This is a genomic window from Novilysobacter erysipheiresistens (assembly GCF_036663935.1).
Lineage (GTDB): Bacteria > Pseudomonadota > Gammaproteobacteria > Xanthomonadales > Xanthomonadaceae > Novilysobacter > Novilysobacter erysipheiresistens.
The window spans coordinates 168365-222233 of sequence record NZ_JAXGFP010000005.1 but is presented as its reverse complement, the minus strand read 5'-3'; the positions used below and the strand labels follow the sequence as shown (position 1 = coordinate 222233).

Genomic DNA, 53869 nt, shown 5'->3' with positions numbered 1-53869 from the left:
TTCGCGTCGGAGCCAGGGACGTCCGAAGCCGCCACCCGTGCCCTGGCCGAAGCCTCGCGCAGCGTGCTCAGCCTGGAGATGCCTGCCGCGCTGGATGCGCTGGCCGCGGTGCCGGCAGGGCAGTTCACCGGCAAGGATGCGCGGGTGCGGGCCTGCATGCTCGACACCTTCGGCCGGGCCGCGTCGCCATCCCCGGTGGCCGGCATCGAGGACCCGTTCGTGCGACGGGTGGTTGCCGCCTATCGGAGCTACTGGTGGCATACGCTGCGCGAGCCGGGGCGTCGCGTCGAGTTCGAGGCCCGGTTGGGCGAGGCACTGGCCGCGACCTTGCAGATCCCGGCGCCGACCAGCGAGGCGGCCTTCGATGGCCTTGTCGAGCGCGTCGGCATCGCCCTGCGCGAGCGCGGCCTGCACGTGCAACAGGGCCGCACGCCGCCCCTGCACGAGCTGCTGCTGTGGGCTTCCGAACAGCCGCGTACCTATGAGGTGGCGCTGCCCGAGGGGTTCACCCAACCCGTGCGGGTGTTCATCCTCGAGGATTTCCTGAGCAACGGCTGGATGCACTATGGGCGCTGCGGAATGCGCGGGCCCGGTGGGTGGGCCACGCAGGAGGGCTTGTACGCGGTGAAGCACCGCTACGACAGCTTCGCCAGCGAGCAGTTCCGGGTCAGCTTCCTCGGCCACGAGGCGCAGCACTACGCCGACCTGCGCCGCTGGCCGGACATGCCGTCATGGCAACTCGAGTACCGCGCCAAACTCACCGAACTGGTGCTGGCCGACGACAGGCTGGACAGGATCATCGAGCAGTTCATCCGCACCCGCACCGATGACGAGTCCCTCCCGCATCCCTACGCCAACGCGCGGGTGATCGAGGATCTGCGGACGCGGCTGGATGTCGCCGGCGGCAGGACGCTGGTGTCGGTCCCGCCGGCAGATATCCACCGGGCCGCCCGGATGCTGTTGATCAGGAACACCCGGGCCTCCCAAAAGGGTCACGGGGAGCACTCCGGTGACCGTCCCGCAGTGTCCCGCAGCAGGGGCGCGGGATCGCGGGCATCGACGAGGTAGTCGTCATACCAGATGTGCGGAAGCCGGTCCGCCTCGGCCAGCCATTCGGCCACGAGGGGATGGTCGAGCAGCAGTTGCATCCAGGCCCGGGTCCTCGGCCACGCCGAGGTGTCGGCGGAATGCCGCGCCAGTCGGACGACGGTCGGGGCGTGCATGAAATCGGCCAGCGACACCTCGCCGAACAGGTATGGCCCGCCATGGCGGACGAGCGGTGCCTCGTAGGCGCGGAACAAGCGGTTGCACTCGTCGTGCTCGGCCCCGGTGAGCGGCCGCTTGAGCGGATAGAACGCGCTTTCGAACGAGATGCGGTGGCACAGCGACGACAGGCCGGCGTGCTGCCAGGCCATCAGGGACCGCGCGTGGGCGCGTGCTTCGATGTCGCGCGGCAGCAGCCGGTTCTCGCTGACGTCGTTGGCGAACTCCATGATCGCGCTGGAGTCGTAGATCACGGTGCGACCGGTATCGAGCACAGGCACCGCGCCGGGCGGCGAGAACTCGCCGATCGAGGCGAGGTTGCGGAAGCGTTGCGGCCGGCGTATGTCGACCGGTTCCTCGTCGAACTCGTAACCGGACGCCTTGAGGGCGAGCCACGCACGCATCGCCCAGCTCGATGCGTTCTTCGTTCCGACATACAGCCTTGGGCGGGTCATGGTTGCTCCCTTCGTTCCGGGTCAAAAACGGGTTACTATTAAAACGATAGTCGACTATCAAAACAATAGCGAAGGAGCACGCAGATGGCCAGGATCCCGGTCCCGGGGACGCCAGTCCGCGGATCGAAAAGTGGCAGCGCGATCATGGCTCTGTTCGACCTGCTGGGTCGGCGATGGGCCATGGGTGTGGTCTGGGTGCTGAGCGAGCAGGGCCCGTGCAGCTTCAGCCAACTCGAGGCCGCATGTGAAACCATCTCGCCTGCCGTCTTGAACACGCGCCTCAAGGAGCTGCGCGCCGCCGGCCTGGTGGTCAAGGAGGAAGGCGGTTACGCCGTCTCGAAGCTGGGCCGGGAAGTCCATGCCAGCCTGCTCCCACTCGCGGCCACGTCCAGAAAATGGGCGGCGCTGGTTGACCGCCCGATCGAGCGAAGGAGTACCCGATGAAACAATTGCTGTTTGCGCTGTGCCTGGCCGGCGCTTTCCCCGAAGCCCTGGCGGCCGACCCGGTGCCGCAGGTTGCGGGCCCGGCGCAGGACGCGGCCACGGCTCCCCGGCCCGGCAGCTTCCATCGCCTGCTCGACGAGCTGACCGCGCGCAGCGTCAACAGCGATCCCGAGCTGCGCAGCATGCTCGGTCTCGCCGATGACGGCGTCGGCGACCTGTCGGACCGGATGACCGATGTATCCCTGCCGCGGCGCAAGGTGCTGCGCGATGAGCTGGAGCAGGGCCTGGAGTCGGTCGGCGCGTTCGACCGCGAGGCGCTGGAAGGCCAGGAGCGCTGGAGCCACGACCTGGCGAGCTGGTTCTACCGGACCCAGATCGATCTGATGGCGTTCGACTGGTCGCCTGCGTGGCTACCGGTCGGTGGCTCGGTCTATGCGGTCGATCAGTTGTTCAGCATCCCGGTGTCGATCCCGCAGTTCATGGTCAACCATCACCGGGTGGCCGACGAGGGCGACGCCGAGAACTACATTGCGCGGCTGGAGGGCATCGCGGAGAAGCTCGACCAGGTGATCGCCAACTTCGACCTGCAGGCCGAGCACGGTGTCGTGCCGCCCGAAGTCGCGCTGGAGGGCGCGGCCGCGCAGATCCGCACGCTGCTGGCACCCGAGCCCGAGTCGAGCCTGTTCGTCGACGCATTGCGACGGAAGCTGGACAAGGTGCCCGGCATCACCCCCGAGCGACGCCAGGCACTGCTGGCGCAGGCCGGGGAGGTGGTACGCACGCATACCAACCCGGCCTATGCACGGCTGCTCGCGCGCCTGGACGAGGCGCTGGCGAAGGACCCGGGCAATCGCGGCGTGTGGGCGCTGCCCGAGGGCAAGGCGTTCTACGACGCCGCGCTGCGCTGGAACACCAGCACCACGCTCGACGCCGACGCGATCCACCGGATCGGGCTCGACGAGGTGGCGCGGATCGAAGCGCGCATGGATGCGCTGCTCGACGGACAGGGCTTGACCGACGGGTCGGTGGGCGAACGCGTGGTGGCGCTGGCGAAGGATCCGCGTTACGTCTACGAGGACTCCGACGCCGGCCGGGCCGAGGTGATCGTCGACATCGAGGCCGCGATCGATCGCCTGCAGCCATATATTCCGCAGTACTTCGGCCGGGTGCCCGGGCAGCCTCTGCAGGTGAAGCCGGTGCCGGCGCATGCGCAGGCCACGTCGCCCGGCGGCTACTACTACCCGCCGGCGATGGACGGCTCGCGGCCGGGCACGTTCTTCATCAACCTCGGCGACATGCGATCCAACACACGCTGGAGCCTGCCGACCCTGGCGTACCACGAGGGCTCGCCGGGCCATCACTTCCAGATCGCGCTCGGCCAGACCCTGACCGACCTGCCGCTGCTGCGGCGCAGCCTCAATCCGAGCGCGTTCACCGAAGGCTGGGCGTTGTACGCGGAGCAACTGGTCGCCGAGATGGGGCTGTACGAAGACGACCCGCTGGGTGACCTCGGGCGCTTGCAGGCGGAGATGTTCCGTTCGGTCCGGCTGGTGGTCGACACCGGACTGCACGGCAAGCGCTGGACGCCGGAGCGGGCGGCCGCCTACATGATGGAGAAGACCGGGATGAGTCCCGTCGACGTGCGCACCGAGATCCATCGCTACCTGGTGCAGCCGGGACAGGCGTGCTCGTACAAGATCGGCCACCTGAAGATGCTCGAGCTGCGCGAGGACGCGAAGGCCCGGCTCGGCGACCGCTTCGACGTGCGCGCGTTCCACGACGTGGTGCTGGGCAACGGCGCGCTGCCGCTGCTGGTGCTGGAGCAGGTGGTGGACGAGTGGGTGGCTTCGGTGGAGGCCGCTGCCGGTCGATAAAGCACCTTCGCCTCACGTGCACCTTGAATGTGTTGGGGTTGCCAAGTTGATTCGTATTCCTGACCAGCAAGGGAGGAGCGTCATCATGGTGGCCACGTACGACGACCGAGCGTACCTCCGGGTGCTCCATCCGCTGCACGCGGTCCTGCTCGCCGGGACCGTCCCGCTGTTCCTTGGCGCGCTGCTGGCCGACCTGGCGTACCGGTCCAGCCATCAGATCCAGTGGAGCAACTTCGCATCGTGGCTGATAGTCGGCGCGATGGTGCTGGCCGCGGCCGTGCTTGTGTTCGCAATCGTCGACCTGTTTCATGACGGCCGCCGCCACGGGCGCCGAAGCGGACGCGGATTGCTGTACTTCCTGTTGGTACTGGCCACGTTCGCGCTCGGCCTCATCAACGCGCTGGTCCACGGCCAGGACGCGTGGGCGATCATGCCGGAGGCGGTGTGGTTGTCGGCGGTGGTCCTGCTGCTGGCATGCGCGGCGACGTGGCTGGGGTTTGCCGGCTATCGCACCGGAGGTGCGCCATGAACCGCGCGACGGTGTTCGCGGCCATTGCCGCCCCGATGCTGCTGGCCGCCTGTGGCGGCGATCCGCCGCCGCCGGAGTACGGCGCCAATCCGACCCTGCCCGACCCGCAGCGCGGACTGCTGCCGAGCATGGTCATCGCCGACCCCGGCGAGTGGGGCGACCGCCGTCCAGTCGTGCCGGCTGGCTACGAGATCTCGGCGATCGCCACCGACCTGCTGATTCCGCGGCAGACCCTGGTGCTGCCCAACGGCGACATCCTCGTGGCCGAGGGGCGCGGCGGCAACGCGCCCAAGCTCAAGCCCAAGGACGTGGTCGCCGGGCCGATCAAGTCGGCGGGGACCACCACGGCCAAGAGCGGCGACCGGCTGACCTTGTTGCGCGATGCCGACGGCGATGGCGCCTACGAACTGCAGACGGTGTTCGCCGATAACCTGAACGCGCCGTACGGCCTCGCGCTGATCGATGACGCGCTGTACGTCGCCAACCAGGATGCGCTGGTGCGGTTCGACTACACCGACGGCCAGACCCGCGCGAGCGCGCCGCCGGTCGAGGTCACCAAGTTGCCGTCGGACATCAACCACCACTGGACCAAGGCGATGACCGCCGGTCCCGACGGGCGATTCCTTTACGTCGGCATCGGCTCCAACAGCAACATCACCGAGCGCGGCATGACCGCCGAGGTCGACCGCGCGATGGTGTGGGAGATCGACGCCCAGACCGGCATGCACCGGCCGTATGCGACCGGCCTGCGCAACCCCACGGCGCTGGCGATACAGCCGGGTACCGGGCAGCTGTGGGCGGTGGTCAACGAGCGCGACGAGCTTGGCCCCAACCTGGTGCCCGACTACCTGACCTCGGTCCGCGAGGGCGGCTTCTACGGCTGGCCGTACAGCTACTGGGGCCAGAACATCGACCCGCGGGTGATGCCGCAGGATCCGGAGAAGGTCGCCTCCGCGATCGTGCCGGACTACGCGCTGGGCTCGCATGTCGCGGCGCTCGGGCTGGACTTCTCGACACCGGCGATGGGCGCGGGATTCGCCGAAGGCACGTTCGTCGGCGAGCACGGCAGCTGGAACCGCAGCGATCCGGTCGGCTACAAGGTCGTGTTCGTGCGCTTCCAGAACGGACGGCCGGTCGGCGACCCGGTCGACTTCGTCAGCGGCTTCCAGGTCGACGGCAAGACCTACGGCCGGCCGGTCGGGGTGACAGTGGATCCGCGCGGCGCGCTGATCGTCGCCGACGACCTGTCGAATACGATCTGGCGGGTGACACCGACGCGACAGCGAGCTACGCCAGCCGCTCCTTGAGCGCCTGCCGGTACCGCCGGCTCACCGCCACCGTGCCGCCGCCTGTGAGGTGGGCGCGGGCGTCGCCGGTGTCGAACGGCTCGATCTCGCGCACCCGGTCGAGGTTGACGATGGCGCCGCGGTGGACCCGCGCGAAGCCCTGGCCGTCGAGCTTCTGCGCGATCCCTGCCATCGTCTCGCGCAGCGGGTAGACGCGGTCGCCGACATGCAGGTTGACGTAGTTGCCGGAGGCCTCGATCCAGTCGATCTGGTCGACCTTGACCAGGAACTCGCGACCCAGCTTCTTGACCAGGAAGCGGTCGGCGACGGGCTCGGCCGGAATGTCCTCGCGGCCTTCGCTGATGAACCCGGCCTCGCCCTGCCAGCGGCGCAGCACGAAGCGGTACAGGTAGACGACCGCGATGAAGGACATGTAGGTGCGAACGTCTTTCAGGTACTCGTAACCCCAGGCTTCGGCCCAGCCGCCGAAGTCGTAATTGCCGCCCATGGCGGCGTAGGCCAACTCGCGCAGGGCGACCATGCCCAGCACGTGCAACAGCGAGAACGGCACGGTGAACAGCAGGTGCCCGGGCACGCTGCGGCGAAACGCGCCAACCCGCAGCGGGAAGCGGCGGTCGAACCGCAGCAGCAACGGGATCAGCGCCAGCCAGGTCAGGCCGCTGGAACACTCCCACACCCACGGTTCCCATCGCGCCACGTCCAGGCCGGAGTTGGCCATGTCGATGTTGACGGTAATGGCGTTGCCGGCGCAGTTGATCGCCGCGAGCAGGACCCAGAGGCCGACCTCGAAAATGCGCCGGTGGCGAAGGTAGGTCTGCGGGTCCAAGGGTGTCCCTGCGGGCGGTTCCGGCGGAGGCGGCGAGTCTAGCGCGGGCGGCTGCTACGATTCGTCCCCACCACCCGCCGCTCGTCCCCACACCCGCGCGGGGCATCACTTTTCGCTATCGGCGGCGGCCATCGCGGGGGGAACCTGCGCTCCCGTTCCGAGGAGTGCCGCCCCATGAATCCCGCCGTCGGCGCCGAGCGCCGCCATGACATCGACGCGTTGCGCGTGTTCGCGTTCGCACTGCTGATCCTCTACCACGTTGGCATGTTCTACGTGCCGGACTGGGGCTGGCACGTGAAATCCGGCCACCTGTTCGAATGGCTGAAGCTGCCGATGACCGTGCTCAACCAGTGGCGGATGCCGCTGCTGTTCCTGATCTCCGGGGTGGCGGTGCACTTCCTGCTGCGCCGGCTCGGTGCCGGCCGGTTCGCCTGGGCGCGGACCAGGCGCCTGCTGCTGCCGCTGCTGTTCGGCATGGCGGTGGTGGTGCCGCCGCAGGCGTATTTCCAGGCGTTGGCGAACGGCGCGTTCGACGGCGGCTACCTGGATTTCCTGGTCGCCTACTTCACGTTCCAGCCGTGGCCGCCGGGCGCGTTCGACGGCTCGCACGTGGGCGTCACCTGGAACCACCTGTGGTACCTGCCGTACCTGCTGGTCTACTCGCTGTTGCTGGCCGCATTGTTGCCGCTGCTGCGCAGCCGCGCCGGGCTGGCGTTCGCCGCGTGGTGGCGCGAACTGCGTGGCTGGCGGCTGTGGCTGCTGCCGGCGGCGCCGCTGGTGCTGGCGTCGTGGACGCTGTCGGCGCGGTTCCCGACCACCCACGACCTGCTGCACGACTGGCATACGCATGCGCAGTACGGCGCGATGTTCCTGTACGGCTACTGGATCGGCGCGGACGCCGGGCTATGGGCCGAGCTGCGCCGTCGGCGCTGGTGGCTGCTGGGGGCCGCGGTCGGCACCTTCATCCTGTTCTGGTGGCTGCGCTGGGTCACGGTGCCCGAGCCGAGCGTGGCCCGGGCAACGTACGACATCGCCCAGAGGCTCAACGGCTGGATCTGGATCCTGCTGGTGCTGGGGTGGGGCCACCACCTGCTGAACCGGCCGTTCCGCTGGCTGCCGTACGCGACCGGCGCGGTGTTCCCCTGGTACGTGCTGCATCAGACCGTCACCGTGGTCGCCGGCGTATGGCTGGCATCGCGGTCGCTCGGGCCGTGGCTGGAGGCGCCGTTGGTGGTGGCCGCCACCGCGCTGGGTTGCGTGCTGCTGACCGAATTCGTGATCCGCCGCGTCGGCTGGCTGCGGCCGCTGCTCGGGATGAGACCACTGCCATTGCAGAGCGCTGACGAACGGGTTGGCATGGCATGCCCAGCACCTGGGCGGGTCAGTGCAGTGGATCGGCTTTAGACCCGTACCATCCGATCGAACAGCCGCTCGATCGACATCGCCGGGTCGCTGCAGCGGCCCATGTGCACCGGCGACGTCTGGATGATCGAACTGCGCGTCGCGGTGAGCCAATGGAAGCGGCCGCGGCGCGGCAACCGGGCGATCGGGCCGGCATCGGGCGCGCCTTCGCAGATGCGGACGATCGCCTGCAGGTGGCGGCGCACGGTCTCGATGTCGATCGTCGGATCGAGCGCGCGCAATCTCCGCTCGTCGACCTCCACGCGCGCCTGCAGGAACTGTCGTGATTCGCACGACACGATCACCCCGGCGTTGACGAACTCGCCGCGCTCGACCCGCGGCACGATCCGGATCACGCTGTAGTCGTAGCTGTCAGCCGCGTGCATGCAGTGCCTCCTCGAGGAAGCCGCGGCGGTTGGCCAGGCGTTGCAGCAGGAAGTCGACGTAGGCCGCGCGCTGGACGGCGGGTTCGCCCCAGGCGTCGTGGCCCTCGAGCCAGCTGTCGGGCACCCGCGCGAGGATGGCTTCGAGCAACTCGCGGGTGACCTGTGGGGCGAGGCGCGCGTCGGCGGCCTCGATGCCGTCGGCCAATGGCAGCAGCACGTGCTCACGGACCATCGGGAAGCGGCTGTCGGCGGCCTCGGTCGAGCCGTCCCAGCCGTGGTGGAAATACAGCGCCGCGCCGTGGTCGATCAGCCATGGGGCACCGTGCCAGACCAGCAGGTTGGTATTGCGGAAGCTGCGGTCGACGTTGCTGGTGAAGGCGTCGAGCCAGACGATCGACGAGGCGAGTTCGCCACCGGGTTGCTCGGCGGCCGGGTCGAAATTGATCGCGCCGGGCAGGTAGTCGAGCCCGAGGTTGAGGCCGGCACTGGCGCGGATGAGTTCCTGGATCTCGGGGTCGCCTTCGGTGCGCGCGAGCTCGGCATCCAGCTCGATCAGCACGATCTCCGGTACCGGCAGGCCGAGTGCTCGGGCCAGCTCGCCGACGACGATCTCGGCCACCAGCGCCTTCGGGCCCTGGCCGGCGCCGCGGAACTTGAGCACGTAGAGACCGTCATCGTCGGCCTCGACGATGGCCGGCATCGAGCCGCCCTCGCGCAACGGGATGACGTAGCGGGTGGCCTGCAGGGTGCGGAGCGCGGGGTTGGTCAAGGCAGGGGACGGGTGGGAGACTCCACCGCAAGAGTACGCGACGAGCCGCCGATCCGGGCTATCGTCATTACTCGCCCGTACCAGTGATGCCCCCATGTTCCTGCGCGCGCTGCTTGCCCTGCTTTTGCTGCTGCCTGCCCACGCGCCGGCGGCGGAAGTCGATGTCACGGTCGAGCCGCTGGCCATCGGCGACACCTTCACGATCGAATCGGCGGTGCTGGGCGAGACGCGCCGGATCAACGTCTACCGCGCGCCGGGCTACGGCGCCGCGCCGGATGCGCCGTTGCCGGTGCTGTACATGCCCGACGGCGGCATCGCCGAGGATTTCCTGCATGTCGCCGGGCTGGTGCAGGTGTCGGTGATGAGCGGCACGATGCGGCCGTTCATGCTGGTCGGGATCGAGAACACCGAACGCCGGCGCGACCTGACCGGGCCGACCGACGACCCGCAGGATCGCGAGATCGCGCCGCGTGTCGGCGGCTCGGCGGAGTTCCGCGCGTTCTTGCGCGGCGAGCTGATGCCGGCGATCGAGGCGCGCTACCGGACCACCGATGAAACCGCGATCGTCGGCGAGTCGCTGGCGGGGCTGTTCGTGCTGGAGACGTTGGTGCTCGAACCGGCGTTGTTCGACAGTTACATCGCGATCGACCCCAGCCTGTGGTGGAACCGCCACGCGCTGCTGGCGCAACTGGACGCACTGCTTGAAACCGGACCCGAGCTGGCCAATGCGGTATTCATCGCCAGCAGCGACGAGCCCGGCCTGGCCGGACCGGCCGCGCGGTTCGCCGAGGCGTTGCAGCAGGCATCGCCGCCCGCGCTGCGCATGCATTACCTGCCGATGCCGGAGGAGCGCCACGCCACGATCTACCACCCGGCGGCGCTGCGCGCGTTCCGCCTGCTGTTCGCCCCCGCGCCCGCCCCGGCGGACGACGCGCGCTGACCCGGCGAGCGCGATGAAGCCGCTGGCGTCGCGGGTGCGGGTGATCGCCCATCGCGGCGCCAGCGCGCTGCGGCCGGAACACACCCTCGCCGCGTACGGCCAGGCGATTGCCGATGGCGCCGATTTCATCGAGCCCGACCTGGTGATGAGCCGCGACGGCGCGATGATCGCGCGCCACGAAAGCGAACTCGGTCGCACCACCGACGTGGCCCGCCACCGCGCATTCGCCTCGCGCGAGACCGAACGGCACATCGATGGCGTCGCGGTGCGCGGCTGGTTCAGCGACGACTTCACCCTCGCCGAGTTGAAGACGTTGCGCGTGCGCGAGCGGTTTCCGCAATGGCGCGATACGCGCCACGACGGCGCATACCCTCTGGTCACGCTGGAGGAGATCATCGAGTTCGTCGCCACCGAAGCCGCGTCATGCGGGCGGCCGATCGGGATCATTCCGGAGATCAAGCACGGCACCCATTTCCGCCGGCTCGGCTTGCCGATGGAGGACCGGTTGCTGGCCACGCTGGCGGCGCACCCTTACACCCGCAGCGCGCCGGTGGAGATCCAATCGTTCGAGGTCGGAAACCTGAAGTACCTGCGCGGCCGTCTCGCGGCGAGCGGGCAACGCAACATTCGCCTGCTGCAATTGCTCAAAGGCGGCGACTGCCAACCGTACGACGTGGTCGCCGCCGGTGGCACGCTCGACTACGCGCGGATGATGGCCCCGGCCGGCCTGCGCGAGATTGCCGGCTACGCCGATGGCATCGGCGCGCGCACCCGCGCAGTCGTGCCGCTGACCGCCGCCGGCGCGCTCGCGATGCCTACGTCGCTGGTCGCCAACGCGCATGCGACGGGGCTGGAGGTGTACGCCTACACGTTCCGACCGGAGAACAAGTGGGTGCCGCGGGCGCTTTGGCAGGGCGACGATCCCGCCACGTTCAACCAGGCCGGTTCGATCGCCGAGATCCACGCGTGCCTGGACGCCGGCATCGACGGATTCTTCACAGACGCTCCGGCGGTTGGCCGCAAGGCGCTGGATCGGGGCGCAAGTCCTTAGCCTTCATGGCGCTGGCCGGCCGGCTGGACCGGCCTCGTTGACAGGAACACCGGCCGTTTCGGCGGTCGGCATCTCCCCCCCTTGCGGAGTTCCCCCATGAACGTTCCCAGATCCGTTTTGCTGTCGTTCGCTGCGACTGCGCTCGTGGCGCTGTCGGCTCCCGCGGTCGCTGTCCCCGCCCATCCCGCCAGCGTGGCCAGGGACCTGGCACAACTGCGACAGGCCACCGCCGGGTTCCATCGACTCGACCATGCCTTCATTGCCGGCTGGACCCAGGACATCACCGGCTGCCTGGCCTCACCCGAAGGCGGCATGGGTTACCACTTCGCCAACTTCGACGCGTTGTCGGATGGCGTGGCCGAGGCCCTGCGCCCGGAGCTTCTGGTCTACGCGCCCAGCGCCAGCGGCGGCCTGAAACTGGTGGCGGTCGAGTACCTGGTGTTCGCCGACCAATTGCCCGAAGGCGCGCCGATCCCGATGCTGTTCGGCCAGCATTTCCACTTCAATCCCGCGGTAGACGCCTGGGTCCTGCATGCCTGGGTCTGGGAACACAATCCCAGCGGGATGTTCGCCGATTGGAACCCGAGGATCAGTTGCGACTGATACCGGCGTGCACAAAAAAGAGGGCGCGAACCTGTCGCGCCCTCTCGGTGTCGTACCCAGCCGCCGTTACTGCTGCGGCTCGACCTCGTCGACCGGTTCCTCCAGATCCTGCTGGTCGTCCAGCGTCGGATCCATCGGGTCCGGTTCCGGCGGAAGGGCAGTCGGATCCTGTTCCTCCATCGGGTATTCGTTGACGTCACCCATGGTCGTGGCCGGATCGTCGGTCGCGTACGGGTCCGTGGCGGCCGGATCGTCCGCGCCGGCGATCGGCGTGGTTTCCTCGATCGGTTCCACCGGCTCGGTGGCGGCCGTCGTGTCGGGTTCGTACGTATCCACCGCGGCGGTGTCGGGGGTGTTGTCGCAGGCGGTGAGGGCGAGTCCGCCCAGCAGCGCGAGCGACAGTGTCGAAAGCTTGAACCGTGTCATGGCATTCCTCCTGTTGGAGCCTCGTAGACAAGTGCGGCACGTGCACCCGAATGGGTCCCGGGTTGCTACGGGGCGAGGTTGTCATGGCGGTTGTTAAAGCCGGGCTACGTCATCGTGAAATACGCGCGCGCCGCAGCCATGCCGTTCAGGTTGCCAGCGTCGATGCACTGCTTGCGCGCCTGCGCGATGAACGACGGCCAACCCGTGACCAATGTTGAGATCGATGCGGCCGCCCGCATCTAGGCGGGTATCCGAGGAGACGCCATGAACCGCTACCAGAAGAGTCCCGATCGCATCGCCCAGCTGACCCCCGAGCAGTACCGTGTCACCCAGCAAAGCGGAACCGAGGCGCCGGGCAGCGGCGAATACCTCGGCAACAAGGCGCCGGGCATCTATGTCGACGTCGTTTCCGGCGAGCCGCTGTTCGCGTCCAGCGACAAGTTCGAATCCGGTTGCGGCTGGCCGAGTTTCACCCGGCCGATCGAGCCGGCCCACGTCAGCGAGGTGCGCGACACCAGCCACGGCATGGTTCGCATCGAGGTGCGCTCGAGCCACGGCGACAGTCACCTCGGCCACGTGTTCCCCGACGGCCCGAGCGACCGCGGCGGGCTGCGCTACTGCATTAACTCCGCATCGCTGCGCTTCGTCCCGCGCGACGAGATGGAGGCGCAGGGTTACGCGGCCTACCTCGACCAGGTGGAGGATGTCCGATGAGCACCGAACCCATGAGCACCGAACGCGCCGTGCTCGCCGGCGGTTGCTTCTGGGGCATGCAGGACCTGATCCGCCGGCAGCCGGGCGTGGTATCGACCCGAGTCGGCTACAGCGGTGGCGACGTCCCGAACGCGACCTACCGCAACCACGGCGACCATGCCGAGGCGATCGAGATCGTGTTCGACCCGGCAACGTTGAGCTATCGCCGCTTGCTGGAGTTCTTCTTCCAGATCCATGACCCCTCGACACCGGACCGGCAGGGCAACGATCGCGGTCGTTCGTATCGGTCGGCGATCTACACCACCTCCGACGAGCAGCGCCGGATCGCCGAGGACACCATCGCCGACGTCGACGCGTCCGGCCTGTGGCCCGGCAAGGCGGTCACAGAAGTCGCGCCGGCGGGTGACTTCTGGGAAGCCGAACCCGAGCACCAGGACTACCTGGAGCGCTATCCCGAGGGCTACACCTGCCACTTCATCCGGCCCGACTGGGTACTGCCGCGGCGCGGTTCCTAGGGCCGCGGGCCGGCGACGCGCCTATCGCGTGGCGATCGGCTGCGCCGGCTCGCAGTCCGGCCCGGGCGTGTCGCCATCGGCGCTGACGCACAGTTGGAACCGGTGCAGGCCGGGGACCTGGCGGCTGTCGCCATTGGCCAGCGCGAAGCGCTTGAGCGGCTCGCAATCGTCCGCCTCGCAGGTGCGCGGGTACACCGTGTAGTGGCACTGCCCGCTGGCGCTGCGCACGCATTCGAAACGCGCGCTGCCGGCCTCGCTGGTCGCCCGGCTGTGCAGCACCTCGGCGCCGTCGACGACGGTGCGGGTGACGAAGCTGCTGCCGCCGATGTCCACGCCGAACAGCGAAAGGGCGAAAGCCAGCAATGCCATCAGTTTCATGGGTCACCTTCCTGTAGACGGACCGGCGTCGTGTTCGGCCGGCTTGGTTGTGCGTGGCGATCGCGCGCAGCAATCGCGCGCGTCGGTCACATGTGCCGGAACAACGCCATGAACGGCGCGCTGACCGGCAGGGTTTCCGGCCGCGACTTCAGCCGGACGGTGCCGCGGCCGCTGTCGTCGCGGACCACGCCGGCGACCGCCTTGAGGTTGACGATGGTGGAGCGGTGGATCTGCTTGAACGTGGTCGCGTCGAGCACGGTCAGCAGGTCGCGGATCGGCGTGCGCAGCAGCGCCTCGCCTTCGGCGGTGACCACCGTGGTGTATTTGTTGTCGGCGCGGAAATAGGCGACGTCGTCGACCAGGATCAGTCGGGTTTCGCGGCCGGCGCTGGCGGTGATCCAGGTCAGCGGCGGCGGTGCGTTGTCGCGCGGACGGCCGGGCGCTAGCGTCGGGCCGAGGCGTTCGAGCAGCGCCGCCAGCGCCGCGGCCTCGTTGTTGCCGCTGCGCGTCTGCAGGCGGTCGATGGTCGCGGCCAGACGCTCGGACTTGATCGGCTTGAGCAGGTAGTCGACCGCGCCGCGCTCGAACGCGTCGATCGCGTACTGGTCAAAGGCGGTGACGAACACGATGCGGGTGTGCGGGCTGGCGTCGGCGGCGGCCGCGGCGACTTCCAGCCCGGTCAGACCGGGCATGCGGATGTCGAGGAAGGCAACGTCGGGCCGGTACTCGGCGAGCGCCTCGACCGCGCTGGCGCCATCCTCGCACTCGGCGACGATCTGCAACGCCGGCCAAGCCTGGCGCAGCTGCTCGACCAGTGCTTCACGCAGCAGCGCTTCGTCCTCGGCGACGACGCAGGTGGGAGCGCGCTCAGACATGATCGACCTCGGGCTTGAACTTGGCCGGCACGCTGATCGTCGCGGCGACGCCGGCCGGGAAGTTGGCGACCACCGCCAGCGCGGCCTCGCCGCCGTAGACCAGCCGCAGGCGCTCGCGCACGTTGCGCAGGCCGATGCCGGTGCCGTTGGTCTTGTTGTTGAAGCCGTCGCCGTCGTCGGCCACGGTCACCGCGACCGCGCCATCGTCGCCGCGCCGCGCGCGGATCCACACCGTGCCGCCGCCGGTGCGCGGCTCCAGGCCGTGCTTGATCGCGTTCTCGACCAGGGTCTGCAGCATCATCGGCGGCAGCGCGGTGGTGCGCACCTCCTCCGGCACGTCGACCTGCACGGACAGCCGCGGCCCCATGCGCACCTTGAGGATTTCCAGGTAGGCCAGTGCGCGCTCCAGCTCGACGCCGAGCGTCGACAGCTCGTTCTCGGTACTCGGCAGCGAGCGGCGCAGGTACTGGATCAGGTGGCCAAGCATCTCGTCGGCGCGCGCCGGGTCGCTGCGGGTCAGCAGCTGCGCGCTGGCCAGGGTGTTGTAGAGGAAGTGCGGCTCGACCTGGGCGTGCAGCAGGCTGAGCTTGGCGACGGTGAGCTCCTTCTCGGTCGCGGTCTGGGCGGCGTCGGCCTTCTCGCCGCGGCGGCGCTCGCCGACCCGGCGGCTGATCGCCCGGGTGATCGCCTCGGCGTTCTCGTAGTTGCTGGCGTCGTCGACCAGGAACCAGTCGCTCCATGCCGGGCTTTCGGGTTCGCAGATCAGGGTGACGCTGCCGCTGTCGTGGCCGGGGGTGACGGTGGCGAGGATCTGGTTGCGCGGGATGCCGAACCACGACAACGGGTTCCAGCGCCCGCCGATGCGTTCGATGTTGACGTCGGGGCGGCCGACCTTGGCCCGCACCTGCAGGCTGTCGCGTGCGCTCTCGACCTGCTCGATGCGCGGCAGCTCGCGGATCGCGGCGTCGAGCAGGTCGAACGCCTCGCCGGCCTCGAACGGAATCTCGACCTGCCGGCGCTGGCGATTGCTCAGCGCGGCCTTGTCGATCCGCCCGGCGATCAGCTGCACGCGTCCCAGGTGCGACAGCGCGCCGGCAACCACCAGCGCCATCGTCAGCATGCCGGCGACCACCACCGGCCAGTCGATCCAGCCGATCAGCGGCAGGTTCGACCACAGCCCGGCGAACAGGAACACCACCAGCAGCCAGGCCAGGGAGATACGCAGGACGAAGAAGGTGCTCTTGATCACGGGGAACGGCCAGGCGGAATGGGATTGCGACGGAGCATAGCGAGGGCCGCCACGGCGGTGGCTGCGGGTGCGACGGGTGCGAGATTGGCGCGACGAAACGCTCCAAGGCGCCGACGAAAAGTCCGGCGCTGGCCGGCGGTGCTGAACGGAATGCAAACGACGCCCGGGCGCGCCGCGCGCGTAACTTGAAACCCCGCCGGGATCTCCTATCTGCAATGCCAGGGGCGAGCCAACTTCGCCCAGGTCGACAGGAGACATTCAATGAACAAGATGATGCGTCATTCGCAATGGTCCAACGACGATGCACGGCAGGATCCGCTGAGCCAGCTGGTCGATCGGCTGTTCGAAGGCAGCCTGTTCCGGGCCGGCTCCAGCGACGAGTCCTCGGTGGTCACCAGCCAGTGGATTCCCCGCGTGGATATCAAGGAAGAGGCCGACCGCTTCGTCATCTATGCCGACATTCCCGGGGTGGAGGTGGACGACATCGAGGTCCAGATGGACAAGGGCATGCTGACTATCAAGGGCGAGCGCCGCAGCGAGTCGAGCTCGGAAACCGAACGCTTCTCGCGGATCGAGCGACGTTACGGCGCCTTCCATCGCCGCTTCGCGCTGCCGGACAGCGCTAACCCGGAGGCGATCTCCGCGCAGGGCGACAACGGCGTGCTCGAGATCACCATTCCAAAGCGGCCGGAAACCACGCCGCGGCGGATCGAGATCGGCAAGCGCAACAACAATCGGGCGTAACTGCGATGCCTCGACGGTCGGGAGACTGCGGCGCCGCACCGGGGCGAGGCAGGGATGAATGCGGCCGTGGGGCCGGAGTGAATCGCGGCGCGCGCGACGGTCGCTATCGCGAGCGGCTAACGCCCGGCGTGGGAGGGTGGCGGTGCAGATCCTTTTCCGGAGGAGAACCGCGATGAACAACAAGCCTTCCTCTCGTTCCGACAACCCCGCGGACCGCGACAGCGGCGTCGCCAGCGGCAAGCACCAGGGGCTGCGCCAGCCGGCGGACGACCAGCGCACCCGCGACAAGCTGGAGAACGCCGACCTGGAGTCGCGCGGCGCCGGGATGGAAGACCATCTGCGCGACCGCCGCGGCAAGGGTGTGGCCGGCGCCTACGACGACTCGATCGACCACGATGCCGGCGAGGGCTATGTCCAGGAGGACGCGGCGAAACGGCCGGCGCCGGACTCGAAGTAACGCTGCTTCGAGTCGGTGTTCGCTACTCGCGCTTGAGCAGCGACTTGAGGTTGGCGAACGGGTTGCCGGTCGCCGCGGCCTGGGTGTCCTCGGCGTGCAGCGCGCTGCCGCCGGTGTAGTCGGCGTGGCGCGAGTGCTCGTTGTCGTGGCAGTACACGCACAACAGTTCCCAGTTGCTGCCGTCGGGCGGGTTGCAGTCGTGGTCGTGGTTGCGGTGGTGCACGGTCAACTCGCGCAGGTTGGCGCGGGTGAACTCGCGCGCGCAGCGGCCGCAGATCCACGGGTACATCTTCAGCGCGCGCTCGCGATAGCCCTTGTCGCGCTGCTCGGCGTCACGCCGCGCCTGCGCGACGATGCGATCGAGTGCCTCGCTGTCGCCCGGGACGGGTTTGCCGTTGGACATCGCCTAGCGCACCACTACCGTGGTTGCCTTGTTGGCGACGATGTACGGCTGCAGGTCGTCGACCTGGCGCAGCTTGCCGATCGCGCGCTGGGCGAACTTGCGGGTGGTGATGCGCACGTGGCAGCTCTGGAACGGCGCGTCCTCGTTCTTGCCTTTCGACGCATAGACCACCCGGCCGTCGCGGTCCCAGCCCAGCACCAGGCGCTCCTGCTGGTGGCTGGTGCGATAGATCCAGCCTTTCTGGATATCGTCTTCGGACATCGCCATGGGGTTGCCTCGTCAATGGTGCGCGTTTCGCCGCGCTGGTAGCCCAATGATGACAGTGGACGCGGGTGGACGCTGCTTGCGCGCCTTGATTTGCGGGGCGGCGGACGCCATTGCTGTGGGCCCCCCTCGATGGAGCTGCATATGCAAACCGTCCTGATCACTGGTGCCAACCGCGGCATCGGCTTGGCCCTCGCCAGGCACTTCACCGATCGCGGCGACACCGTGATCGCGGCCTGCCGCAGCTCCAGCGAGGCATTGGAGGCAACCGGCGCGCGGGTCGAATCCGGCGTCGACGTGACCGACGGCGTCGCGCTTGCCGCGCTTGCCGAACGTCTTGGCGATGCCCGCATCGACCTGCTGGTGCTCAATGCCGGCATCCTCGAACGCGAGGACCTGGGCAGGATCGACGAGGCCGGTTTCGACGGCATGCGGCGGCAGTTCGAGGTCAACGCGCTTGGGCCGTTGCGGGTCGCGCAGGCGCTGATGGGGCACCTCGCCGACGGCGCCAAGGTCGGCATCATCACCAGCCGCATGGGCTCGATGGCCGACAACGGCTCGGGCGGTCGCTATGGCTACCGCGCCTCCAAGGCGGCGGTGAACGCGATCGGCAAGTCGCTCGCGGTCGACCTGGCGCCGCGCGGGATCGCGGTGTTCCTGCTGCACCCGGGCTACGTCGCCACCGAGATGGTCGGCGGCAGCGGCGACGTCAGTCCGGAGCAGGCAGCCGCGCAGTTGGTCGAGCGGCTGGACACGCTCACGCTGGAACAGACCGGCACGTTCTGCCACGCCAACGGCATCGCGTTGCCGTGGTGATCCATCTTTTTGCCGAGGCGATAACGCGCGCTGTGTGACGGTGCGGGTGCCGGTCGCCCACGCGGCGGCCGGGTTCCCTCAACCCGGGAGACGACGATGAACAGCAACAAGCGCGATCACGAATCCGGCGACGCGCGCCGGGCCCTGCAACCGGACGACGCCCCCGCCACCGGCCTAACCCCCGCCAACCTGCTGCACGAGGAACAGGGTGCGGAGGACGAGCGCCTGGAGAACCAGGGCGAACTCGTCGAAGACGACCTGCAGGGTCACCGTGGCGTCGGGATCCCCGCCGTGGACGACGTGCGCAGCGACAACCACGACGAGCAGACCCAGCAGCGCCGGTAATCCGCGACCTCAGCGGGTGCCGAACAGGACGCCGATATCGATGGCGTCGGCCATGGCCTTGTTGCCGGCGTCGCCGGGGTGCAGGTGGTCGCCGGAGTCGTAGGCCGGCAACAGGCGCGCCGGGTGGGCCGGGTCGCGGGTCACGGCGTCGAAGTCGATCACCGCATCGAACTCGCCGCTTTCGCGGATCCAGCGGTTGACCGCCTGCCGCACCTGTTCCTTTTCGGCGCTGTAGTAGCCCGCCATCGGCGTGTCCTGCAGCGCGCCCTCGAACGGCGTCAGCGTGGCGCCGATGATGCGGACGCCGTGGAGGTTGGCGCGGGCGGTCAGTTGGCGGTAGCCGGCAATCAGTTCGGCCGCCGCCACCGGGCCGTCGTGCGGCGCGAACACCATCGAGTTCCAGCTGATGTCGTTGATGCCGATCAGCACGATGACGGCGGCGATCCCCGGCTGCGCCAGCACGTCGCGCTCCAAGCGCGCGAGTGCGTTGGTGCCCATCTTGTCGCGCAGCAGGCGCCCGCCGGAGATGCCGGCATTGAGCACCGCGACGTCGTTGTCGACCAACCGTTCGGCGAGAAAATCCGGCCAGCGCGTGTTGGCGTCCATCGTCGCGGTGGCGCCGTCGGTGATCGAGTCGCCGATGGCGACGACCGTGCGGGTCGGCGCCGTGCGCTCGACCAGGATCGAACTCAGGAACACGCGCGCGGACAACGTTGACTCGGGCGATGGTGTGTCGGATGCGACCTGGTCGCCCGCCATCACGTAGGCCGTCTGGCGCGCGTCCCAATGGAAGGTGGACACGGCCGTCGGCCGCGGCAGGTACAGGCTGACCGAGAGGCTGGCCAGCGCGGCCACGTCGAGCGTCACCGGGTCGCTGACCGCCGGCGCGCCCGGCGGGATCGTGATGGAGGCCTTGCCGCCGAACGTGAGGGCGCGACTGGAACCGGGGACGGTCGCCGCGCCGTCGCCGGCCAACGCGATCCGCGCCGCACCGATCACCAGCGGGGTCGAGCCGTACTCGTTCGACAACCGCACGCGCACGCGGTCGCCGCCGACGCTGACCCGCGCGACCTGGCGCACCGTCTGGTTCCAGAGGCTGCCCGGCACGTTGACCGGCAGGGCGAAGTCGCCTTCCCAGAGAGGCTGCGGACTTGCGGTCCAGGTCGCGGTCCAGACCGGACGATCGGGCGCCGGGGTAGCCTGCGCGGGCGTCGTGGCGAAGAAAGTCCCGGCCAGCAGCAGGACGGCGATGGCTCCGTGCGCAGGCCGGCGGTTGATCCGCGGGTTGCGATCGAGCCGCACGCTCCACAGCGCGATCGCGAGACCAAACACGGTCACCAGTGCGGCGACCCACGTCACCGCGGCCAGCCCGGGGCCGTGGTCGATCACCGCGCCGCCGAGCCACGCGCCGATCGCGTTGCCGAGGTTGAACGCGGCGATGTTGAAGCTCGACGCCAGGCTCTGGCCGCCACCCTCGGCCTTCTGCAACACCCGCAACTGCAGCGGGGCGACGGTGGCGAACGCGGCCGCGCCGAGCAGGCCGGTGAACAACACCGCGGCCGGCTTGCTGTGCAACGCAAACGTCATCAGCCCGAGCACCAGCGCCAGCACCGCCAGCGAGCCGAGCAGGGTCGGTACCAGCCGCCGGTCGGCGAGCTTCCCGCCGATCAGGTTGCCGGCGATCATGCCGACCCCGAACACCAGCAGGATCGGCGACACCGCACTGTCGGCGAAGCCGGTGATCCGGGTCAGGATCGGCTGGATGTAGGTGAACACCGCGAACACGCCGGCGTATCCGACCACCGTCGCCAGCAGCCCGAGCAGCACCTGCACGCGGCCGAGCACCTTGACCTCCTCGCGCATCGAGATCGGCGCCTGGTCGGCGCGGTCGGCCGGCACCAGCGCCGCGATCACCGCGGTCGCGACCACGCCGATCGCGACAACCGCCCAGAACGTCGAACGCCAGCCGAAGTGCAGGCCAAGCCACGCCCCGGCGGGAACCCCGAGCAGGGTCGCCACGGTCAGGCCGGTGAACATGATCGAGATCGCCGAGGCCTTGCGGTCCTTCGCCACCAGTCCGGTCGCGACCACCGCACCGACGCCGAAGAAGGTGCCGTGGGCGAGCGAGGTGACCACCCGCGCGACCATCAGCCACATGTAGTTCGGTGCCAGCGCACAGGCCAGGTTGCCGAGGGTGAACACCACCATCAGCGCGACCAGCGCGGCCTTGCGCGGCATCCGGCTGGTCGCCGCGGTCAGCAGCGGCGCGCCGACGAACACGCCCAGTGCGTACCCGGAGATCAGCAGGCCTGCGGCGGCGATGGTCACCTGCAGGTCGGCGGCGACCTGCATCAGCAGCCCCATGATCACGAACTCGGTGGTGCCGATGCCGAACGCGCCGATCGTCAGCGCGTACAGGGCGAGCGGGGTGCGAGGGCGGGCGAGGGGAATGCGGGATGCGGTGGAGGACATGGCGGCTGCCGGGCGGAATGGATAGCGACAGCCTGGGGCTTTGCGTTCTATCCGATAACCACCACTATGAACAATCAGTTTCAACTTAATATTGACAATCATGGACCGCATCGACGACATCGCGCTGTTCCTGCGCGTGCTCGACCTCGGCTCGATCAGCGCCGCCGCGCGCAGCCTCGACCTGTCGGTGGCGGTCGCCAGCCAGCGCCTCAAGCGGCTCGAAAAACAGCTCGGTGTGCGCCTGCTGCACCGGACCACGCGAACCCTGCATCCCACCCCCGAAGGCCTGTTGCTGGCCGCCCAGGGCCGCCCGCTGGTCGAGGACCTGGAGGCGCTGACCGACGGCCTGCGCGAAGGTGGCACGCACGTCGCCGGTACGCTGCGGGTGACGATGTCCTCGACCTTCGGGCGGATGTACATCTCGCCGCTGCTGCCGGAGTTCCTCGCCCGCCATCCTGCGGTGCGGATCAGCGTCGACCTCGACGACCAGACGGTCGACCTGGTCAGCGCCGGGTTGGACCTGGCGATTCGCATCGGCGAGCTCGACGACTCTAGCCTGGTCGCGCGCCAACTGGCGACCAACCGGCGCGTGCTGTGCGCATCGCCGGACTACCTGCGCCGCCACGGCATGCCGACGACTCCGGCCGAACTCGAACATCACCAGTGCCTGCTGCTGTCGAGCGCGCAGGGCCGGCAGGACACCTGGCGCATGCGCGACCGTCGCGGCCGCGAAGTCGCGGCGCGCGTGCATGGCCGGGTCGAGAGCAACCAGGGCGACCTGCTGCGCGATGCCGCGGTGGCGGGACTCGGCATCGCCCGGCATTCGGCGTGGCATGTCAGCGAGGACCTGCGCGCCGGCCGGTTGCAGGTGGTGTTGCCTGACTACCGGTTCACCGATACCGGCATCCACGCGGTGATGCCGCAGCGCCGCCTGGTGCCGCCGCGGGTGCGCGTGTTCGTCGATTTCCTGGCCGAACGGTTGGGCGGCACGCCACCTTGGGAGCGCGCCTGAACGCGCCACCGCGCGGATTCGCCACTTGCAGAAGCTGAATCGGTTGTAGTGGCCCGGCCGCGGCATTCACCGGATGTTGCCCTGTGTCCGCCAAGACTCGTTCGGCAACCCCCCCACTGCCCGGAGGCACCCATGAAGAAGATCGCAATCCTGACCCTGGCCCTCGCCGCGTGTGGGTCCGGCGCTGCGCTGGCGCAGGACGCGCTGACCGAACAGGACGTCCGCGCCAACCTGACCGAGCAGGGCTACACCAAGATCAACGACGTCGAGTTCGAGGACGGCGTGTGGAAGGCCGATGCGCGCAGCGCCGACGGCAACCGCATGGAGGTGCGGATCGATCCGACCACCGGCGAGGTCTATCCGAACACCCAGGTCGCGCAGATGAGCGAGGCCGACGTGCGCGCGCAACTGGCCGCCGCCGGCTACGTCAACGTGCACGACATCGACTACGAGGACGGCATCTGGAACGCCGAGGCCGATGACCCGGAGGGCAAGGATGTGGAGCTGAAGATCGATCCGGCGACCGGCAAGGTGATCGGTACCGAGAAGGACTGACGCACGATACGCGGCGCGCCGGTTCGCGCGCCGCATCGAGGGAGGCAGTCCGGTGACGGGCTGCCTTCTTTCGTTAAGGGCCGACCGCCCGCGGGCTCAGGCCTCACCGTCGTCCCAGCGCCGCGCGCCGTCGCCGGCGTCGCCGAGCGCATCGGCCGGATTGGCCAGGCGACAACGTTGCAGCGACAGGCAGCCGCAGCCGATACAGTCGTCGAGGGTGCCGCGCAGCCGGCCCAGTTGGCGGATGCGGGCATCGAGTTCATCGCGCCAGCGCGCCGACAGTCGCGACCAGTCGGCGCGGGTCGGCGTGCGGTCGTCGGGCAGTGTCGCCAGCGCCTCGCGGATCGTCGCCAGCGGGATGCCGACGCGCTGCGCGACCCGGATCACCGCTACCCGCCGCAGCGTGTCGCGCGCGTAGCGGCGCTGGTTGCCGGCCGTGCGCCGGCTGGCGATCAGCCCCTTGGTCTCGTAGAAGTGCAGCGCCGACACCGCTACCCCGCTACGCTCGGCCAGTTGTCCGACCGACAGTTCCTCAACCTTCGGCATGATCGCTTGACCTCAACCTTGCTTGAGTTTTTATCCTCGTCGTTCGCGTCCTGGCGCGTCAACATTCCCGCGCAACCATAGAGAGCCCTGTCCATGAACGACCAGCGCGATCCCGCGCCGATCGCCGGCGATGTCGCGGCGGACGCTGACGCGATCCGTCCCGTCGACGCGATCGATCCCGATGCGGCGCGGATGCCGACCGACGCCGACGAAGGCCTGCTCGCGCGCCGCTACCGCGCCCCGACCTTCGGCGCGGTGGCGCTGGTCGCGCTGTACGCATTCGAGGCGCTGGCGGTCAGCACCGCGATGCCGACCGTGGCGCAGGCGCTGGACGGCTTGTCGCTGTACGCGATGGCGTTCGCCGGCACCCTCGCCGCGAGCGTGGTCGGCATGGTCGCGGCCGGTCGCTGGGCCGACCGCAGCGGCCCGCGGGCGCCGCTGCAGCACGGCATCGCGTGGTTCGCGCTGGGCCTGATCGTCGCCGGGCTGGCACCGACGATGTGGGTGCTGCTGTTCGGCCGGATCATCCAGGGATTCGGCGGCGGCCTGATGTCGGTGACCCTGTACGTGGTGGTGGCCCGGGTATATCCGCCGCGGCTGCATGCGCGGATCTTCGCCGCGTTCGCCGCCGCCTGGGTGCTGCCGGCGATCGTCGGACCGGTGATCAGCGGGTTGATCGTCGAGCATCTGGGGTGGCGTTGGGTGTTCCTGCTGGTGCCCCTCGTGGCTGCCGCCGCCGCGGCGATGGTATTGCCGGCACTGCGCGGGATCGGCGCGGCAGCGCAGGACTCACCCTTGCCCGCCAGCGACGGCCGGCGCATCTTCTGGGCGGTAGGCGCCGCCGCCAGCGCGCTGCTGCTGCACTACGGCGGGCAGCAACGCGGCTGGACCGCGGCATCGCTGCTGGCGCTGGCGACGGTCGCGTTGCTGGTGTGCATGCTGCGGCTGCTGCCGGTCGGCACCCTGCGCGCGGCCCGCGGCTTGCCGACCGTGGTCGCGCTGCGCGGCATCGCGGCGTCGGCGTTCTTCGGCACCGAGGTGTTCCTGCCACTGCTGCTGTCGCGGGAGCGCGGCCTCTCGCCGACATGGGCCGGGGTCGCGTTGACCATCGGCGCGCTGGGCTGGTCGCTGGGCTCGTGGAACCGCGGCCGCATGGCCGACCCCTCGCCGTCGCGGGTGCTCCAGGTCGGTATGGCGATGCTCGCCGCGGGGGTGCTGGTGGCCGGGGCCGCGGTGGTGCCGGCGGTGCCCGTCGCGGTTGCGATGGCCGGCTGGGTGCTCGCCGGGCTCGGCATGGGCACGGTGTTCCCGAGCCTGTCGGTGCTGACCCTGGAGCTGTCGCCACCGTCGCGGCAGGGCGTCAATGCCTCGGCGTTGCAGCTGTGCGATGCGTTGTTCACCGCCTCCGTGCTGGCGCTGGGCGGCTCGCTGTTCGCCGCGTTGCTGGCCCGCGCGCCGATGGCGGCATACCTGTCGGGGTTCGCGATCACCGCTGGGCTGGCGATGCTCGGCACGCTGCTGGCACCGCGCGTGCAACCGGCCGCGGCGCGCTGAGCGGATCGGCCCGGCTCGCGGCTCGCTTCAGGATTTTCCGCCGGCGCCGTTAACCCCCCTGAAACGCGGCCCTGCGTGTGGCCGCCGGGAGCGAACGTGCGGCCGGTCATTGCGGATGAAGTGGCGCTCGGCGCGCCGTTGTCGTGGTCGGTGTTCGACCGCAACGGCAAGCTGTTGTTCGTGCAGGGCATGGTGATCGCCAGCCAGGCCCACCTCGACATCGTGCTCGAGCGCGGCATGCTGATGGTCGAGGCGCCGGCCGACAACGACCCTATGGCGCCGGACATGGACGAGTGGCTGGCCGCCACGGTCGACGACTACGAACCCGCCGCGCCGCGGCCGGAACCCGAACCGCCGGTGTTCCGCCTCATGCAGCAACTGCGTCGCGAGCTGCAGGTGTTGCACGACGCGCTGCTGCAACGCAGTTCCGACACCCTTGGCGAATCGGTGCTGGAACTGGCCGACCGTCTGCGCGCGCTGGTCGCCCGCGACGCCGATGCGGCGCTTGCGGCGATGCAGCTGGACGTCGGCGACGACGGCGAGGTCGCGCGGCTGATGCACGCCGCCACCCTGTGCCAGATGCTGGCCCAGGCGCAGCGCTGGGACGAACAGGAGAGCCGCTCGGTGGTCGCCGCCGCGTTGACCTTCGATATCGCGCTCGGCCCGGTGGCGGCAACGCTGAACCAGCAGCAGACCGCGCTGACCGCCGACCAGCGCGAACAGATCGCGGGCCACCCGCAGGCCGGGGTCGAGCTGCTGCAGGCGGCGGGAGTCACCGACGCGGTGTGGCTGGAAGCGGTGTTGCAGCACCACGAACGCCTCGACGGCAGCGGCTACCCGAACGGGCTGCCGGGCGCGGCGATCAGCCGCGGCGCGAGGCTGCTGGCGATCGTCGACATCTTCTCGGCGATGGTGCGGCCGCGGGCGTACCGCGAGGCGATCCACGCCCGGCATGCGTTGCGCAGCCTGTTCCTGAAGCGCGGCAAGGTCGTCGACGAGGCGCTGGCGACCTTGCTGGTGCGCGAGATAGGCGTGTTCCCGCCTGGCACTCCGGTGCGCCTGGCCAATGGCGAGATCGGTGTGGTGCGGCGCCGCGGCGTCGACGCGGCGCGACCGGTGGTCGCGCGGCTGATCAACGCCAACGGCACCCTCGCCGCGATCGCCACCCAGCGCGACACCAGCCAGGCCGAGTACGCGATCACCGAGACGGTGCCGCCGCACAAATACCAGGTGCTGGTCGCCGGGGCCGGCGAGTTGTGGTGCAGCGATCGCGTACGGTTGCGCGGGTAGTCACTGCAGCGTCGTTCAAGCCGGTTGCGGGCCCGCGTCGACGCGCTGGCGCACCGCCGCCATGTCGCGCACCGGCCGCACCTCGATGCAGCCGGTCTGAGCCCACGGGAACTCCGCGGCGATCCGCACCGCCTCGTCGAGGCTGTCGGCCTCGATCAGGTTGAAGCCGGCCAACACTTCCTTGGTTTCCGCGAACGGACCGTCGACCACCCGGGTGTGGCCGTCGCGGACACGTACCGAGCGTGCCTTCTTCGCGGATTCCAACTGCTGCGATTGCAGCAGCCGGCCCTCGCGCTGCATTGCGTCCGCCTTGGCGAAGCAACCGTTCATGCGGGTGTCGAACTCGCCGTCGGGCAGGGCGTCGAGCAAAGTGTCGTCGTTGTAGACCAGCAGCAGGAATTGCATGGCGGATCCATCGGTGGGGTGGGGTTGCATGATGCCGCCATCGTTGTCGATATCGCCACCGCCCGCTCGTCGCACTGGTAACACAACGGCAACCATGCCCCATGAAACCAGGAGAGACGACATGCGCGTGATGGTGATGGTCAAGGCGACCGAGCAGTCCGAGGCGGGCGTGATGCCCAGTGAACAGTTGCTGGCCGACATGGGCCGGTTCAACGAGCAGCTGGTCAAGGCCGGCGTCATGCTGGCCGGCGAGGGCCTGCATCCCAGTGCCAAAGGCGCCCGCGTGCGCTTCTCGGGCAAGGACCGCAGCGTGGTCGACGGCCCGTTTGCGGAGACGAAGGAGCTGGTCGCCGGGTTCTGGCTGTGGCAGGTGCGCTCGCTCGACGAGGCGATCGAATGGGTCAAGCGTTGCCCGAATCCGCATGAAGGCCCCAGCGAGATCGAGATCCGCCCGGTGTTCGAGGCCGACGACTTCGGCGAGGAATTCACCCCCGAGCTGCGCGAGCAGGAGCAACGCCTGCGCGACCAACTCGAGCGCAACTGAAAGTGCACGGCTGAGGGCCGCGCGGCATCGGCCTTGTGCCCGGAGGACGACGGTGGTCTGATCGGTCGCCATGACCGTGACCGACGCCCACCGTGCCATCGACGCCGTCTGGCGGATCGAGTCTCCGCGCCTGATCGCCGGACTGGCGCGGATGGTCCGCGATGTCGGCCTGGCCGAGGAGCTCGCGCAGGACGCGCTGGTCGCCGCGCTGGAGCATTGGCCCGACGATGGCGTGCCCGACAACCCCGGCGCGTGGCTGATGGCCACCGCCAAGCGTCGCGCGATCGACCGCCTGCGCCGCAACACCCTGGTCCGGCGCAAGCACGAGGAGTTCGGCCACGACATCGAGGGCCTGCACATGGGCGCGTTCGACGACCCGGACGACGACGATCGGCTCGACGACGACATCGGCGACGACCTGCTGCGGCTGGTCTTCACCGCCTGCCATCCGGTGCTGTCGACCGAGGCCCGGGTCGCGCTGACCCTGCGCCTGCTCGGCGGCCTGACCACCGACGAGATCGCCCGCGCGTTCCTGCAGCCGGAGCCGACCATCGCCCAGCGGATCGTGCGGGCCAAGCGCACGTTGGCCGAGAAGCGGGTGCCGTTCGAGGTGCCGCGCCGCGAGGACCTGCCCGAACGGTTGGCGTCGGTACTCGGGGTGGTCTACCTGATCTTCAACGAAGGCTACGCCGCGACCGCCGGCGACGACCTCATGCGCCCGGCCCTGTGCGAGGAGGCGCTGCGGCTGGGGCGGGTGCTGGTCGGGCTGGCGCCGGGCGAGGCCGAGGTGCACGGCCTGCTCGCATTGATGGAGATCCAGGCCTCGCGCAGCCGCGCCCGGATCGACGCGGATGGCAATCCGGTGCTGCTGCTGCAGCAGGATCGCGCGCGTTGGGATCGCTTGATGATCGGTCGCGGTCTTCAGGCGCTGGAACGCGCCGAGCAGCTTGGCGGCGCCCGAGGCACCTATGCATTGCAGGCCGCGATCGCCGCCTGCCATGCGCGCGCGCTGACCGCCGGGCAGACCGATTGGCCGCGCATCGCCGCGCTTTACGCGACCCTCGCCGAGGTCGCGCCGTCGCCGGTGGTCGAGCTCAACCGCGCGGTCGCGCTGGCGATGGCCGACGGCCCGGCAGCCGGGCTGGCGTTGGCCGACACCCTGCGCGATGCGCCGGCGCTGCAGCGCTACCACCTGCTGCCCGCGGTGCGTGGCGACCTGCTCGGCAAGCTTGGGCGCCTGGACGAGGCCCGGGCCGAGTTCGAGCGCGCCGCGGCACTGACCCGCAACGGCCGCGAGCGCGCGCTGCTGCTGCAACGTGCGGCCGAATGCGGAGACGCGGCACCGGCCGAGGGTTAGGCGCCGGCCAAACAAAAGCCCCGCGAATGCGGGGCTCGTGGGTGACGCCGGCAGCCGACGGGATCGGCTAGTGGTGCAGCAGGATGTCGGCGATGATCCCGGTGGCGACCGCGATCAGCACGTACTTGCCGTCATCGGTGCGCACCCAGCGGTGCCCGCGCGGCGGCGGCGCGAGGTGGTGGTGGCGGTAATCCTCGACGTAATAACGGCGCTCCAGGTAGATCGCCGGCAGGCGCTCGCCCTTCTTCCAGCCCTTGTGCTTGCCGTTGTCGTGGTGGCCGTGGCCCTGGCCGTGCTTGTCGTGGCCCTTGCCATGACCCTTTCCGGCAATCGCCGCAGCCGGGGACAGTGCCAGCAAGACGAGCGAAGCGGCCAACAACAGATGTTTCATGGCTTTCCCCTGATTTCATGACGGAGTGACTGGCGCATCCTAAGCGGCGCCGGCCGGATTTTTACCCGGCCCGTGGGCGACTTGCCGGAATCCGGACGCCCGTCGCGATTCGCAGGGTGGCCCGGCCGGGGCGAAATGGCCCGCAGGCGCCCTGCGACTAGCGTTTGCGCGGCGCTGCGGCCGGCTTGGCCGAGGCCTCGCTGGCGGTTTCACCGGCCCGGGTCGGCGCGATCTTCTGCAGCACGCGGGTCACGCCGAGCTTCTCGACCTTGCCGCCGGCCTTCTCGAAGGCAGCAATATCGTCGGAGATGCGCTCACTTTCGAAGTGTTTATGCAGATTTCCGCCGCCCGCGGCGGTGGCGGTCTTGCGGGTCTTGGCCTTGCTGGTCTTCTTGCTGGTGGACATCAATCCCTCCTGCGAGGGCTGGCGCACCTCGGGCTTCATGGACCGCCCATGCGGCGATCTCCGCCCACTATGCGCCCATCAACGTGAAAACCGCAAAATCCGGGAGGCCGCGGCGGTCGTCGACGCCGCTTCCCAAGTCTCCCTCGCCGGCGCACCATCACCTCCCCGTATCCCGGTGCCGGCCATGAGCGCTCCCGACCGCGAATTCGACCCCGACGACAACTTCGAGAACAGCCGCGAGGACGAGGCGCATTTGCCCGACGACGGTGACGAGGCGAGCGTGGAGGCCCTGGTCTGGCAGTTGCTGCTGGCGATCAATCCCGGCGACGAGGAGGCCGCGCTGCGCCAGTTCGACGGCTATCGCGATGCCGTTGCCGCCGCCGACGCGGACGAGGACGAGGACGAGGACGACAGCGAGCCGATGGCGCGACTCCGCGACGTGATCGACTGGAGGTCCGGCTTCCACGTCGCCGCCGACGACACGGCGACCTTCATCGACGCGGTCAACGAGCTGGCCGCGCGCTGGAACCTGGCGATCGACTGGGGGGTCGAGGATGCCGGCGACGACGAGTTCCTCGCCGACACCGACGTTCCGGCGCTGATGGCGACCGCCTACGACCGCCTGCGCGAGTACGGCTACACCCTGTGGACCTGGGACGCCGGGCCCGACGCGCACGCGGGCTGGATCACCCTCAGCCGCGATGACGATGCCGTGCGCGTGCTCGCGCCGGCGCTGGGGATCGACGTGCGGCTCGGCAGCGACGCGTTCTGAGACGCCGCGCGTGCTCCACTCGTCGCTACATCCGCGAGGCGACCAGCTCGACGTCGGCGTACTGCCAGGCCTCCTCGAAGCGCTGTCCGACCTCCCCGGCCTCGTCGTTCCGGCCTTGCGCCCGCAGGCTCTGCGCCAGCCCGTGCAATGACCAGCCGTTGCCGGGGTTGCGCTCCAGTTCGGCGCGGTAGACCGCCTCGGCCTCGTCCGGGCGTTCGGCCGCCAGCAACAATGCGCCGAGCGAATGCCGCACCGGCGCATGCCAGCCCGGCGGCTCGTCGTAGGGGATCTGGTCCTCGATTTCGGCGGCCTCGTGCAGCATCGCGATCGCTCCGTCGAGGTCGCCATCGGCGGCAGCGACTTCGGCGCCCAGGGTGCGCTCGGCGATCCTGGCCGCGTGGCTGAGCGGGTAACGGTCCCACATCGTCAGCGTTTCCATCACCGGGTCGGCGGCCAGCCGGCGCAGTTCCGACAGGTGTCGTGCGGCGTCGTCATCGCGCTGCTGGCGCACCGCGGCGACGCCCTGGGCGTAATGCCAGATCGCGCTGACGTAGGGCAGGTCTTCGGCCGGGTTCGGCATCGCCGCGATCTCCTCCCAGCGGCCGAATCGCACGCGCTCGAACCACGGTGTCATCCAGTAGTGCTGCAGGCCGGCGAAGCCCGGCTCGCGCATCAGCTCGGGCAGGTCGGTGCGCTGCGCGGTCTGCAGCGCCGCCATCCGCGCGGTCTCGCTGTTGCCGGTCATGCTCGCGGCGAACCACATGAAATGGTGGTTGTGCGGCACGTAGCCGAGCGGGTAGACGCCGCTGACGTTGCTGCTGCAGACCGCCAGGTAGGCGTCGTCGGCGGCGATCGCGCGCTCGTTGGCGACCACCGCGTCATGCCAGCGGCCGACCCGCGCGTAGATGTGCGCCGGCATGTGGACCAGGTGGCCGGAGCCGGGGATCAGGTCGCGCAGACGATCGGCGGCGACGACGCCGCGCTGCGGCTCGGCCGAGGCCTCGACGGCGTGGACGTACAAGTGCAGCGCGCCGGCGTGGTTTGGGGCGCGCTCGATCACCGATTCGAGGGTGGCGACGATCTCCGCGGTATGGCCCTTGGGCTGGCGGTCGGCGTCGTAGTAATCCCACGGCTGCAAGTCCATCAGCGCCTCGGCGTGGAAGGTCGCGGCGTCGAGGTCGTCGGGCCGGCGCTGGACCAATGAGCGGGTGGCGTCGGTATACGCCTCGTCGAGCGGGCGGCGGTCCTCCGGCGGGTTCTGCGCGTAGCGCGCGGATAGCGCTTCGATGAAGGCCTGTTCGCGTTCGCTGGCATTGGGCGCGAGCGTGCGGGCCTTTTGCAGCCGTTCCCAGGCCTTGGCGTTGGCGGCCGGGTCCATCGCCGCGTTGACGTGCGGACCGAGCACCAGCGCCGCGCCCCACCAGCACATCGCGCATTCGGGATCGAGCTGGGTCGCCCGCAGGAACGAGCGCTCGGCGGCGTCGTGGTTGAAGCCGTAGGTCAACATCAGGCCCTGGTCGAACCAGCGTTGCACCTCGGGATGGTCGCTGGTGACCGCGAAGTGGTGGTTGCCGAGACCTTCGAGCAGGGTCGCGCCGGTCGGCACCTCGGGTGGCGGCGTCGACTGCACGTTGGCGACGGGCGGTTCGTGCGAGCCGGTGCAGGCGATGGCGAGGACGATCGCGGCGGCGAGCAGGGCTGGGTGGCGGTAACGGTTCATGGCGAGCCTCCGGAAGCTCCCCCTGGACCGTTTCTACGCTTGCGGAAAGCGGTCTGCAATCGCTGCGCATGTACGCAAGGATCGCGCCACCGATACCTGTAGGAGCGGCTTCAGCCGCGATCTGGAGTCGGCGCGGGCGAACGGTTCCCGATCGCGGCTGAAGCCGCTCCTACAAAAAGCTTGGCTTGTCTCGCTACGCCTTGCCCGAGTGCTTCTTCACCCACGCCACGTACGCATCCATCCACCCCTGCAGGAACTCGCGGCTGTCCTTGCCGATCCCGCCGTCGTCGTCGAACAGCCCGTCCTTGACGTGGATGAAGGCTTCCGGCTGGCCCAGCGTCGGCATGTCGAGGTAGGCCAGCATGTGGCGCAGGTGCTGCTGCGCCAGCGCGCTGCCGATCGCGCCGATCGAGGCGCCGATCACCCCGGCCGGCTTGTCCTTCCACGCACTCTGGCCGTACGGACGCGAGGCGTGGTCGATCGCGTTCTTGAGCACGCCGGGCACCGAGCGGTTGTACTCCGGGGTCACGAACAGCACGCCGTCGGCGGCCTTGATCTCGCCCTTGAGGCGCTTGACCGCCTCGGCGGGATTGTCGTCGTCGTCCTGGTTGTACAGCGGCAGGTCGCCGATCTCGGCGAAGCTGAAGTCGCAGCCGGGCGGGCCGAGCTTGACCAGCCCTTCGGCGAGCTTGCGGTTGAAAGAGTCGCGACGAAGGCTGCCGACGACGACGTGGATCCTGGCCATGGGATTTTCCGCCTCTGGTGGGGTGCCCGAGCGTAGCAACGCGTCGGTCCTCGCCGGCTCACGCCGCCATGACGTCGTGTCCGGCTCCTACTGTCCCGTCGCCGGGACGTTGCCTCCCCGCGCCGGGGGTTTATTGCAACGCCCGCCGCGGGCAAGCTGGCGGCTTCCCAACGATCCACGACAGGCGCGCCGCGCCGAGGGAGCCACGTGCAACCGATCATCTCCGTCCGCAACCTGGACAAGACCTACGCCTCCGGCTTCCAGGCGCTGAAGAACGTCGACCTCGACATCCGCAAGGGCGAGATCTTCGCCCTGCTCGGTCCCAACGGCGCCGGCAAGACCACCCTGATCAGCATCATCTGCGGCATCGTCAATCCGAGCAGCGGCACGGTGCTGGCCGACGGCCACGACGTGGTCGCCGAGTACCGCGCCGCGCGCAGCAAGATCGGTCTGGTGCCGCAGGAGCTGTCGACCGACGCGTTCGAATCGGTGTGGTCGACGGTGGCGTTCAGCCGCGGCCTGTTCGGCAAGGCGCCCGACCCGGCGCACCTGGAGAAAGTGTTGCGCGAGTTGTCGCTGTGGGACAAGAAGGACAGCAAGATCCTCGCGCTGTCGGGCGGCATGAAGCGCCGCGTGCTGATCGCCAAGGCGCTGGCGCACGAGCCGCAAATTTTGTTTCTCGACGAGCCCACCGCCGGCGTCGACGTCGAGCTGCGCCACGACATGTGGCAGATGGTCCATCGCCTGCGCGAGCAGGGCGTCACCATCATCCTGACCACCCACTACATCGAGGAGGCCGAGCAGATGGCCGACCGCATCGGGGTGATCCTCAAGGGCGAGCTGATCCTGGTCGAGGACAAGGCCGCGCTGATGCGCAAGCTCGGCAAGAAGCAGCTGACCCTGACTCTGCAGGAGCCGCTGGACCGGGTGCCCGAGGGTCTGTCCGGGTTGCCGCTGGAGTTGTCGGACGACGGCAACGCGCTGGTCTACACCTTCGACGTGCAGTCCGAGCGAACCGGCATTGCCACCCTGCTGCGGCAACTGGCCGAGCAGGGCGTCGACTTCAAGGACCTGCATTCCAGCGAGAGTTCGCTGGAGGACATCTTCGTGCACCTGGTGCGCTCCAATGCGAGCCGGCCGCCGGTGGACGCCGCGGCGACGGAGGTGCGCGCATGAACATCCACGGCATCCGCGCGATCTACCGCTTCGAGATGGCACGCACCTTCCGCACGATCACCCAGTCGATCGCATCCCCGGTGCTGTCGACCTCGCTGTACTTCGTGGTGTTCGGCGCGGCGATCGGCTCGCGCATGGGCGACATCGAGGGGGTCAGCTACGGCGCCTTCATCATCCCCGGCCTGCTGATGCTGTCGCTGCTCAACGAGAGCATCTCCAACGCCTCGTTCGGGATCTACATGCCGAAATGGGCCGGCACGATCTACGAGCTGCTGTCGGCGCCGGTGTCGTACGTCGAGGTGGTGATCGGCTACGTCGGCGCGGCGGCGACCAAGTCGTTGTTGCTGGGGGTGCTGATCCTCATCACCGCGCGGCTGTTCGTGCCCTACGAGATCGCGCACCCGTTCTGGATGCTGTGCTTCCTGGTGCTGACCGCGGTCACCTTCAGCCTGTTCGGTTTCATCATCGGGCTGTGGGCCGACGACTTCCAGAAGCTGCAGCTGATCCCGCTGATGGTGGTGATGCCGCTGACCTTCCTCGGCGGCGCGTTCTACTCGATCAAGATGCTGCCGCCGGTGTGGCAGACGGTGACCCTGTTCAATCCGGTGGTGTACCTGATCAGCGGGTTCCGCTGGAGTTTCTACGGGGTGGCGGACGTCAACGTCGGGGTCAGTGTCGCGGTGATCCTCGGCTTCCTCGTGGCCTGTCTGGCCGCGGTGTGGTGGATCTTCAAGACCGGCTGGAAGCTCAAGGCCTGAGTTGTGCGGCGCGCCGCGTTGACGCCGGGGCAACGGCGTCGCCGGCATCGTGAAGGCTTGCTCGACAGCACGGTGGCGGCAGATGGGCGATTCGGCGAGGCGGGGTGACACGTACGCGCGAGGTGCCGGTGTCCTTCGTCGCGCTTGAAGCCTCGCCGATGCTCGGTGCGCTGGTCGGCGGCACCGCCGCGGCGGCGGCCACCGCGTTCGGCGCGGTGCCGGCATTGTTCGCGCGCCGGATCGAACAGCGCACCCAGGACACCCTGCTGGGGTTCGGCGCCGGGGTGATGCTCGCCGCCAGCGCGTTCTCGCTGGTGATGCCGGGGATCGAGGCGGCCCGGCAGCAGGGCGCCGGGCCGTGGGGCGCGGGCGTGATCGTCGGCGTGGCGATCATGCTCGGCGCGGCGTTGATCATGGCGCTCGACCGGGCGGTGCCGCACGAGCATTTCATCAAGGGACCGGAAGGGCGCTCCTCGGCGCGGATGAAGCGGACCTGGTTGTTCGTGTTCGCGATCTGCCTGCACAACCTGCCCGAGGGCTTGGCGATCGGGGTGGCGTACGCGGCCGATTTCGCCCACGGCACTGCATTGGCGACCGGCATCGCGATCCAGGACGTGCCCGAAGGCCTGGTGGTCGCGGTCGCGCTGATCGCCGCCGGCTACGGGCGCGGCGTGGCGGTGCTGGTCGGCGCGGGCTCGGGACTGGTCGAACCGGTCGGCGCGGTGCTCGGCGCCGGCGTGGTGGCCGCGGTGCCGCTGCTGCTGCCGGCCGGGCTCGGTTTCGCTGCCGGCGCGATGCTGTTCGTGGTCAGCCACGAGATCATTCCCGAGTCGCACCGGCAGGGCCACGAGAACCACGCGACCACCGGCCTGATGATCGGCTTCGTGCTGATGATGCTGCTGGATACCGCGCTGGCTTGAGGCCTTCTGACGGCCCTCCCTGCTTTGGTAGGAGCGGCTTTAGCCGCGATCGGACGCCCGGTCGATCGCGCCGACTCCAGATCGCGGCTAAAGCCGCTCCTACAATGACGCTTGGTGTCGGGCCAGGATCGCTACCGCGGGCCAGAGGATCGTGCAATGCGTCGAATGAGTTTGACCTGGCTGCTGCTGATCGGGCTGCTGGCCGGCTGCGCGTCCGGTTCGGCGCAGGTCGATACCGTCGCCACTCTCCAGCGCATGGGCTGGCTCGCCGGCACCTGGCAACGCACCGACCTGCCGGCCGGTCGAAGCGGCTACGAACGTTGGACGCGCGATCGCGCGGGACTTTCCGGGGTGGGGCTGGCCAGGCAAGGCGCGGCGACCACGTTCGAGGAACGGTTGCGGATCGAGGCCCGCGACGGCGAGGTCGTCTACATCGCCGAAGTCGCGCACAACCTGGTGCCGGTGGTGTTCCGGCTGACCCGGATCGACGACGAAGGCTTCGTGTTCGAGAACCCCGCACACGATTTTCCGAAAGTGATCACCTACCGGCGCGAGGGCGACCGCCTGCGCGTGCGGGTCTCGGCAGGTGAAAAGGCCAGCGAGTTCGCGTTCCAGCGGCGCCGCTAACGAGCCGGGGTCAGTGCACCGCCCCGGCGGCGATGCGCAGGTCCTGGGCGGTGTCCAGCGCGGCCTGTACGGCAATGCGCAGGCCTTCGGCGACGGTAGCGGCCGGCAGGCTCGGCGCGTCCGGGCGGCGGGTCGCCTGTGCCGGCGAGTACGGCACGTGGATGAAGCCGCCACGCACGCCGGGCTGGTGTCGCAGCGCGTGCATCAGGCCGTAGAACACGTGGTTGCAGACATAGGTGCCGGCAGTCTGCGAGACCTCGGCGGGGATGCCGGCATCGCGCAGCGCGACCAGCATCGCCTTGATCGGCAGGTTGCTGAAATACGCGGCCGGGCCGTCGTCGACGATCGGGCAGTCGATCGGACAGGCGCCGGCGTTGTCGGGAATGCGCGCGTCGTCGACGTTGATCGCCACGCGCTCCAGCGATAGCCGGCTGCGGCCACCGGCGAGGCCGACCGCGATCACCAGCTCCGGCGCGAGCCGGTCGATGTGCGCCTGCAACTGCCGCAGCGATTCCCCGAAGGTCACCGGCAGGCAGGCGGCAACGACGCGGCGTCCGCCGATCTGCGCGCCGTCGAGCAGGCGCACCGCGTCCCAGCCCGGATTGCCGGCGTCGTCGCCGAACGGCTCGAAGCCGACCAGCAACACGGTCGCCGTGCATCCGGAGCGTGGGGTTTGCGTGCTCATCGGTTCAGCGTCCATCAAAACGAGAATGCCAGCCAGTACATCAACACCAGGTTGACCAGCAGCAGCGGGATCGCGGTCGGGAACTGCGCGCGGATCACCGCGTTGGGATCGTCCAGCTCCAGCAGCGCGGCCGGGACCAGGTTGAAGTTGGCCGCCATTGGCGTCATCAGCGTGCCGCAGTAGCCGGTCAGCATGCCGATCGCGCCGAGGATCGCCGGGTCGGCGCCGTGCTGCTGGATCAGCAGCGGCAGGCCGACGCCCGCGGTCATCACCGGGAATGCGGCGAAGGCGTTGCCCATGATCACGGTGAACAGCACCATCCCCAGCCCGTAGGCCAGCACCACCGCCAGCCGCTGGTCCGCCGGGATCAGCGAGGACACGATCGCGGCGATCGCCTCGCCGACGCCGCTGGCGGCGAACACGCCGCCGAGGGTCGCCAATACCAGTGGAAGCAGCGCCGCCCAGCCCATCGCGTCGAGCAGGCGCCGGCCCTCGGCGGCCGCGGTGAGCGGCGCTCCCCGGATCATGGCCAGGGCCACCACGGCCGATACCAGGCCGGCGATCGACAGCCCGATCAGGGTCAGGCTGCCGTCGCCGAACAGCGGCGCGCCGCCGATCGCGAGGTCGCCGCCGAACATCACCACCAGCACGGTCAGCAGCGGGATCAGCAGGGCCGGCACGAACAGCTTGTGCCCAAGCCGCTGTGCCGATGCGCGGCGCTGCGCTTCCGGCGCTTCGGCGATGTGTTCGCGGCGCATGCGCGTGGCCAGCAGGCCAAGGGCGATCACGCCGCACCCGGCGAGCTGCGATGGCAACGCGTTGCCAGCCTCGGTGGCGCGCAACACCGCGTCGCCGGCGCCGAACAGGGCGGCGAGGACGCCCCAGAATGCAGCATGGGCGAAACGCCGCTGGCGCAGGTTGCACCAGCCGGCGTACAGCAGCAGGGCGCCGAGGAACCAGTAGAAATGCTCAGTCCGGAGCATGGCCGGACTCCGTCGGTGCCTGCGGTGGTTCATGTCCCTCCGGACCGTCCCGGAGCAGGCCGCGCTGGAACAGCACGATGCGGACGCTGTGGATCACGAATGCCGCGACCGCCGTGGGCAGCGCCCACAGCGCGATCTGCAACGGCTCCAGCACGATCCCGTGTTCGGCGTAGAAACCCTGGATCAGCAGCACCGCGCCGATCGCCACGAACACGTCCTCGCCGAAGAACAATCCGACGTTGTCGGTGGCGGCGTCGAGTGCGTGGATGCGTTGGCGCTGGTCGTGCCGCAGCGGCCCCAGCTGCTTCTCGGCCGCGGCCTCGCTCATCGGCGCCAGCAACGGCCGCACGGTCTGCGGGTGTCCGCCGACGTGGGTCAGGCCGACCATGCTGAGCAGCTGGCGCAGACCCAGGTAGCTGACCAGCAGCCGCGCCAGGGTCAGCCCGCGCATCCGGGTGATCCAGGCGTGGGCGTGTTCGCGCAGGCCGGCGCGTTCGAGCAGGCCGATGGTCGGCAGGGTCAGAGCGAACAGCAGCAATGCGCGGTTGGAGACGAAGCTTTCGCCCAGCAGCGCCAGCAGCTGCGGCAGCGACATGCCGGCGGCGAAACCGCTGACCAGGCCGGCGACGACCACCACCAGCACCGGGTTGTAGCGCAGTACGAAGCCGACCACGACCACCAGTACGCCCAGCAACGGCCAGTAGTTCAAATGCGTGCTCCGATGGTGAGGATGCGGATGCCGTCCGCTTCGAGCGCGTTGCGGAGGGCGCGGGCGAACCCGGCGGCATCGCTGCGGTCGCCGTGAAGGCACAGGGTATCGGCGCGCAACGCCAGAAGGTTGCCGTCGGCGCCGCGCACGCGGCCGGGACCGGCGAGCGCGCGCGCCTGCGCCACCGCGGCGTCGAGCGAGTCGAGCACCGCGCCGGGCTGTCCGCGCGCCAACAGGCGGCCATTGGCGTCGTAGCCGCGTTCGGCGAAGACTTCGTGGGCGACCCGCAGGCCAGCCGCCTCACCGGCGCTGGCGAGCTCCGAACCCGACAACGCGTACAGGGCCAGCGAGGCGTCGAACCCGGCGATCGCCTCGACGATTGCCGCGGCGGTCGCGTGGTCGTCGGCGGCGAGGTTATAGAGCGCGCCGTGCGGCTTGGCGTGGGTCAGCCGCACGCCTTCCTCGTCGGCGATGGCGGCCAGCCGCGCGAGTTGTTCGCGCACCAGCCGGGCGATCGCATCGCGTGGCAGCGCCAGCGTGCGGCGGCCGAAATGCTGCGGGTCGTCGAAGCCCGGGTGGGCACCGGCGGCGACGCCGAGGTCGCGGCACAGGCGCAGGGTCGCGCGCATCGTGGCGTCGTCGCCGGCATGGCCGCCACAGGCGATGTTGGCCGAGCTGACCCACGGCAGGATCGCGGCGTCGTCGCCGCAGCCCTCGCCGACGTCGCAATTGAAGTCGATGCGCCGGCCGCTCATGCCGATGCCCGCTTGCGGTCGCGTTCGATCATCATCTCGATCATCAGCGCCATTCTTGCCAGCTGCGTCCGCGATCGGCAAGCCGACGCGTGCGCGGTTTCGGCATCGCAGGCGACGAACCGCAACGCCTCGCCGGGGCGGCATTGCGCGAGCCGCGGCAGGTCGGCGGCGATGACGTGGCCGAGCCGGGTGTATCCGCCGACGGTCTGCGCGTCGGCCAGCAGCACGATAGGCTGGCCGTCGGCGGGCAACTGGATGGTGCCGGGGGCGACCGGAGCGGACACGCCGTCGGCGGTGTCACCGGGCAACGCGGGACCGTGCAGGCGCAGGCCCTGGCGGTTGCTGGCGGCGTCGATCTGCCAGGCGTGGGTCGCCAGTTCCAGCGAGCGCGGATGCGCGCCCGGCCGATAGCGGATCGCGAGCGGCTCGCCCTCGCGCACGGGCAGGTCCGCGTCCGGCTCGACCCACCAGCGGGCGATGCGCGGCTGCCTGCAATCCAGTGCCGGGGGCGCGACCAGGGCCAGCCGGTCGCCGCGCTGCAATGCGCGGCCGTTCAGTCCGCCGAAGCCACCGCGCAAGTCGGTGCTGCGGCTGCCGAGTACCGACGGCACGTCGATGCCGCCGCCGATCACCAGCCAGGCGCGCGCGCCGGTGCGCATGCCGCCGAGCTCCAGCACCCCGGCGGGCAGCTCGATCGGGCGGTGGTCCGGCAGTTCGACGCCTTCGAACCGGGCCTGCACGGCGGCCCCGACGAGGGCGATGCGCAGCGACCGCAGCAGTTGCAGGCGTGGGCCCTGCAGGCTCAGTTCGAGCAGCGCGGCATCGGCGTGGTTGCCGACCAGACGGTTGGCCAGCGCCATCGCCATCGGGTCCAACGCCCCGGCGAGCGGCACGCCGAGATGACGCCAACCGCTGCGACCGCGGTCCTGCACGGTGGTCAGCAGGCCTGGCGCGAGCACGTGCAACGCATCGCTCACCGGTCCGACCCCGCGAGCCCCGCGTATTCGGCGGCATCGATGGCGACAAAACGCACCCTGTCCCCGGGTTGCAGCACGCTGGGTGGCGTGCCGTGGGGATCGAACAGGCGCAGCGGCGTGCGACCCAGCAGGCGCCAGCCGCCGGGGCTCTCACGCGGATAGATGCCGGTCTGGCCGCCGGCCACCCCGACACTGCCGGCCGGCACCCGCACCCGCGGCGTGGGCAGGCGCGGCAAGGCCAGGGCCGGGTCGAGGCCGAACAGATAGGGAAAGCCGGGCGCGAAACCGATCATCGCGACCGTGTAGTCGCTGCCGGCGTGGCGCGCCGCGAGCTGCTCCGGCGTGATGCCCAGCTCGTCCGCGGCCGCGGCCAGGTCGGGACCGTATTCGCTGCCATAGATCACCGGGATCTCGACTCGACGCCCGACGGCGGCGGCAGGCGAATCGTCGTTCTCCATCGCGACCAAGCGGCGCAGCCAGGCATGCACCTGCTCGGCGGGAACCAAGCGTGGTTCGAAGAACACTGCCAGGCTTGCGTACGCCGGCACCACGTCACGCAGCCAGTCCGGCGCGTCGGCGGCGATTCGCGCGGCCAGTGCATGCACCTGCGCGTTGAGGTCTTCATTGAGCGAGTCGCCCAACCGCAACAGCCAAGCATCGTCGGCAAGCGCCTCGATGTCGAACGCCTTCATCCGGATTCCTGGCAACGAAACGGCGATTCTAGATGACACATGCCGCGGTGCGGCGAATCATCCCGACGGCTGGATGACACCTGTAGGAGCGGCTTCAGCCGCGATCTGAAACCGGCGCGATCGAACGATTCCAGATCGCGGCTGAAGCCGCTCCTACAATCGCGTTGTTGATATCAGTGTCGCTTGGAGCTCGACGGTGGCGACGGCCGCTTGGACGGCTTCGGCTTGCCGTTGCCAGCCATGCCGAGTTCGGCGCCGGTTTCCGGGTCGAGGTCGGGGTTGGACTGGGTGCGCTTGGCCATCGCCTTCAACGTGGATTTTTCCTTCGCCGACAACTTTGTCGTGGCCAGGCCGTCGCCGCCGTCCATCGCGAGGAGCTGCTCGCGGTCGCTGACGAAATTGAAGTTGTCGTCGCTGTTCCAAGAGCCGCGCATGTCGCCATCGCCCTGCGAGGTGTTGGCGTAGAGATCGGCGAACTCCGGCTTGCCGGGATTCTTGCCCGGCGGGAAGTTCGGTTCGATCGCGTACAGAGCCTTCTCGAACGATTTCTGGTGCGACATCTCGCGCGTCATCAGGAAGCCCAGGGCATCCTTCACTCCGGGATCGGCAGTGACGTTGATCAGGCGTTCGTAGACGATCTTCGCCCGCGCTTCGGCGGCGATGTTGGAGCGCAGGTCGGCGGTCGGTTCGCCGATGCTGTCGATGTAGCCGGCCGTCCACAGTTGGCCGCCGGAGTTGGTCAATGCCGGGCCGCCGCCGTACAGCACCTGGGTGACGTGGGACGAGTTGCCGGCGCCCTGCAGCGAACGGAACAGCTCGGCTTCCTCGTCGACCGCCTCGGCCAGCTGGCCCTTGGCGCCCTTGTTGAGCATGCCGACGATCGAGCCGATCACCTCGAGATGGCTGAGCTCCTCGGTCGCGATGTCGAGCAGCATGTCCTTGCGCCCGGGATCGTCCTCGGCCAGGGCCTGGGTGAAGTAGCGCATCGCCGCGGCGAGCTCGCCCTGCGGGCCGCCGAACTGCTCGAGCATGAGGTTGGCGAGCGCGGGATTGCACTCCGAAACGTGCACGGAATATTGCAGGCGCTTGTTGTGCGCAAACATGGTTGTCCTCCGGGATGGCGGGGAGCGCTCCCGGAACGGGACTCCTGGAAGCGATGACCGCGGGGGCGGTCGAGGCCCACTATCCGCCGGCGCGGTTAAGCGCCGGAGAACAAACCATGCGTTGGGCGTGACGACGACCTGCGCATCCCCCGGTGGGGCTACCAGTCGGTCGGCCGGTAATCCTTGAGGAATTGGCCCCAAACGTGGTTGCCGGTGTTGATGCCGTCGATGATCGGGTCGACGATCCGCGCCGCACCGTCGACGATATCCAGCGGCGGGTGGAAGCGCTCCTCGACCACCTTGCGCGCGGCCAGGCCGGCGGGATCCTCGTCGGTCACCCAGCCGGTGTCGACGCTGTTCATGTGGATGCCGTCGCCGTGGTAATCGGCGGCGGCGGTGCGCGTCATCATGTTGAGCGCGGCCTTGGCCATGTTGGTGTGCGGGTGCCGGGTGGTCTTGAAGTTGCGGTAGAACTGGCCCTCGACCGCCGACACGTTGACGATGTGCTTGTCGTGGCCGGGGGTGCGCAGCATCAGCGGCTTCAGGCGCGCGTTGATCAGGTACGGCGCGATCGCGTTGACCAGTTGCACTTCGAGCAGTTCGACCGACGGCACCTCGGCCATGCGCAGGCGCCAGGAGTTCTTCTCGCGCAGGTCGACCTGCTGCAGGTCCTGGTCGAGCCGGCCTTCGGGGAACAGATGTTGCTGGGCGAGCAGCTCCTCCGGCAACAACGGCATCTGCGACAGTTCGGCGGCGCGGGTCAGGCCGGGCGCATGGCCGAGGCCTTCGCGGGTGGCGAGTGTCGCCGCGTCGCCGGGCAGCATCTCGGCGTTGCGCAGGCCTTCGTAACTGCCGAGCAGGCCGCGTACTTCGGTCGGCATGTCCTGCAGCGCCGCGGTCTCGCCTTCCATCATGTGGGCGTAAAACTCCGGCGGGCGGCGCACGGTCTGGCAGGCGTTGTTGATGATGAAGTCGAGCCGCGAGCGGGTCTTCAGCAATTGCGTGCAGAAGGCTTCGACGCTGGGCGTGTGGCGCAGGTCGAGGCCGAACACTTCCAGTCGGTGGCCCCATTCGGCGAAGTCCGGCTCGGCGGCGTAGCGCGCCGCCGAGTCTCGCGGGAAGCGGGTGGTCACGATCAGCTTGGCGCCGGCGCGCAGCAACTTGAGCCCGGCCTGGTAGCCGATCTTGACCCGGCCCCCCGTCAGCAGCGCGACCCGGCCGCGCAGGTCGGCCAGCTCGGTGCGCTTGTGGAAGTTGAAGTCGGCGCAGGCCGGACACAGCTGGTCATAGAAGTGATGGATCGCGCTGTATTTCTGCTTGCAGACGTAGCAGTGCTGCGGCTCTATCACTTCGGCGTGCAGCGGCTGGTCGGCGTCGAGGTCGCGGGGCTGGAAATCGGACGGCGGGAAATAGTTCGGCGTGGTGAACACCGGCTTGCGCCGCAACTCGCGGATGCCGGTCTGGTTGAGCCGCTCCTCCTCGCGGCTGACGCGTTCGGCGTGCTGCTGCTTCTTGGCGGCCTTCTGCCGCTGCCGGCGTGCCTGGCGGTCCGGGTGGTAGGCGCCGGCCACCGCGCGCTGCAGGCGCTCGCGATCCTCGCGGGGCAGGGCGTCGAGGACCGAGTGGTCGGTGCTGACGAGTTCCAGCAGTTCGGCGGCTGCGCGCATGCGCGCGAGCAGGGTGGGGTCGGCTGTGTCGTCGGGCGGCGGTGTTGCGGTCATGGTGGTCAACGGGTGGATCCGGGGGTCGGGGCGTCACGTGGTCGGTGTGCGGCGGGGTGGGTCAGTGGGTCGCGACTTACGTCGCTCCTACAGGAGTGGGCTTGCGATCAGGGGGTCTGGTCCGCGAGCGCGCGCTGGATGTCTTCCAGGCGGAAGCCGCGGGTCTCGATGCCGCTGCGCGCCAGCATCAGGCCCGACAGCGCCATCGGGGCGGCGATCAGCAAGGCCGACAGCGCGAAATGTTCGAACAGCCCGAGCACGCCGAAGCCGGCGCCGAGGATGCCGCCGACCTTGGAACTGGCCGCGATCACCCCGGCGCCGGTGCCGCGCAGGTGCACCGGGTAGATCTCGGCCGCATACGGGATCAGCATCGCGATCACCCCGCCGCTGCTGACCAGCAACGCGGCGGTGGCGGCGGTGGTCGCGGCGGTCGAGCGCAGTCCAGCCAGCTCGATCGCGACGAACGCCAGCAACGCCAAGGCCGTCAGCGCGATGAACAGCACCAGCGACCTGATCGTGCTCCAGCGGTGGTACAGCCACACCACCACGCCGATGCCGGGCAGCGCCAGCAGCGCCGATTGCGCCAGCAGCGCGCTGGCGGCCTTCGGATCGACACCGAGTTGGACCAGGTTGACCGGCAGCCACAGCACGAAGCCGAACGTCACCAGCCCCCAGCCGATCCCGCACATCGCCAGGCCCCAGCTGATCCGCGCATGACGGCCGCGCAGCAGCTGGCGCCAGGTCGTGACCGGATGGCTTTCGTCGATCACCGGCGCGCCCGGATGGGCGGCATCGTCGCGCTCGACCGCGCCGGCACCGGAAAACTTCGCCAGCACCGCGCGCGCCTGCTGCTCCAGCCCTGCGTTGGAGAGGAATCGCGGCGACTCGGGGATGAAGCGGTTGAGGAAGATGATCAGCGCGCCGGTCGGCAAGCCCAGCAGCCACAACGCGCGCCAGCTGAACATCGGCTCCAGCCAGGTCGCCGCACCCGCCGCGGCGAGGTAGCCGGCCGACGTGCCGATCCCGCCCAGCGCCACCAGCAGCCAGCCGCGCTGCGCCGCCGGGATGGTCTCGGCCATCAGGGTGAAGGTGATCGGCAGCAGGCCGCCGGCCGAGGCGCCCATCAAGAAGCACATCGCCAGGTTCCATTCGAACGCCGGCATCGCCCCGCAGATCGCGGTGCCCATGAACATCAGCGCCGACAGCAGGATCGCCGCGCGGCGGCCGAACACGTCGGCCAGCCGCCCCCACACGACCGAACCGACCGTGGTGCCGACCAGCGCGACGAATGCCAGCAGCCCGGCCGATTGCGCGCTGATGCCGTACTCGTCGGTCATGCCGGGGATCACGAAGCCGGTGGTCGCCGGCTTCATCACGTCGACCGTCAACGCCACCACCAGCACCGCCACCAGTTTCCAGTGCTCGATGTTGAGCGGCACCCCGTCGGCGACGTGGAAATGCAGGTGCTCGCCGCCGGCCAGCGCCTGCTTCATCCGCGCCAGCCGCGGCATCAGGCCGTAGAACGCCAGCGCCAGCCCGGCCGGGATCATCGCCATGCCGGCCAGCATCCAGCCGTCCATCGGCATGCCAACCATCTGCCAGTGGGTGTGCTGGCCCATCATGAACATCGGCAGGTGCGAGAACACGCCGGCGACCAGCAACGCGCAGCCGGCCCAGAACGCGACCGGGTGGTGGAAGGAAAGGCCGTTGGATTTCATCGGTGCGTCGGCCGGCGAGGGATGCGGGCCGTGGCGGTCGTCATTCGGTATCGCTGTCGGCGTCATCGCTGGCGTCGGACAGGAAATACGGCTCGACCGTGCCCTTGACCTTCATCGTCATCGGCTGGCCGCGGCGATCGAGCGAGCGGCCGACGGGCAGGCGCACCCAGCCCTCGCTGACGCAGTATTCCTCGACGTTGTGCTTCTCCTCTCCGTTGAAGCGGATGCCGATGCCGCGCTCGAAGGCGGCGGCGTCGTGGAACTTGCTGCGCGGGTCGGCGGCGAGGCGGTCGGGCGGGGTGTCGGTCATCGGGTCGGTCTCGGGAAGCGGTGTCGTGGGTGGTGGCGGGCGCCGTGGCGCGGTCGCGACGGCGCACAGGATACGGCGCTTGCCGGGCGACCGGAAAAAACCGCCCGCTCGGGCCTGCGCCGCGCCCCTGCCGGCCCGCGGCTGAACAGGCGCGCCGGCCGCCGATCCCGGGACTTGCAATCGCCGTCGAGCCGAGCTAGGGTGCGCGTGCTGCTTGCCAGGGTCACCGTGAATCGTGGCCCGATGCCGTAGATCCCTGATCCGCTACATCGTTGCACCTCGCTTACTCCTTGCAATCAGCACACCACCGCGCAAGCGGTATTTCAGAAAACTGTTCCAAGGAGCAAGAAAATGTCGAACCGTGAAACCGGTACCGTCAAGTGGTTCAACGATGCCAAGGGCTTTGGCTTCATTTCCCGTGAGAATGGCGAGGACGTGTTCGTTCACTTCCGCGCGATCCAGGGTCAGGGCTTCAAGTCCCTGCAGGAAGGCCAGAAGGTCAGCTTCACCGTCACCCAGGGCCAGAAGGGCCTGCAGGCTGACGCCGTCGAAGCGCTGTAAGGCATCGATCGAAGGCAACCGCCTCTGGCGGTCGCACTAGATACCAGGGAAAACCCGGCCTCGGCCGGGTTTTTCTTTTGGGTACGACCCCGGCCTCGGCCGGGTTTTTCTTTGGGCGTGATCCGGCCTCGGCCGGGTTTTAGCTTGGGCACGCGTTGACATCCTCGACGCGCAGCCGCTGTTACACCGTGGTGCGCAAGCGGCCGCCGGCCGCAGCAGGAGCCGCCATGAGCAAGTTCCATCCACCCGCTTCGCCCGAGGACGAGGTCGATGCCGACAAGGGCGAGCTGCGCAAGCCCGGCGACCGGGCCAACCAGCCCGGCCAGGGCGGCAACCCGACACCGCCGGTCCAGCAGCAGCGCGGCGACCGCGGCCTGACGCGGGAAGAGATCGAGCGCGGGCTGCCGCGCGACGACTGACGACTGACGACGCCCCCCCCGCCGCCACAATGTCTTTACCCGCGCCGCGCTAGCCTGCGGCCACGTTTCCGCAGGAGCGCTTATGCGACTGCAAGACAAGGTGGCGCTGGTCACCGGCAGCGGCCAGGGCATCGGCCGCGGCATCGCGGTACGGCTGGCCCGCGAAGGCGCGAAGGTGGTCATCGTCGACCTGCATGACGACGCCGACTCGCGCAAGACCCTGGCCATGGTCGAGGAGGTCGGTGGCGACGGCTGGGTGCTGGCGGCCGACATCGGCGACGTCGCCGCGGTCCGCACAATGGTCGATGCGGCGGCGGACCAGGCCGGACGGATCGACATCCTGGTCAACAACGCCGGGGTCGAGCACTTCGCCGCGTTCCACGAGGTCGACGAGGCCGACTACGACCGCGTGCTCGACATCAACCTCAAGGGCGCGTTCTTCACCGCGCAGGCGTTCGTGCGCCACTGCCGCGCGGCGAAGCGCGGCGGGCGCATCATCAACATCAGCTCGGTCCACGAGCAACTGCCGTTCCCCAACTTCGCCAGCTACGCCGCCAGCAAGGGCGGGCTGAAGATGCTGATGCGCAACCTCGCGGTCGAGCTGGCGCCGCTCGGCATCACCGTCAACAACATCGCCCCCGGCGCGATCCGCACCCCGATCAACGCGCCGGTGCTCGACGATCCCGCATTGCTGGAACCGCTGCTGGCCAACATCCCGCTCAACCGCCTCGGCACCACGCAGGATGTCGCCGGGGTCGCCGCGTTCCTCGCCTCCAGCGATGCCGACTACATCACCGGCAGCACCGTCTACGTCGATGGCGGCCTGATGTGGGACTACGAGGAGAAGCGCATCCGCAGCGACGAGCGCGGCGCCGACAAGTCCGGCGGCGATGACTGAAACGACCGACCTCCAGGCGCGCGACAGCGAACGCCAGCAGGCCCGCCTCGCTCGGGTCGCCCCGGCCGATACCCTGACCCCGGCCGACCGCTACCAGGAACTGTTCGTCGCGGTGCAGATCGGCCGCGTGTTTGCCGACAGCAAGACCTTCGTCGACTGCGCGCCGCGGATCGACCCCGAGCGCATCCTCGAGGCCTACCGCGCCCGCCACGCCATGCCGGACTTCGACCTGGCCGCGTTCGTGCACGAGCACTTCCAGCCCGAACCCGCGCACGACAGCGAGTACGTCGCCGACCGCGACCGGCCACTAGCCGAGCACATCGACGCGCTGTGGGACGTGCTGACCCGGCAGCCGCGCGAACACCCGGTGCGTTCCTCGCTGCTGCCGCTGCCCAACCCGTACGTGGTGCCGGGCGGTCGCTTCGGCGAGATGTACTACTGGGACTCCTACTTCACCATGCTCGGCCTCGCCGCCAGCGGCCGCCGCGACCTGCTGCGCCACATGGCCGACAACTTCGCCTACCTGATCGACAGTTGCGGGCACGTGCCCAACGGCAACCGCAGCTACTACCTGAGCCGCTCGCAACCGCCGGTATTCGCGCTGATGACCGAGCTGTTCGAGCGCGAGGGCGTGCGCGAGGCGCTCGCCTACCTGCCGCGACTGCGCCGCGAGCACGCGTTCTGGATGGACGGCGGCGACGAGCTGCGTCCCGGCGAGGTGCATCGCCATTGCGTGCGGATGGAGGACGGGGTGTTGCTTAACCGCTATTGGGACGACCGCGACACCCCGCGCGAGGAGTCGTACCTGGAGGACGTGAGCACCGCGCGCGCCTGTGACCGTCCCGCCCACGAGGTCTACCGCGAGCTGCGTGCCGGCGCCGCGTCGGGCTGGGATTTCAGCTCGCGCTGGTGCGGTGGCGACGGTGCGCTGACCAGCATCCGCACCACCTTGATCGTGCCGGTCGACCTCAACAGCTTCCTGCACAAGCTGGAGGAGCAGATCGCCGAACTGAGCCTCGCCGCCGGCGATGACGCCGCGGCCGCCGACTTCGCCCGCCGCGCCCGCGACCGCCGCCACGCGATCGACCGTTGGCTGTGGAGCGAGGCCGACGACGCCTACCTCGACTACGACTGGCACGACGGCGCACCGCGACCGATGTTGACCGCGGCGATGGCGACCCCGTTGTACGTCGGCATCGCCAGCCGCGAACAGGCCGCCCGGGTCGCCACGACCCTGCGCACGCAACTGCTGCAGGCCGGCGGTCTGGCGACCACCCGCAACCTCAGCGGCGAGCAATGGGATCGGCCGAACGGCTGGGCGCCGCTGCAGTGGCTGGGGATCCTGGGCCTGGCCGACTACGGCGAGGCGGCCCTGGCCGCCGAGATCCGCCGCCGCTGGCTGGCGACGGTGGGCGACCTCTACCGGAGCGAAGGCAAGCTGGTGGAGAAGTACGACATCAGCGCCGCCGACGACGGCGCGCATGGCGGCGGCGGTGGCGAATACCCGCTGCAGGACGGCTTCGGCTGGACCAACGGGGTGACGCGGATGCTGTTGCAGCAGCCTGTGCCTTTGTAATCCCGCGGCTTCATCGCGCCCACGCTTTTGTAGGAGCGGCTTCAGCCGCGATCCGGAATCGGCGCGAGCGAACGGTTGCTGATCGCGGCTGAAGCCGCTCCTACAAGGACCCGAAGCATTTGTCGAAGCATTGCATCGCGCGGCCACGCCCACATCTACGGATCATTCCAACACGGAGCCACGCCATGTCCACGCCCCTGCGAATCGACTTCGTCTCCGACGTCTCCTGTCCGTGGTGCGCGGTGGGCCTGAAATCGCTGCAACAGGCGATCGACAAGGTCGGCGACGAGGTCGCGGTCGAACTGCACTTCCAGCCGTTCGAGCTGAACCCGCAGATGCCGCCGGAAGGCGAGGACAGCAACGAGCACCTCGCCCGCAAGTACGGCGCGAGCGCCGAACAACTCGCACAGAACCGCGAGGTGCTGCGCCAGCGCGGCGCCGCCCTGGGGTTCGACTTCAACCAGCGCAGCCGGGTCTACAACACCTTCGATGCGCACCGGCTGCTGCACTGGGCCGGCGAGCAGGGCCAGGCCTCGCAACTCGCGCTCAAGCAGGCGCTGCTGCGCGCCTACTTCACCGACGATCGCGATGTGTCGTCGCACGCGGTGCTGGCGGCGGTCGCCGGCGAGGCCGGACTGGACGTCGACGAGGCCCGGCAGGTGCTGGACTCGGACCGCCATGCCAGCGACGTCCGCGCCCGGGAGCAGCTGTACCAGGGGCGCGGCATCACAGCGGTGCCGTCGGTGATCCTCAACGACCGCCACTTGATCCAGGGCGGGCAGCCGGTCGAGCTGTTCGAGCAGGCTTTGCGGCAGGTCGCGGCGGAAACGCAGGCCGGCTGAGTACCGGTCTCCGAGTACCGGTTTCAATCGGCCAAATCAATCTGCTGGATCCAGCCGTCGGACCGCGCGGATCCGGTCGACCCAGACATCGCGCCAGCCGGCGGCTTCCGGTGCGTCCATCGCCGGCTGTTCCAGCCGCAGCACCGCGTTGGTGCCCTCGCTGCCGTCGGGGCCGAAGAACAGCTGCGCCACCGGCCGCGCGGCGACGATGCCCTCCAGCGGCCCGCCGTCGGCCATCTGCAGCACCACGCGGGCGCCGTTGGGCAGCTGCTCGATGAGCTCGCGGATGCGGGCGACCTCGGCCGGGTCGACGTGTACGTGTTCGGCATTGCGGGTCATGGCGGCGCTCGCGTGAGGTCCGTCTGCGGACGCTAGCGCCGCGACCGCAACGCCGGGGTGAAGCTTGCGGCAGGCCCGGGCCCGCGCCGGACTCGACGCCCGCATCACGCCGGGCTTTCGATACTCGATGGCCCGCCGCTGCCCGCGCCGCAGGAGTCCGCCATGGCCCGCCCGATCTGGTCCGGAACGCTGTCGTTCGGCCTGCTCAACATCCCGGTGTCGCTGATGTCGGGCGAGCGGCGCACCGACATCTCCTTCCGCATGCTCGACGTGCGCAACAACGCGCCGATCCGCTACGAGCGGGTCAATGCCGAGACCGGCGAGGAAGTGGCGTGGAAGGACATCGTCAAGGCGTTCGAATACGACAAGGGCAGCTACGTCGTGCTGGAGCCCGACGACATCAAGTCGGCGGCGCCGGAAAGCCATGACGCGATCGAGGTCGAGGCGTTCGTCGACGTCGCCGCGATCGGCCCGCAGTACTTCGAGAAACCCTACGTGCTGGTGCCGGCGAAGAAGGCCGAGAAGGGCTACGTGCTGTTGCGCGAGGCGCTGGCCAGTACCGGCCGGATCGGCATCGCCCGGGTGGTGATCCGCACCCGCGAGAGCCTGTGCGCGGTAATGCCGCAGGGCAACGCGCTGCTGCTGCTGATGATGCGCTACCCGCAGGAGCTGGTCGACATCGAGGACTACAACATCCCCGAAGGCACGCGCGGCGACTACCGGATCACCGCCAAGGAACAGCAGTTCTCCGAACAGCTGATCGAGACGATGTCCGGCGACTGGGAGCCGGAGCAGTACCGGGACGAGTTCCGCGAACGCCTGCACGAGGTCATCGAGAAGCGGATGAAGGCCAAGGGCGTGGTCGAGCGCGAACACGAGGACGCCGACCTGCACGAGGACGCGGCGACCAACGTGGTCGACTTCATGTCGCTGCTGCAGAAGAGCATCGAGAAGAAGCAGCGCACGCCGGCGAAGAAGGCCGGCAAGACCGGCGGTGACGAGGAGGATGGCAAGGCGAAGAAGCCGGCGAAGAAGGCGGCCCGCAAGAGCACGAAGAAAGCGGCGGCGAAGAAGCCGGCGGCGAAGAAGGCAACCGCAAAGAAGACCGCGAAGAAGAAGGCAGGCGGCAAGAAGAAGGCGGCATGACCGCCCCTGGACCGATGCGATGAGCCTGCGCGACTACGCCCGCAAGCGCCGCTTCGATGCGACCCCCGAACCCGCCGCCGACGCCCGCGGTCGCCGCGGTCGCGAGCATCGACCGATCTTCGTCGTCCAGCTGCACCACGCCAGCGTGCGCCATTACGATTTCCGGCTGGAGATGGACGGCGCGCTGAAGAGCTGGGCGGTGCCGAAGGGCCCGTCGCTGCGGGTCGGCGAGAAGCGGCTGGCGGTCGAGGTCGAGGACCACCCGCTGGGCTATGCGAGCTTCGAGGGCGACATTCCCGCCGGCCACTACGGCGCCGGCCACGTCGACGTGTTCGACCACGGGGTGTGGAGCTGCGACGGCGATCCGTTGGAGTCGCTGGCGGCCGGCAAGATCGATTTCGTCCTGCACGGCGACAAGCTCGGCGGCGGCTGGAAGCTGGTGCGCACGGCCAAGCCCGCGAGCAAGCCGCAGTGGTTGTTGATCAAGCGCGACGACGCCCACGCCGCAGACCTGGAGTCGGACGACCTGGCCGAGGCGCCGACGCCGACGGGCTGGAAGGGCCGGCGACCGTCGGGTCCGGCAAAGCCGGCGAAAGCCACGAAGAAATCCGCTGTCGCATTGGCGAAAAAGCCACCGGCGAAGAAATCACCCACGCGCCGCCGGCGCATCGATTGGCACGCACGCGCGCAGGCGCTCGCCGGCGCCAGACCGCTGCGCGGCAGCACCGAGGTCGGGCCGCAACTGGCCACGCTGCGCCAGGCCCCGCCGACCGGCGACGACTGGCTGCACGAACTCAAGTGGGACGGCTATCGCCTGCTGGCCCGGATCGACGACGGCAAGGCGACGCTGCGCTCGCGCAACGGTCTGGACTGGAGCGACGACTACCCCGAAATCGTCGTCGCGCTGCAGGCGCTCGGGGTCGATTCGGCCAGCCTCGATGGCGAGTTGATCGCGCTCGATGCCAAGGGCCGCAACTGTTTCTCGGCGCTGCAGCGCACGATCGAGGGCAGTGCCAACGCGACTCTGCGCTACGTCGTGTTCGACCTGCCGACCCTGGCCGGCGTCGACCTCGCCGTCACCCGGCTGGACGCGCGCAAGACGTTGCTGGAGGCGCTGCTGGCCGGCATCGACCCGCAAGGCGCGCTGGCCTACAGCCAGCACATCGTCGGCCACGGCGCGCAGGTGTTCGCCGCCAGCAAGACCCAGGACATGGAAGGCATCATCAGCAAGGCGGTCGATGCGCACTACACGCCCGGCCGCTCGCGTACCTGGCTCAAGGTCAAGCACGCGCAGGGCGACGAGTTCGCAATCGTCGGCTTCACCGCGCCCAAGCGCTCTCGTGTCGGGTTCGGCTCGCTGCTGCTGGCGACCCGCGAGCGCGGCCGGCTGCGCTACGTCGGGCGGGTCGGCACCGGCTTCGACGATGCGACCCTGCGCAAGCTGACCGCCCAACTGAAAGGCCTGGCGCGCAAGGAGGCGACCGTGGTCCTGCCGGCGCACCTGCCGTTCGCGCCGCGCGACGTGACCTGGGTGCAGCCGCGGCTCGTTGCCGAGGTCGCCTTCCGCGGCTGGGCCAAGGAGGGCCTGCTGCGCCAGGCCAGTTTCCAGCGCTTGCGCGACGATAAAGAGGTGGATGACGTGGGCGACCAGAGCACCCCCCGACTGAGCAGCCCGGACAAGCTGATCTATCCGGCCGAGAAGATCACCAAGCAGCAGGTCGCCGACTACTACGCGGCGGTGGCGCCGCAGCTGCTGCCCGAGGTCGTGCGACGGCCGCTGTCGCTGCTGCGCTGTCCCGACGGCCTCAAGGGCCAGTGCTTCTTCCAGAAGCACCACGCCGACAGCCTTGGCGACGGCGTTCATGCGGTCGCGATCAAGGAGAAGGACGGCGGCCACGAGGATTACGTCTACATCGACGACCTCGACGGCCTGCTCGACCTGGTGCAGATGAACACGCTGGAACTGCACCCTTGGGGCTCGCGGATCGAGGACGTCGAGCATCCCGACCGGCTGGTGTTCGACCTCGACCCCGGCGAAGGCGTGAAGTGGCCGGCGATCAAGGCCGGCGCACGCGACGTGCGTGACCGGCTCGACCAGATCGGCCTGCAGGGGTTCCTGCGGCTGTCCGGCGGCAAGGGCCTGCACGTGGT

The 53869-nt window shown here is 69.4% G+C and carries 62 protein-coding genes and 1 pseudogene (2 of these 63 cut by a window edge); 33 read left to right on the top strand and 30 right to left on the bottom strand.

All coding sequences use genetic code 11. From position 1 onward, the window contains the following. Positions 1-1068, top strand: partial view of an aspartate/glutamate racemase family protein gene (locus SNE34_RS11075; protein ID WP_332617166.1) — the 3' portion only. Its footprint begins 42 nt before the window's first position; only the last 1068 of its 1110 coding nucleotides appear in the window; its start codon lies off the left edge, out of view; the stop codon is at positions 1066-1068. Here SNE34_RS11075 and SNE34_RS11070 read toward each other — a convergent pair. Beyond that, complete coding sequence (locus SNE34_RS11070; RefSeq protein ID WP_332617164.1) at positions 993-1718, bottom strand: glutathione S-transferase family protein; 726 nt, start codon at positions 1716-1718, stop codon at positions 993-995. The two genes, SNE34_RS11075 and SNE34_RS11070, sit on opposite strands and share 76 nt — an antisense overlap. An 84-nt stretch (positions 1719-1802) precedes the next feature. On the opposite strand from SNE34_RS11070, the gene SNE34_RS11065 reads away from it, so the two are divergent. The 4 genes from SNE34_RS11065 to SNE34_RS11050 all read left to right on the top strand — a co-directional run bounded on the left by SNE34_RS11065 (position 1803) and on the right by SNE34_RS11050 (position 5872). Then, entirely contained in the window at positions 1803-2162 is a 360-nt protein-coding gene (locus SNE34_RS11065; protein WP_332617163.1) for a winged helix-turn-helix transcriptional regulator, read from the top strand. Then, a complete protein-coding gene (locus tag SNE34_RS11060; protein ID WP_332617161.1) occupies positions 2159-4036 on the top strand; it encodes a DUF885 domain-containing protein in 1878 nt (625 codons plus the stop codon). Before SNE34_RS11065 ends, SNE34_RS11060 begins: the two co-directional genes overlap by 4 nt. A gap of 85 nt (positions 4037-4121) precedes the next feature. Beyond that, positions 4122-4565 (top strand): DUF2231 domain-containing protein, encoded by a 444-nt coding sequence (locus SNE34_RS11055; protein WP_332617159.1) that lies wholly within the window; start codon positions 4122-4124, stop codon positions 4563-4565. Then, entirely contained in the window at positions 4562-5872 is a 1311-nt protein-coding gene (locus tag SNE34_RS11050) for a PQQ-dependent sugar dehydrogenase (RefSeq protein ID WP_332617157.1), read from the top strand. The genes SNE34_RS11055 and SNE34_RS11050 overlap by 4 nt, the downstream gene beginning before the upstream one ends. Here the strand turns inward: SNE34_RS11050 and SNE34_RS11045 are convergent. After that, a complete protein-coding gene (locus SNE34_RS11045) occupies positions 5853-6698 on the bottom strand; it encodes a LytTR family DNA-binding domain-containing protein (RefSeq protein WP_332617155.1) in 846 nt (281 codons plus the stop codon). The two genes, SNE34_RS11050 and SNE34_RS11045, sit on opposite strands and share 20 nt — an antisense overlap. A gap of 174 nt (positions 6699-6872) precedes the next feature. Between SNE34_RS11045 and SNE34_RS11040 the strand changes: the two genes are divergently transcribed. Further along, positions 6873-8102, top strand: coding sequence for an acyltransferase family protein (locus tag SNE34_RS11040; protein ID WP_332617154.1), 1230 nt, complete (start codon positions 6873-6875; stop codon positions 8100-8102). Here SNE34_RS11040 and SNE34_RS11035 read toward each other — a convergent pair. Next, a complete protein-coding gene (locus tag SNE34_RS11035) occupies positions 8099-8485 on the bottom strand; it encodes a DUF3037 domain-containing protein (protein WP_332617152.1) in 387 nt (128 codons plus the stop codon). The two genes, SNE34_RS11040 and SNE34_RS11035, sit on opposite strands and share 4 nt — an antisense overlap. Then, entirely contained in the window at positions 8472-9254 is a 783-nt protein-coding gene (locus SNE34_RS11030) for a HipA family kinase (RefSeq protein ID WP_332617150.1), read from the bottom strand. Before SNE34_RS11030 ends, SNE34_RS11035 begins: the two co-directional genes overlap by 14 nt. A 94-nt stretch (positions 9255-9348) precedes the next feature. On the opposite strand from SNE34_RS11030, the gene SNE34_RS11025 reads away from it, so the two are divergent. From SNE34_RS11025 to SNE34_RS11015, 3 genes are all read left to right on the top strand, one after another. After that, the gene (locus SNE34_RS11025) at positions 9349-10194 is read left to right on the top strand and encodes an alpha/beta hydrolase (protein ID WP_332617149.1); all 846 of its coding nucleotides are present in this window, start codon (positions 9349-9351) and stop codon (positions 10192-10194) included. Positions 10195-10207: 13 nt separating this feature from the next. Continuing rightward, complete coding sequence (locus SNE34_RS11020) at positions 10208-11245, top strand: glycerophosphodiester phosphodiesterase family protein (RefSeq protein WP_332617148.1); 1038 nt, start codon at positions 10208-10210, stop codon at positions 11243-11245. Positions 11246-11341: 96 nt separating this feature from the next. Next, positions 11342-11848, top strand: coding sequence for a hypothetical protein (locus SNE34_RS11015; protein ID WP_332617146.1), 507 nt, complete (start codon positions 11342-11344; stop codon positions 11846-11848). A gap of 66 nt (positions 11849-11914) precedes the next feature. Here SNE34_RS11015 and SNE34_RS11010 read toward each other — a convergent pair whose 3' ends face one another. Both SNE34_RS11010 and SNE34_RS11005 read right to left on the bottom strand, forming a co-directional pair. Next, positions 11915-12274 (bottom strand): hypothetical protein, encoded by a 360-nt coding sequence (locus tag SNE34_RS11010; RefSeq protein ID WP_332617144.1) that lies wholly within the window; start codon positions 12272-12274, stop codon positions 11915-11917. Between the two features lie 104 nt (positions 12275-12378). Then, positions 12379-12513, bottom strand: a complete 135-nt coding sequence (locus SNE34_RS11005) for a hypothetical protein (protein ID WP_332617142.1) — start codon at positions 12511-12513, stop codon at positions 12379-12381. 25 nt (positions 12514-12538) lie between these two features. Between SNE34_RS11005 and msrB the strand changes: the two genes are divergently transcribed. Beyond that, positions 12539-12988 (top strand): peptide-methionine (R)-S-oxide reductase MsrB, encoded by a 450-nt coding sequence (gene msrB, locus SNE34_RS11000; protein WP_332617140.1) that lies wholly within the window; start codon positions 12539-12541, stop codon positions 12986-12988. Positions 12989-12999: 11 nt separating this feature from the next. Continuing rightward, positions 13000-13503: a peptide-methionine (S)-S-oxide reductase MsrA gene (gene msrA, locus SNE34_RS10995; protein WP_332617320.1), complete on the top strand. Its 504-nt coding sequence runs from the start codon at positions 13000-13002 to the stop codon at positions 13501-13503. Positions 13504-13524: 21 nt separating this feature from the next. Here msrA and SNE34_RS10990 read toward each other — a convergent pair whose 3' ends face one another. The 3 genes from SNE34_RS10990 to SNE34_RS10980 form a co-directional block, all read right to left on the bottom strand. Beyond that, positions 13525-13881: a hypothetical protein gene (locus SNE34_RS10990; protein WP_332617138.1), complete on the bottom strand. Its 357-nt coding sequence runs from the start codon at positions 13879-13881 to the stop codon at positions 13525-13527. An 86-nt stretch (positions 13882-13967) separates the two neighbouring features. Further along, complete coding sequence (locus tag SNE34_RS10985) at positions 13968-14756, bottom strand: LytR/AlgR family response regulator transcription factor (protein ID WP_332617136.1); 789 nt, start codon at positions 14754-14756, stop codon at positions 13968-13970. Continuing rightward, positions 14749-16005: a histidine kinase gene (locus SNE34_RS10980; RefSeq protein ID WP_332617134.1), complete on the bottom strand. Its 1257-nt coding sequence runs from the start codon at positions 16003-16005 to the stop codon at positions 14749-14751. Before SNE34_RS10980 ends, SNE34_RS10985 begins: the two co-directional genes overlap by 8 nt. Before the next feature lie 270 nt (positions 16006-16275). Between SNE34_RS10980 and SNE34_RS10975 the strand changes: the two genes are divergently transcribed. Then, positions 16276-16749 (top strand): Hsp20/alpha crystallin family protein, encoded by a 474-nt coding sequence (locus tag SNE34_RS10975; RefSeq protein ID WP_425604520.1) that lies wholly within the window; start codon positions 16276-16278, stop codon positions 16747-16749. Between the two features lie 172 nt (positions 16750-16921). After that, positions 16922-17206 carry a hypothetical protein gene (locus tag SNE34_RS10970; RefSeq protein WP_332617131.1) on the top strand — a complete coding sequence of 95 codons (285 nt, stop codon included), beginning with the start codon at positions 16922-16924 and terminating at the stop codon, positions 17204-17206. Between the two features lie 22 nt (positions 17207-17228). On the opposite strand, the gene SNE34_RS10965 is transcribed toward SNE34_RS10970, so the two are convergent. After that, complete coding sequence (locus SNE34_RS10965; protein ID WP_332617129.1) at positions 17229-17609, bottom strand: YajD family HNH nuclease; 381 nt, start codon at positions 17607-17609, stop codon at positions 17229-17231. 3 nt (positions 17610-17612) lie between these two features. Next, positions 17613-17876 (bottom strand): hypothetical protein, encoded by a 264-nt coding sequence (locus SNE34_RS10960; RefSeq protein WP_332617127.1) that lies wholly within the window; start codon positions 17874-17876, stop codon positions 17613-17615. A 141-nt stretch (positions 17877-18017) separates the two neighbouring features. On the opposite strand from SNE34_RS10960, the gene SNE34_RS10955 reads away from it, so the two are divergent. Together SNE34_RS10955 and SNE34_RS10950 are read left to right on the top strand one after the other, a co-directional pair. Next, positions 18018-18689 (top strand): SDR family oxidoreductase, encoded by a 672-nt coding sequence (locus SNE34_RS10955; RefSeq protein WP_332617125.1) that lies wholly within the window; start codon positions 18018-18020, stop codon positions 18687-18689. A 96-nt stretch (positions 18690-18785) separates the two neighbouring features. Further along, on the top strand, positions 18786-19034 hold the full coding sequence (locus SNE34_RS10950) for a hypothetical protein (protein WP_332617124.1): 249 nt from the start codon (positions 18786-18788) through the stop codon (positions 19032-19034). A 9-nt stretch (positions 19035-19043) separates the two neighbouring features. Here SNE34_RS10950 and SNE34_RS10945 read toward each other — a convergent pair whose 3' ends face one another. After that, positions 19044-19793 (bottom strand): SGNH/GDSL hydrolase family protein, encoded by a 750-nt coding sequence (locus SNE34_RS10945; RefSeq protein ID WP_332617319.1) that lies wholly within the window; start codon positions 19791-19793, stop codon positions 19044-19046. 510 nt (positions 19794-20303) lie between these two features. Beyond that, positions 20304-21506 (bottom strand): annotated as a pseudogene (locus SNE34_RS10940) (MFS transporter); the annotation flags it as partial. A gap of 100 nt (positions 21507-21606) precedes the next feature. Between SNE34_RS10940 and SNE34_RS10935 the strand changes: the two are divergent. Next, on the top strand, positions 21607-22518 hold the full coding sequence (locus SNE34_RS10935) for a LysR family transcriptional regulator (RefSeq protein WP_332617122.1): 912 nt from the start codon (positions 21607-21609) through the stop codon (positions 22516-22518). Positions 22519-22650: 132 nt separating this feature from the next. Then, positions 22651-23073, top strand: coding sequence for a PepSY domain-containing protein (locus SNE34_RS10930; protein ID WP_332617120.1), 423 nt, complete (start codon positions 22651-22653; stop codon positions 23071-23073). 96 nt (positions 23074-23169) lie between these two features. Here the strand turns inward: SNE34_RS10930 and soxR are convergent, their stop codons facing one another. Then, positions 23170-23619: a redox-sensitive transcriptional activator SoxR gene (soxR, locus tag SNE34_RS10925; RefSeq protein WP_332617118.1), complete on the bottom strand. Its 450-nt coding sequence runs from the start codon at positions 23617-23619 to the stop codon at positions 23170-23172. 192 nt (positions 23620-23811) lie between these two features. Between soxR and SNE34_RS10920 the strand changes: the two genes are divergently transcribed. Both SNE34_RS10920 and SNE34_RS10915 read left to right on the top strand, forming a co-directional pair. Next, positions 23812-25173, top strand: a complete 1362-nt coding sequence (locus SNE34_RS10920) for an MFS transporter (protein ID WP_425604519.1) — start codon at positions 23812-23814, stop codon at positions 25171-25173. A gap of 96 nt (positions 25174-25269) precedes the next feature. Next, positions 25270-26463, top strand: a complete 1194-nt coding sequence (locus tag SNE34_RS10915) for an HD-GYP domain-containing protein (RefSeq protein WP_332617115.1) — start codon at positions 25270-25272, stop codon at positions 26461-26463. A 15-nt stretch (positions 26464-26478) separates the two neighbouring features. Here the strand turns inward: SNE34_RS10915 and SNE34_RS10910 are convergent, their stop codons facing one another. Continuing rightward, positions 26479-26868, bottom strand: coding sequence for a YciI family protein (locus SNE34_RS10910; RefSeq protein WP_332617114.1), 390 nt, complete (start codon positions 26866-26868; stop codon positions 26479-26481). Between the two features lie 121 nt (positions 26869-26989). Here SNE34_RS10910 and SNE34_RS10905 point away from each other — a divergent pair, with 121 nt between their 5' ends. Next, positions 26990-27412, top strand: coding sequence for a YciI family protein (locus SNE34_RS10905; protein WP_332617112.1), 423 nt, complete (start codon positions 26990-26992; stop codon positions 27410-27412). A 70-nt stretch (positions 27413-27482) separates the two neighbouring features. Then, positions 27483-28769, top strand: a complete 1287-nt coding sequence (locus SNE34_RS10900) for an RNA polymerase sigma factor (protein WP_332617110.1) — start codon at positions 27483-27485, stop codon at positions 28767-28769. Positions 28770-28836: 67 nt separating this feature from the next. Here SNE34_RS10900 and SNE34_RS10895 read toward each other — a convergent pair whose 3' ends face one another. Both SNE34_RS10895 and SNE34_RS10890 read right to left on the bottom strand, forming a co-directional pair. Next, positions 28837-29160: an RcnB family protein gene (locus tag SNE34_RS10895; RefSeq protein ID WP_332617108.1), complete on the bottom strand. Its 324-nt coding sequence runs from the start codon at positions 29158-29160 to the stop codon at positions 28837-28839. A gap of 157 nt (positions 29161-29317) precedes the next feature. Further along, on the bottom strand, positions 29318-29566 hold the full coding sequence (locus tag SNE34_RS10890) for a hypothetical protein (RefSeq protein WP_332617107.1): 249 nt from the start codon (positions 29564-29566) through the stop codon (positions 29318-29320). Positions 29567-29750: 184 nt separating this feature from the next. On the opposite strand from SNE34_RS10890, the gene SNE34_RS10885 reads away from it, so the two are divergent. Continuing rightward, the gene (locus SNE34_RS10885) at positions 29751-30338 is read left to right on the top strand and encodes a DUF6630 family protein (protein ID WP_332617105.1); all 588 of its coding nucleotides are present in this window, start codon (positions 29751-29753) and stop codon (positions 30336-30338) included. A gap of 25 nt (positions 30339-30363) precedes the next feature. Here the strand turns inward: SNE34_RS10885 and SNE34_RS10880 are convergent, their stop codons facing one another. Both SNE34_RS10880 and SNE34_RS10875 read right to left on the bottom strand, forming a co-directional pair. Next, entirely contained in the window at positions 30364-32058 is a 1695-nt protein-coding gene (locus SNE34_RS10880) for a tetratricopeptide repeat protein (RefSeq protein ID WP_332617104.1), read from the bottom strand. A 193-nt stretch (positions 32059-32251) separates the two neighbouring features. Further along, positions 32252-32803, bottom strand: coding sequence for an NADPH-dependent FMN reductase (locus SNE34_RS10875; protein WP_332617102.1), 552 nt, complete (start codon positions 32801-32803; stop codon positions 32252-32254). Positions 32804-33010: 207 nt separating this feature from the next. Between SNE34_RS10875 and SNE34_RS10870 the strand changes: the two genes are divergently transcribed. From SNE34_RS10870 to SNE34_RS10855, 4 genes are all read left to right on the top strand, one after another. Then, positions 33011-33979: an ABC transporter ATP-binding protein gene (locus tag SNE34_RS10870; protein WP_332617100.1), complete on the top strand. Its 969-nt coding sequence runs from the start codon at positions 33011-33013 to the stop codon at positions 33977-33979. Further along, positions 33976-34737 carry an ABC transporter permease gene (locus SNE34_RS10865; RefSeq protein ID WP_332617098.1) on the top strand — a complete coding sequence of 254 codons (762 nt, stop codon included), beginning with the start codon at positions 33976-33978 and terminating at the stop codon, positions 34735-34737. Before SNE34_RS10870 ends, SNE34_RS10865 begins: the two co-directional genes overlap by 4 nt. A gap of 104 nt (positions 34738-34841) precedes the next feature. Further along, positions 34842-35657 (top strand): ZIP family metal transporter, encoded by an 816-nt coding sequence (locus SNE34_RS10860; RefSeq protein ID WP_332617096.1) that lies wholly within the window; start codon positions 34842-34844, stop codon positions 35655-35657. 165 nt (positions 35658-35822) lie between these two features. Next, entirely contained in the window at positions 35823-36284 is a 462-nt protein-coding gene (locus SNE34_RS10855) for a DUF6265 family protein (protein WP_332617094.1), read from the top strand. A 10-nt stretch (positions 36285-36294) separates the two neighbouring features. Here the strand turns inward: SNE34_RS10855 and pcp are convergent, their stop codons facing one another. The 10 genes from pcp to SNE34_RS10805 all read right to left on the bottom strand — a co-directional run bounded on the left by pcp (position 36295) and on the right by SNE34_RS10805 (position 45937). Beyond that, positions 36295-36969 (bottom strand): pyroglutamyl-peptidase I, encoded by a 675-nt coding sequence (pcp, locus tag SNE34_RS10850; protein WP_332617093.1) that lies wholly within the window; start codon positions 36967-36969, stop codon positions 36295-36297. 14 nt (positions 36970-36983) lie between these two features. Beyond that, a complete protein-coding gene (locus SNE34_RS10845; protein WP_332617091.1) occupies positions 36984-37952 on the bottom strand; it encodes a DUF979 domain-containing protein in 969 nt (322 codons plus the stop codon). Beyond that, a complete protein-coding gene (locus SNE34_RS10840; RefSeq protein WP_332617089.1) occupies positions 37939-38661 on the bottom strand; it encodes a DUF969 domain-containing protein in 723 nt (240 codons plus the stop codon). Before SNE34_RS10840 ends, SNE34_RS10845 begins: the two co-directional genes overlap by 14 nt. Next, a complete protein-coding gene (locus tag SNE34_RS10835; RefSeq protein WP_332617088.1) occupies positions 38658-39416 on the bottom strand; it encodes a LamB/YcsF family protein in 759 nt (252 codons plus the stop codon). The genes SNE34_RS10840 and SNE34_RS10835 overlap by 4 nt, the downstream gene beginning before the upstream one ends. After that, positions 39413-40393, bottom strand: a complete 981-nt coding sequence (locus SNE34_RS10830; RefSeq protein WP_332617085.1) for a 5-oxoprolinase subunit C family protein — start codon at positions 40391-40393, stop codon at positions 39413-39415. The genes SNE34_RS10835 and SNE34_RS10830 overlap by 4 nt, the downstream gene beginning before the upstream one ends. Then, positions 40390-41085, bottom strand: coding sequence for a 5-oxoprolinase subunit PxpB (gene pxpB, locus SNE34_RS10825; RefSeq protein WP_332617083.1), 696 nt, complete (start codon positions 41083-41085; stop codon positions 40390-40392). The genes SNE34_RS10830 and pxpB overlap by 4 nt, the downstream gene beginning before the upstream one ends. 173 nt (positions 41086-41258) lie before the next feature. Next, on the bottom strand, positions 41259-42188 hold the full coding sequence (locus SNE34_RS10820) for a manganese catalase family protein (RefSeq protein WP_332617081.1): 930 nt from the start codon (positions 42186-42188) through the stop codon (positions 41259-41261). Positions 42189-42346: 158 nt separating this feature from the next. Next, a complete protein-coding gene (locus SNE34_RS10815; RefSeq protein WP_332617317.1) occupies positions 42347-43909 on the bottom strand; it encodes an SDR family oxidoreductase in 1563 nt (520 codons plus the stop codon). Positions 43910-44016: 107 nt separating this feature from the next. Further along, a complete protein-coding gene (locus tag SNE34_RS10810) occupies positions 44017-45627 on the bottom strand; it encodes an MFS transporter (protein ID WP_332617079.1) in 1611 nt (536 codons plus the stop codon). Between the two features lie 40 nt (positions 45628-45667). Next, positions 45668-45937 carry a DUF3297 family protein gene (locus SNE34_RS10805; protein ID WP_332617077.1) on the bottom strand — a complete coding sequence of 90 codons (270 nt, stop codon included), beginning with the start codon at positions 45935-45937 and terminating at the stop codon, positions 45668-45670. A 351-nt stretch (positions 45938-46288) separates the two neighbouring features. Here SNE34_RS10805 and SNE34_RS10800 point away from each other — a divergent pair, with 351 nt between their 5' ends. The 5 genes from SNE34_RS10800 (at position 46289) to SNE34_RS10780 (ending at position 50233) form a co-directional block, all read left to right on the top strand. Further along, positions 46289-46498, top strand: coding sequence for a cold-shock protein (locus SNE34_RS10800; RefSeq protein WP_036194962.1), 210 nt, complete (start codon positions 46289-46291; stop codon positions 46496-46498). Between the two features lie 227 nt (positions 46499-46725). Beyond that, entirely contained in the window at positions 46726-46917 is a 192-nt protein-coding gene (locus SNE34_RS10795) for a hypothetical protein (RefSeq protein WP_332617075.1), read from the top strand. 82 nt (positions 46918-46999) lie between these two features. Beyond that, on the top strand, positions 47000-47815 hold the full coding sequence (locus SNE34_RS10790; protein ID WP_332617073.1) for an SDR family NAD(P)-dependent oxidoreductase: 816 nt from the start codon (positions 47000-47002) through the stop codon (positions 47813-47815). Next, a complete protein-coding gene (treF, locus tag SNE34_RS10785) occupies positions 47808-49391 on the top strand; it encodes an alpha,alpha-trehalase TreF (RefSeq protein ID WP_332617072.1) in 1584 nt (527 codons plus the stop codon). The genes SNE34_RS10790 and treF overlap by 8 nt, the downstream gene beginning before the upstream one ends. 185 nt (positions 49392-49576) lie before the next feature. Beyond that, a complete protein-coding gene (locus tag SNE34_RS10780) occupies positions 49577-50233 on the top strand; it encodes a DsbA family oxidoreductase (RefSeq protein WP_332617070.1) in 657 nt (218 codons plus the stop codon). 36 nt (positions 50234-50269) lie between these two features. On the opposite strand, the gene SNE34_RS10775 is transcribed toward SNE34_RS10780, so the two are convergent. Continuing rightward, positions 50270-50572 carry a DUF3247 family protein gene (locus SNE34_RS10775; protein ID WP_332617068.1) on the bottom strand — a complete coding sequence of 101 codons (303 nt, stop codon included), beginning with the start codon at positions 50570-50572 and terminating at the stop codon, positions 50270-50272. Positions 50573-50734: 162 nt separating this feature from the next. Between SNE34_RS10775 and ku the strand changes: the two genes are divergently transcribed. Further along, entirely contained in the window at positions 50735-51718 is a 984-nt protein-coding gene (ku, locus tag SNE34_RS10770; RefSeq protein ID WP_332617066.1) for a non-homologous end joining protein Ku, read from the top strand. Positions 51719-51737: 19 nt separating this feature from the next. Next, positions 51738-53869 carry the 5' portion of a DNA ligase D gene (gene ligD, locus SNE34_RS10765; protein ID WP_332617064.1) on the top strand. 379 nt of this gene lie beyond the right edge of the window, so only the first 2132 of its 2511 coding nucleotides appear in the window; it begins with the start codon at positions 51738-51740; its stop codon lies off the right edge, out of view.

Coding starts and splice junctions, on each gene's coding strand:
- SNE34_RS11070 (WP_332617164.1), bottom strand. CDS start 1,718: ATGACCCGCCCAAGGCTGTATGTCGGAACGAAGAACGCATCGAGCTGG.
- SNE34_RS11065 (WP_332617163.1), top strand. CDS start 1,803: ATGGCCAGGATCCCGGTCCCGGGGACGCCAGTCCGCGGATCGAAAAGT.
- SNE34_RS11060 (WP_332617161.1), top strand. CDS start 2,159: ATGAAACAATTGCTGTTTGCGCTGTGCCTGGCCGGCGCTTTCCCCGAA.
- SNE34_RS11055 (WP_332617159.1), top strand. CDS start 4,122: ATGGTGGCCACGTACGACGACCGAGCGTACCTCCGGGTGCTCCATCCG.
- SNE34_RS11050 (WP_332617157.1), top strand. CDS start 4,562: ATGAACCGCGCGACGGTGTTCGCGGCCATTGCCGCCCCGATGCTGCTG.
- SNE34_RS11040 (WP_332617154.1), top strand. CDS start 6,873: ATGAATCCCGCCGTCGGCGCCGAGCGCCGCCATGACATCGACGCGTTG.
- SNE34_RS11035 (WP_332617152.1), bottom strand. CDS start 8,485: ATGCACGCGGCTGACAGCTACGACTACAGCGTGATCCGGATCGTGCCG.
- SNE34_RS11025 (WP_332617149.1), top strand. CDS start 9,349: ATGTTCCTGCGCGCGCTGCTTGCCCTGCTTTTGCTGCTGCCTGCCCAC.
- SNE34_RS11020 (WP_332617148.1), top strand. CDS start 10,208: ATGAAGCCGCTGGCGTCGCGGGTGCGGGTGATCGCCCATCGCGGCGCC.
- SNE34_RS11015 (WP_332617146.1), top strand. CDS start 11,342: ATGAACGTTCCCAGATCCGTTTTGCTGTCGTTCGCTGCGACTGCGCTC.
- SNE34_RS11010 (WP_332617144.1), bottom strand. CDS start 12,274: ATGACACGGTTCAAGCTTTCGACACTGTCGCTCGCGCTGCTGGGCGGA.
- SNE34_RS11005 (WP_332617142.1), bottom strand. CDS start 12,513: ATGCGGGCGGCCGCATCGATCTCAACATTGGTCACGGGTTGGCCGTCG.
- msrB (WP_332617140.1), top strand. CDS start 12,539: ATGAACCGCTACCAGAAGAGTCCCGATCGCATCGCCCAGCTGACCCCC.
- msrA (WP_332617320.1), top strand. CDS start 13,000: ATGAGCACCGAACGCGCCGTGCTCGCCGGCGGTTGCTTCTGGGGCATG.
- SNE34_RS10990 (WP_332617138.1), bottom strand. CDS start 13,881: ATGAAACTGATGGCATTGCTGGCTTTCGCCCTTTCGCTGTTCGGCGTG.
- SNE34_RS10985 (WP_332617136.1), bottom strand. CDS start 14,756: ATGTCTGAGCGCGCTCCCACCTGCGTCGTCGCCGAGGACGAAGCGCTG.
- SNE34_RS10975 (WP_425604520.1), top strand. CDS start 16,276: ATGATGCGTCATTCGCAATGGTCCAACGACGATGCACGGCAGGATCCG.
- SNE34_RS10970 (WP_332617131.1), top strand. CDS start 16,922: ATGAACAACAAGCCTTCCTCTCGTTCCGACAACCCCGCGGACCGCGAC.
- SNE34_RS10965 (WP_332617129.1), bottom strand. CDS start 17,609: ATGTCCAACGGCAAACCCGTCCCGGGCGACAGCGAGGCACTCGATCGC.
- SNE34_RS10960 (WP_332617127.1), bottom strand. CDS start 17,876: ATGGCGATGTCCGAAGACGATATCCAGAAAGGCTGGATCTATCGCACC.
- SNE34_RS10955 (WP_332617125.1), top strand. CDS start 18,018: ATGCAAACCGTCCTGATCACTGGTGCCAACCGCGGCATCGGCTTGGCC.
- SNE34_RS10950 (WP_332617124.1), top strand. CDS start 18,786: ATGAACAGCAACAAGCGCGATCACGAATCCGGCGACGCGCGCCGGGCC.
- SNE34_RS10945 (WP_332617319.1), bottom strand. CDS start 19,793: ATGGCGGGCGACCAGGTCGCATCCGACACACCATCGCCCGAGTCAACG.
- SNE34_RS10935 (WP_332617122.1), top strand. CDS start 21,607: ATGGACCGCATCGACGACATCGCGCTGTTCCTGCGCGTGCTCGACCTC.
- SNE34_RS10930 (WP_332617120.1), top strand. CDS start 22,651: ATGAAGAAGATCGCAATCCTGACCCTGGCCCTCGCCGCGTGTGGGTCC.
- soxR (WP_332617118.1), bottom strand. CDS start 23,619: ATGCCGAAGGTTGAGGAACTGTCGGTCGGACAACTGGCCGAGCGTAGC.
- SNE34_RS10920 (WP_425604519.1), top strand. CDS start 23,812: ATGCCGACCGACGCCGACGAAGGCCTGCTCGCGCGCCGCTACCGCGCC.
- SNE34_RS10910 (WP_332617114.1), bottom strand. CDS start 26,868: ATGCAATTCCTGCTGCTGGTCTACAACGACGACACTTTGCTCGACGCC.
- SNE34_RS10905 (WP_332617112.1), top strand. CDS start 26,990: ATGCGCGTGATGGTGATGGTCAAGGCGACCGAGCAGTCCGAGGCGGGC.
- SNE34_RS10900 (WP_332617110.1), top strand. CDS start 27,483: ATGACCGTGACCGACGCCCACCGTGCCATCGACGCCGTCTGGCGGATC.
- SNE34_RS10895 (WP_332617108.1), bottom strand. CDS start 29,160: ATGAAACATCTGTTGTTGGCCGCTTCGCTCGTCTTGCTGGCACTGTCC.
- SNE34_RS10890 (WP_332617107.1), bottom strand. CDS start 29,566: ATGTCCACCAGCAAGAAGACCAGCAAGGCCAAGACCCGCAAGACCGCC.
- SNE34_RS10885 (WP_332617105.1), top strand. CDS start 29,751: ATGAGCGCTCCCGACCGCGAATTCGACCCCGACGACAACTTCGAGAAC.
- SNE34_RS10880 (WP_332617104.1), bottom strand. CDS start 32,058: ATGAACCGTTACCGCCACCCAGCCCTGCTCGCCGCCGCGATCGTCCTC.
- SNE34_RS10875 (WP_332617102.1), bottom strand. CDS start 32,803: ATGGCCAGGATCCACGTCGTCGTCGGCAGCCTTCGTCGCGACTCTTTC.
- SNE34_RS10865 (WP_332617098.1), top strand. CDS start 33,976: ATGAACATCCACGGCATCCGCGCGATCTACCGCTTCGAGATGGCACGC.
- SNE34_RS10855 (WP_332617094.1), top strand. CDS start 35,823: ATGAGTTTGACCTGGCTGCTGCTGATCGGGCTGCTGGCCGGCTGCGCG.
- pcp (WP_332617093.1), bottom strand. CDS start 36,969: ATGAGCACGCAAACCCCACGCTCCGGATGCACGGCGACCGTGTTGCTG.
- SNE34_RS10845 (WP_332617091.1), bottom strand. CDS start 37,952: ATGCTCCGGACTGAGCATTTCTACTGGTTCCTCGGCGCCCTGCTGCTG.
- SNE34_RS10835 (WP_332617088.1), bottom strand. CDS start 39,416: ATGAGCGGCCGGCGCATCGACTTCAATTGCGACGTCGGCGAGGGCTGC.
- pxpB (WP_332617083.1), bottom strand. CDS start 41,085: ATGAAGGCGTTCGACATCGAGGCGCTTGCCGACGATGCTTGGCTGTTG.
- SNE34_RS10820 (WP_332617081.1), bottom strand. CDS start 42,188: ATGTTTGCGCACAACAAGCGCCTGCAATATTCCGTGCACGTTTCGGAG.
- SNE34_RS10815 (WP_332617317.1), bottom strand. CDS start 43,909: ATGACCGCAACACCGCCGCCCGACGACACAGCCGACCCCACCCTGCTC.
- SNE34_RS10810 (WP_332617079.1), bottom strand. CDS start 45,627: ATGAAATCCAACGGCCTTTCCTTCCACCACCCGGTCGCGTTCTGGGCC.
- SNE34_RS10805 (WP_332617077.1), bottom strand. CDS start 45,937: ATGACCGACACCCCGCCCGACCGCCTCGCCGCCGACCCGCGCAGCAAG.
- SNE34_RS10800 (WP_036194962.1), top strand. CDS start 46,289: ATGTCGAACCGTGAAACCGGTACCGTCAAGTGGTTCAACGATGCCAAG.
- SNE34_RS10795 (WP_332617075.1), top strand. CDS start 46,726: ATGAGCAAGTTCCATCCACCCGCTTCGCCCGAGGACGAGGTCGATGCC.
- SNE34_RS10790 (WP_332617073.1), top strand. CDS start 47,000: ATGCGACTGCAAGACAAGGTGGCGCTGGTCACCGGCAGCGGCCAGGGC.
- treF (WP_332617072.1), top strand. CDS start 47,808: ATGACTGAAACGACCGACCTCCAGGCGCGCGACAGCGAACGCCAGCAG.
- SNE34_RS10780 (WP_332617070.1), top strand. CDS start 49,577: ATGTCCACGCCCCTGCGAATCGACTTCGTCTCCGACGTCTCCTGTCCG.
- SNE34_RS10775 (WP_332617068.1), bottom strand. CDS start 50,572: ATGACCCGCAATGCCGAACACGTACACGTCGACCCGGCCGAGGTCGCC.
- ku (WP_332617066.1), top strand. CDS start 50,735: ATGGCCCGCCCGATCTGGTCCGGAACGCTGTCGTTCGGCCTGCTCAAC.